General features: G+C 40.3%; 27 protein-coding genes, 2 tRNA genes and 2 pseudogenes (1 of these 31 cut by a window edge). 18 read left to right on the top strand and 13 right to left on the bottom strand.

Annotation, left to right across the window (positions count from 1 at the left end; translation table 11 throughout):
• Positions 1-221 (bottom strand): carboxypeptidase-like regulatory domain-containing protein (locus tag DWX23_RS08630; protein ID WP_147382527.1); only part of this gene is annotated, 221 nt, incomplete at its 3' end.
• 598 nt (positions 222-819) lie between these two features.
• On the opposite strand from DWX23_RS08630, the pseudogene DWX23_RS08625 reads away from it, so the two are divergent.
• From DWX23_RS08625 to DWX23_RS08590, 8 genes and pseudogenes are all read left to right on the top strand, one after another.
• A pseudogene (locus DWX23_RS08625) lies at positions 820-3,744 on the top strand (SusC/RagA family TonB-linked outer membrane protein); the annotation flags it as partial.
• Between the two features lie 29 nt (positions 3,745-3,773).
• Positions 3,774-5,369, top strand: coding sequence for a RagB/SusD family nutrient uptake outer membrane protein (locus DWX23_RS08620; protein WP_122374162.1), 1,596 nt, complete (start codon positions 3,774-3,776; stop codon positions 5,367-5,369).
• A gap of 278 nt (positions 5,370-5,647) precedes the next feature.
• Complete coding sequence (locus DWX23_RS08615) at positions 5,648-6,793, top strand: ATP-binding protein (protein WP_122357342.1); 1,146 nt, start codon at positions 5,648-5,650, stop codon at positions 6,791-6,793.
• 143 nt (positions 6,794-6,936) lie between these two features.
• A complete protein-coding gene (locus DWX23_RS08610; RefSeq protein WP_370450076.1) occupies positions 6,937-10,011 on the top strand; it encodes a SusC/RagA family TonB-linked outer membrane protein in 3,075 nt (1,024 codons plus the stop codon).
• 28 nt (positions 10,012-10,039) lie between these two features.
• Complete coding sequence (locus DWX23_RS08605; RefSeq protein WP_122374187.1) at positions 10,040-11,692, top strand: RagB/SusD family nutrient uptake outer membrane protein; 1,653 nt, start codon at positions 10,040-10,042, stop codon at positions 11,690-11,692.
• 192 nt (positions 11,693-11,884) lie between these two features.
• The gene (locus DWX23_RS08600) at positions 11,885-13,096 is read left to right on the top strand and encodes an ATP-binding protein (RefSeq protein ID WP_122374161.1); all 1,212 of its coding nucleotides are present in this window, start codon (positions 11,885-11,887) and stop codon (positions 13,094-13,096) included.
• A 249-nt stretch (positions 13,097-13,345) separates the two neighbouring features.
• Positions 13,346-16,351, top strand: a pseudogene (locus tag DWX23_RS08595) (SusC/RagA family TonB-linked outer membrane protein); the annotation flags it as partial.
• Between the two features lie 17 nt (positions 16,352-16,368).
• Positions 16,369-17,931, top strand: coding sequence for a SusD/RagB family nutrient-binding outer membrane lipoprotein (locus tag DWX23_RS08590; RefSeq protein ID WP_122353118.1), 1,563 nt, complete (start codon positions 16,369-16,371; stop codon positions 17,929-17,931).
• Between the two features lie 126 nt (positions 17,932-18,057).
• Here DWX23_RS08590 and DWX23_RS08585 read toward each other — a convergent pair whose 3' ends face one another.
• Genes DWX23_RS08585 through DWX23_RS08575 form a run of 3 tightly spaced genes read right to left on the bottom strand, consistent with a single transcriptional unit; the run spans position 18,058 to position 22,740 of the window.
• Positions 18,058-19,518 (bottom strand): PD40 domain-containing protein, encoded by a 1,461-nt coding sequence (locus DWX23_RS08585; RefSeq protein ID WP_122374186.1) that lies wholly within the window; start codon positions 19,516-19,518, stop codon positions 18,058-18,060.
• A gap of 12 nt (positions 19,519-19,530) precedes the next feature.
• Positions 19,531-21,282 carry a DUF6057 family protein gene (locus DWX23_RS08580; RefSeq protein WP_122374159.1) on the bottom strand — a complete coding sequence of 584 codons (1,752 nt, stop codon included), beginning with the start codon at positions 21,280-21,282 and terminating at the stop codon, positions 19,531-19,533.
• Positions 21,283-21,294: 12 nt separating this feature from the next.
• Positions 21,295-22,740: an ATP-binding cassette domain-containing protein gene (locus DWX23_RS08575; RefSeq protein ID WP_122374158.1), complete on the bottom strand. Its 1,446-nt coding sequence runs from the start codon at positions 22,738-22,740 to the stop codon at positions 21,295-21,297.
• 444 nt (positions 22,741-23,184) lie between these two features.
• Here DWX23_RS08575 and DWX23_RS08570 point away from each other — a divergent pair, with 444 nt between their 5' ends.
• On the top strand, positions 23,185-23,850 hold the full coding sequence (locus DWX23_RS08570; RefSeq protein ID WP_122374185.1) for a DUF1080 domain-containing protein: 666 nt from the start codon (positions 23,185-23,187) through the stop codon (positions 23,848-23,850).
• Positions 23,851-23,890: 40 nt separating this feature from the next.
• Here the strand turns inward: DWX23_RS08570 and argB are convergent, their stop codons facing one another.
• Positions 23,891-24,664: an acetylglutamate kinase gene (gene argB / locus DWX23_RS08565; protein WP_122374157.1), complete on the bottom strand. Its 774-nt coding sequence runs from the start codon at positions 24,662-24,664 to the stop codon at positions 23,891-23,893.
• 70 nt (positions 24,665-24,734) lie between these two features.
• Here argB and DWX23_RS08560 point away from each other — a divergent pair.
• From DWX23_RS08560 to DWX23_RS08525, 8 genes are all read left to right on the top strand, one after another.
• A tRNA-Gly gene (locus DWX23_RS08560) sits at positions 24,735-24,807 on the top strand.
• 216 nt (positions 24,808-25,023) lie between these two features.
• Entirely contained in the window at positions 25,024-26,454 is a 1,431-nt protein-coding gene (gene nhaD / locus DWX23_RS08555; protein ID WP_122374156.1) for a sodium:proton antiporter NhaD, read from the top strand.
• Between the two features lie 18 nt (positions 26,455-26,472).
• On the top strand, positions 26,473-27,135 hold the full coding sequence (locus DWX23_RS08550) for an MgtC/SapB family protein (RefSeq protein WP_122374155.1): 663 nt from the start codon (positions 26,473-26,475) through the stop codon (positions 27,133-27,135).
• 64 nt (positions 27,136-27,199) lie between these two features.
• Positions 27,200-27,835, top strand: coding sequence for a hypothetical protein (locus DWX23_RS08545; protein ID WP_122353088.1), 636 nt, complete (start codon positions 27,200-27,202; stop codon positions 27,833-27,835).
• An 11-nt stretch (positions 27,836-27,846) separates the two neighbouring features.
• Complete coding sequence (locus DWX23_RS08540; RefSeq protein WP_122374154.1) at positions 27,847-28,203, top strand: arsenate reductase family protein; 357 nt, start codon at positions 27,847-27,849, stop codon at positions 28,201-28,203.
• A gap of 8 nt (positions 28,204-28,211) precedes the next feature.
• Entirely contained in the window at positions 28,212-28,526 is a 315-nt protein-coding gene (locus DWX23_RS08535) for a cupin domain-containing protein (protein WP_122374153.1), read from the top strand.
• A gap of 23 nt (positions 28,527-28,549) precedes the next feature.
• Positions 28,550-28,900 carry a DUF3795 domain-containing protein gene (locus DWX23_RS08530; RefSeq protein WP_199673249.1) on the top strand — a complete coding sequence of 117 codons (351 nt, stop codon included), beginning with the start codon at positions 28,550-28,552 and terminating at the stop codon, positions 28,898-28,900.
• A 12-nt stretch (positions 28,901-28,912) separates the two neighbouring features.
• Positions 28,913-29,488: a uracil-DNA glycosylase family protein gene (locus tag DWX23_RS08525; protein WP_122374151.1), complete on the top strand. Its 576-nt coding sequence runs from the start codon at positions 28,913-28,915 to the stop codon at positions 29,486-29,488.
• Positions 29,489-29,529: 41 nt separating this feature from the next.
• Here the strand turns inward: DWX23_RS08525 and DWX23_RS08520 are convergent, their stop codons facing one another.
• From DWX23_RS08520 to DWX23_RS08495, 6 genes are all read right to left on the bottom strand, one after another.
• Positions 29,530-30,768: a hypothetical protein gene (locus DWX23_RS08520; protein ID WP_199673247.1), complete on the bottom strand. Its 1,239-nt coding sequence runs from the start codon at positions 30,766-30,768 to the stop codon at positions 29,530-29,532.
• Positions 30,769-30,845: 77 nt separating this feature from the next.
• Positions 30,846-32,273, bottom strand: a complete 1,428-nt coding sequence (locus tag DWX23_RS08515) for a RagB/SusD family nutrient uptake outer membrane protein (protein ID WP_122374150.1) — start codon at positions 32,271-32,273, stop codon at positions 30,846-30,848.
• 12 nt (positions 32,274-32,285) lie between these two features.
• Positions 32,286-35,510 carry a TonB-dependent receptor gene (locus tag DWX23_RS08510; protein WP_199673245.1) on the bottom strand — a complete coding sequence of 1,075 codons (3,225 nt, stop codon included), beginning with the start codon at positions 35,508-35,510 and terminating at the stop codon, positions 32,286-32,288.
• 208 nt (positions 35,511-35,718) lie between these two features.
• Positions 35,719-36,702, bottom strand: coding sequence for a FecR family protein (locus DWX23_RS08505; protein ID WP_122374149.1), 984 nt, complete (start codon positions 36,700-36,702; stop codon positions 35,719-35,721).
• A gap of 103 nt (positions 36,703-36,805) precedes the next feature.
• The gene (locus tag DWX23_RS08500; RefSeq protein ID WP_229801182.1) at positions 36,806-37,426 is read right to left on the bottom strand and encodes an RNA polymerase sigma-70 factor; all 621 of its coding nucleotides are present in this window, start codon (positions 37,424-37,426) and stop codon (positions 36,806-36,808) included.
• A gap of 113 nt (positions 37,427-37,539) precedes the next feature.
• On the bottom strand, positions 37,540-39,042 hold the full coding sequence (locus DWX23_RS08495) for a glutamine synthetase family protein (protein ID WP_122374181.1): 1,503 nt from the start codon (positions 39,040-39,042) through the stop codon (positions 37,540-37,542).
• A gap of 186 nt (positions 39,043-39,228) precedes the next feature.
• On the opposite strand from DWX23_RS08495, the gene DWX23_RS08490 reads away from it, so the two are divergent.
• Positions 39,229-39,301, top strand: a tRNA-Trp gene (locus DWX23_RS08490).
• 55 nt (positions 39,302-39,356) lie between these two features.
• Here DWX23_RS08490 and DWX23_RS08485 read toward each other — a convergent pair.
• Positions 39,357-40,541, bottom strand: coding sequence for an ABC transporter permease (locus DWX23_RS08485; RefSeq protein WP_122374148.1), 1,185 nt, complete (start codon positions 40,539-40,541; stop codon positions 39,357-39,359).
• A protein-coding gene (locus DWX23_RS08480; protein ID WP_122353081.1) for an ABC transporter permease crosses the window boundary here: on the bottom strand, positions 40,525-41,678 show its 3' portion. 31 nt of this gene lie beyond the right edge of the window; 1,154 of the gene's 1,185 nt are visible here — the last part of the coding sequence; the start codon falls outside the window, past its right edge; its stop codon occupies positions 40,525-40,527. Before DWX23_RS08480 ends, DWX23_RS08485 begins: the two co-directional genes overlap by 17 nt.

Below are 41,678 nucleotides of genomic sequence, written 5' to 3'. Positions count from 1 at the left end.
GAAATTACCAGAGTCTTTGCAGAACTTGGTACATCCAAAGAGAACGCACCATCAAAATCAGTAACTGTGCCGACCATTGTACCTTTAACAACAATCGATGCACCAATGATTGGCTCATTATCATCCGCCGAAATAACAGTACCTGTTACTTTCGTCGTCTGAGCAGTCGCCAATCCAATGCCTAAAAACAGGCAAAACAGAAGATAAGTCAACTTCTTCATAGACACACTTTTTTATTTAACTATAAGATAACTAATTTGTACTATATTATATAGAATTCGCCTAAAACCTATTATAAAACATATCAGAGAAGCCGCAAATGTAATAATAAATTTATTATAACACTAAAAAAGTAACAGGAATTTACCAAAAACAGACTGTTAATTAACAAAGTAGCATGAAAAATGGCACTTTGAAGAGAAATTTCTCGTTTTTATTTTCACATTTCATCTAAATAGACGTTTTAAAATTACCTATTTTTAACCAGGTCATTTTCACATTTAGGCTAAGATTTATTTGGCCTGAAAAGTGACAGGTTCCACTTGGGTAGAAAAAGTAATCTTATTTTTTATTCATAAGTTCGTTTAGAGATGGTTTGATGAAATCCAATGAGTTTCTATAAAAACAGAGAAGATTGTTTATGTGTGAAAAAATGTATATAACAAGACATAATAAAATCTCTTTATCAGGAGTGTTTCATACTATTATGAATTATATATTAGTTGGATAGAAAAGTATAAAAAAGATACCGATATATCTTTTAGATAATTAATATTAAGTCTTCTTCCCTTGATTTTACATTCGTGTAAGAGGTATTCGCCGAGTTCTGCAAAGACTCTGATTGTATCATACGTAGGTATGGAAACTCAAGAGCTCTCTGTCTCTCCTGTGGTTCATATCAAATTAAAATCTGATACTCAAAATCTTGACGAAGTTGTCGTTGTAGGGTATGGAACTCAACGCAAAAAAGACGTAACAAGCTCTATTGCGAAAGTTGGAGGAGAAACCCTCAGTAACCTGGTGGCATCCTCATTTGATACCCAGTTGGCAGGACGTGCCGCCGGGGTTCAAGTAACCACTCCTAGCGGGGTACTTGGTGCCGGGCCTCAGTTTAAAGTTCGTGGTATGAGTACCATCAGCTCCAGCTCTCAGCCTCTGTTCATCGTAGATGGTATGCCTATTGCTACCGGAGACAATGGAGATGGTAAAACAGGTTTGGGACAGTTGTATGCATCATTCAATGCCATGTCGGATATAAACCCGAATGATATTGAATCAGTTGAAATATTAAAAGACGGTGCTGCTACGGCTATTTATGGTTCACGTGCAGCGAATGGCGTTGTTTTGATTACTACGAAAAAAGGAACAAAAGGACGTGCTAAAGTTACTTATGACGGATATGTAAGTGCAGCCAGTGCTGCTAAATTGCATGATCTTTTGGGTGCAAAAGATTTTGTCATGATCGCTAATGAAAAATTAGAGAACTGGGAAGAGAAAGGACAAGCGGTTTATAATGCTTCAGATCCTGATACAAAGTGGAACGATTATATCTTCCAGACCGGTTTCCAGCATAATCACAACGTTGCAGCCAGCGGTGGTACAGATAAAAGTCAGTATTATGTATCTTTCGGGTTTACAGAGCAGGAAGGTATTGTTCGTTCAAATGATATGAATCGTCTGACTTTGAAAGCCGATTTGACCCAGCAGGCAACAAAATGGTTACGTATTGGTTTGAATGGCCAGATGAGCCGTACAAAATTGAATGGTATATCAAATTCGGAGAACTCACTGGGTGGTGTAGGTTTTGCCGGAGTTCGTATGCTTCCGAATGTGGCCGTTTTCGATCCGACTGATCCGACCGGATATAATATCGATAAGGAAAGTCGCAAAACATTGGGACGTGGTAATAACCTTTCTTATATCGATAATGGTATTCAAAACATTGTCTGGGCATTGGATAATAATGTGAACCGCTCTACCAATACACGTGTCATCGGTGGTGGTTGGGCTGAAATCACTATTATGGACGGACTTACACTGAAAACTCAGGGAGGTCTCGATATCTCTAATGTAAAAGATTTTATGTATTGGGACTCTGAATCAGGTGACGGTTACGGACGTAAAGGTTTGCTTGAAGAAGTAAACACAACTTATGAAAACTGGAACTGGCAGAATATCCTGAATTTTAATCGTTCATTTAATGATGTACATAATTTAAGCGCAACTGCTGTTCAGGAATACACTCACAGTGAGTATGAATATACAGATGCTGCCGTTCAGCAGTTGTCTGACAGGTTCTTTACAGACCATATTATCTCCAATACTTTTGGTATAAAAGATATCGGCGGATACAAAACATTTAACGGACTTGCTTCTTATATGTTCCGCGCAAACTATAATTATGATAGTAAATATTATGCGGGTGCATCTATCCGTTACGACGGATTATCCAGCTTACCGGAAGATACTCGTTGGGGTACATTCTGGGGGGCTTCCGTTGCATGGCGTTTATCTCGTGAGAATTTCTGGAAAGACGCTCAGGTGAACGAATGGTTCAACGATTTGCGTATCCGTGCTAGCTACGCTACATTAGGTAATTCCGATCTGGGAAATAACTTCCCATACCTGGGAACTTATGGTGCAAAACTATACGGCTCACAATCCGGTGTTGCCTGGAACCGTATGGGTAATAACAACCTGAAATGGGAGACGACTGAAACGTTCGACTTGGGCCTGGATGGTTCTTTCTTCAACAACCGCCTGACATTTGAATTGGCTTATTGGCAAAAGAATTCAAAAGACCTTGTATTGGAAGTTCCGACTCCTCCGACAATGGGTATTCCTTACAACTCATATTATGATAATATCGGTAAAATCAAAAACTCCGGATTTGAGTTGACCGTAAGCGGTACAGTTATCTCAACGAAAGACTGGAACTGGCGTTCTGAGTTAAACTTCTCTACTGTAAAAAATACTGTTAAATCATTGTATGGTGGAACTGATATCATTGATAATTATACAATTATCCGTGAAGGTGAATCTTATCGTTCACTATACGGATACGACTATTACGGTGTCAATATGGAAAACGGTAATCCTATCTGGAGAAAAGCTGATGGCAGCCTGGTTCAGTTCGATACATTCGGCTCGTATGACTATGTTGAATATGATCCGTCCAATGCTAAAGACGTATCCAAACCATCCTCTTTAGGATCCAGCGACCGTAAAATATTAGGATCCTCTATGCCTACCTGGTATGGCGGATGGAACAATACAATTACCTATAAAGATTTCGATTTGAACATATTCCTTCGTTTCTCAGGTGGTAATAAAATCATGAACGCCTCTCGCCAGAGTGCTTTGATGAATATGGAATTTGCTAATAATGGTAAGGAAATTTTAGGCAGATGGGTATCTCCTACAGAAACGGGTGATGGTATGACTCCAAGAATCGGTTACAATGACCAGTCTGTCTTGTTCAATGACGGCTTCACCGATTCTCACTTTGTGGAAAAAGGTAATTACTTGAAGCTGTCAAACCTGGCTCTGGGATATACTTTGCCGAAATCTGTTTTATCGGCAATAAACATAACCAAGATCCGTGTGTATGCACAGGCTCAGAACTTATTCACTATCACAGGATACTCAGGTTTGGATCCGGAAACTAACACTCGTTTGGGCGTAGACTGGAATGGTATGCCTCAGCAGCGTTCGTTTACTTTTGGAGCAAATGTCACATTCTAAGAATATAAATCAGTAGAAAAATTACAATTATGCTAAATAGAAAACTATATAAAAATATATCAGTTGTAGCATTAGGCGTAGCCTTAATTTCGCTACCCTTATTCACCGCTTGCGAAAGCGATGTAGTGGATCTGTCTCCGGTTGATAAATTCTCCGATTTGACAGCTTACGGTACTCCGGCGCGATGCGAGTTATCTATGATCGGTGCTTATGATGCTGCCCAGTGTGGTATGTATATCAATTCCGACAATGGCTGGCAGCGTGGTTATCCATTCGGGGCTGCCAGTATACAACAAGGAGAAATGAGAGGTGAAGATATGAACCTGACGGCCGTATTTTACGATTACACCTATTCAGCAACCTACAATTTGTCTACAGCGAATAATGTCGCTATGTGGGAAACCTCTTTTGAAGCTATAAACCGTTACAATACAGTATATGCAGGTCAGGAATATGCCGGTAGCAATGGTATACTCGATGAAGCGACAGCCAATCAATATAAAGGCGAATGTCTGTTTTTACGTGCCTTGACATACCATAATTTAATGATTCATTATGCACTTCCTTACAATGTGGATGGGAATAATAATTATGGTATGCCTCTGTATACTACGGCAATTAATACACCGGAAGCTATTCAGGAAGCATTACAGATTGGCCGTTCGACAGTTGCCGAAACATATGCGCAAATCCTTAAAGATCTGGATGATGCAGAACAATTATTGCCGGATGTTATCACAGCGGGCAAGATATCCCGCGCGTCAAAAGGGGCAGCTATCGCTTTAAAGACCCGTGTTTATCTACATATGCGGGATTGGGCTAAAGTTATTGAAGAAGCTGAAAAACTGGAAGGCGGACGTTTCCAACTGGAAACAGATCCGGTTACTCCATTTACTTCAAGTGCCGATAACAAAGAATCTGTTTTCTCGATCGAAAATAGTACGGAAGACAATCCGGATGTCAACGGTTCTTTAGGTCAGATGATGTCGGGACGTAACGGAGGACGCGCCATTATAACGTCATCTCCTACCGTTTATAACTCCAAATACTGGACAAAAGACGACAAGCGTCGTAACTTGCTACTATACCGTGAATCTGATAAATATTATTACTGTGATAAATATCAGGATCCTACTTCTCAGGATGCATGGGCTCCGATTCTCCGTTATTCAGAAGTGCTTCTGAATGAGGCTGAAGCTGCAGCACGTAGCAACAATAAGACGTTAGCTCTTGAAAAGTTGAATGAAGTGCGCGACAGATCATTGGCAAATCCTGCACAGGAAAGTTATAAGGCTTCGGATTTCGCTGATACCAAAGCACTGTTAGATGCTATTCTTTGGGAACGTCGTATTGAATTCCATGGTGAAGGCCGTCGTTGGGAAGATATTCATCGTCTTGCAAATGACGATCTATTCCCTTCCGGAGGTATCCCTGCTAAAATTGAATACAACAACAGCAAGGGTGTAGGTGCATTCGTTGTAAACGGAGAAGTTAAATCTGAATGGTATAGTTCCAGCAAAAAGTTTATTCCTTATACTGATAAACGTTTTATCTGGCCTATTCCGTTAAACGATATTTTAAGAAATCCGACTTTATCGAAGCAGCAAAATGCAGGTTGGGAGTAAATCTCATATTGACAAGAAGATATTTTTTTTGGTCTTTACGCATTAAATAGATATGTTAAAAAATATTAGTCGCCAGGGTATTTTCATTTACCCGGTATATTAATCCGATTTACCCGGTAGGGTAGTGACAAATTGATAATTAGAAAAAAGGTGTCCGGGTAAATATTTTAACGTAAAAAGATGGATGTAACCAACAAATTTGAAATCAATCGATTTCAAATTTGTTGGTTACATCTGTTTTAATTACCTTTGTTTCAATCGAAAAATAGATAAAAGTTATGAATACTCCTTTTGTGTATGGCCGCATAGCCGATAAAGATAATTTTACAGACAGGGTACAAGAGGTTAAGTTGCTTACCCAAAATTTCAATGGCTTGGTTAATACCGTCATTATTTCTCCACGCCGTTGGGGAAAAACTTCTTTGGTAAGTAAGACGGCACAAATTCTTCAAAGTTCAAGTAGGGATTTTATTATTTGTCAGGTAGACATATTTAACTGCCGGACAGAAGAAGAATTTTATGTTGCTTTTGCCAATGCATTGCTAAAAGTTTCAACCTCTGCCTGGGAAGAATTTGTATCCGGTGTAAAAAAATATTTAGGAAAAATGGCTCCGCTTATTTCAGTATCAGACAGTAGTCAAACCTATGAGTTTTCATTCGGAATAAGTTTTAAGGATAATAAGATGGGATATGATGAAATATTGGATTTACCGCAAGTCATAGCGAATGATACCGGGAAAAAAATTATTGTCTGTATCGATGAATTCCAAAATATCAATGAATACGAAGATTCTTTGGCTTTCCAACGTAAACTGCGCGCTCATTGGCAGAAACAAACTTCTGTCTGTTATTGTCTTTACGGGAGTAAACGGCATATGTTACTGGATATTTTTAATGACTATAGCATGCCATTCTATAAATTCGGGGATATTTTATTTCTTCACAAGATAGGAAGGGAAGATTGGATTTCATTTATTTCCAGTCGCTTTTCCGATACCGGAAAAGAAATTTCAAAAGAATTATGTAATCAAATAGCAGCCAGGGTAAAAGATCATCCATATTATGTTCAGCAGTTAAGCCAACAAGTTTGGTTACGTACAGAAAAAAAGTGTACCGACAGTATTCTCGATGAAGCATTTTTAAGTCTGACAGGTCAGTTAAGCCTTCTGTTTGCCAATATAATAGACACATTAACATCCAAGCAAATTAATTTTCTATTGGCGGTGGCAGATGGTGTCACAAATTTCTCGTCGAAAGATGTTCTTACAAAATATAAACTGGGAACTTCTGCAAATATAAAAAATCTAAGAAAGGCGACTTTGGAAAAAGATTTAATAGATATTCTACCCGGAAATATAACCGAACTTCAGGATCCTGTTTTTGAATATTGGATAAAAAATATTTATACAGGTTCACTACGATAAACACCCCACTTTAGGTAGAATTTGAGTATGTAAATTAGCTACTCAAATTCTACTGTCTTTTTTCAGTACAAATTATCATAAGTTAGATTTCAATCGATATAAAAAATAATCCATTAGTTTGAGCTATTTGGATAGGGTATTTATTGGATTTACAGAGATTTACACATAAATTACAACGTGCTGATTATCAACATATTATACGTAAACGTAGTTCTGCAAAGACTCTGGTAATTTCGTATGTAGGTATGGAAACCCAAGAATTGGCAATTAAGCCTAAAATGCGGGTACTAATGGAGTCCAGTTCACAGGCTTTGGAAGAAGTAATGGTCGTAGCTTACGGTACGGCAAAGAAATCAGCGTTCACAGGATCTGCATCTACAATGAAAGCAGAAAAGATTGCAGAACGCCAGGTTGCAAACGTTACAAATGCTTTGGCTGGTCAGGTAGCCGGTGTACAGGGTGTGAGTGCAAACGGACAACCGGGAAAAGCAGCTACTATCCGTATCCGTGGTATTGGTTCTATGAGTTCTAGCAGTTCTCCTTTATATGTAGTTGACGGCGTTCCTTATGATGGTGATATTGCAGCGATCAACCCGAACGATATCGAATCGATGAGTGTACTGAAAGATGCTTCTGCCAGTGCAATCTACGGAGCACGTGGTGCAAATGGTGTTGTATTGATTACAACTAAAAAAGGTACTGCCAGAGAAGCAGTGGTAACTGTCGATGCAAAATGGGGTAGCAATTCACGTGCCGTACCTCAATATAATGTAATGAAAGACCCTGCCATGTATTATGAAACAGCATACAAGGCTCTGTATAACAGCAAAGCTTATGCCGGAGGAAGTGCTGCGGATGCTCGTGCTTATGCATTGAAGAATATTTTCTCTTCAGACAATGGTGGAGTAGGATATCAGGTTTATACTACTCCTAACGGGGAAGATTTTATCGGTACAGACGGTCGTATCAATCCTAATGCAACATTAGGTTACAGTGATGGTTCTTATTATTATACACCGGATGACTGGTATGATAATACTTTTAATAAAGGAAATTTACGTCAGGAATATAACGCAACAGTATCAGGTGCTTCTGAAAAGATCAATTATTATTTCTCTTTAGGTTATCTGGATGATGCAGGTATTATTTCCGGTTCAGGTTTTACTCGTTATACAGGCCGTTCAAAAGTAGACTACCAGGCAAAGAGCTGGTTGAAGATTGGTGCAAATATGGCTTATACATATTATGACAGTAAGGCTCCGGATGCTCAGGACAAATGGGGTTCATCTGGTAACCTTTTCTATATTACCGACCTGATTGCTCCGGTTTATCCGATCTATGTAAGAAATAATGACGGTAGCATAAAGGTGGATAACCGCGGTTATACTGTTTATGACTTTGGTAACTCTACAGGTCAGGTTCGTCCTTTCATGCCTATGGCTAATCCGGGCGTAACTTTGGAACTGGATAAATTCCATGCATATACAGATGTATTGAATACTAAATTTTACGCAATCGTTGATTTGTATAAAGGCTTGCAGTTTACAGCAAATGTCGGTGTAAATTCAAGTAACCAGAGAAGTTCTATCCTGAACAATCCTTTTTATGGCGGGGCCGTTGGTTCTGAAGGTTATGTAAATGTTAAGAATGAAAGAAATATCGGTTTGAACCAGCAATATTTGCTTACTTATAAGCAAAGTTTCGGTTCACATAATATCGACGCATTGGTAGGTTATGAATCTTATAATCTGAAAATCCAGAAAATGGAAGGTTCAAACAAAAAACTTTATAACCCGTTCATTGGTGAACTTAGCAATGCTATCCAAACACCTCCGACTGTAAGTTCCTCTACGGATACTTATTCTACACTCGGTATTCTGGCTCGTGTTCAGTATGACTATGATGGGAAGTATTTTGCTTCTGCTTCTTATCGTCGCGATGCTTCTTCACGTTTCCACCCGGATCACCGTTGGGGTAACTTCGGTAGTGTTGGTGCTGCGTGGTTGATGAACAAGGAAGAGTTCTTCAAGGATCTGGATGCTACATGGATCGACTTGTTGAAGATAAAAGCCAGTTATGGTGTACAAGGTAATGACAACTTGTTGCTTACAGATGGTATTACTCCTAACTATTATGCTTATTTGGATCAGTATACTGTATCTAACAGTGCCGGTGATTTTGCAACATCATTTACTTACAAAGGTAATAAGGATATAACCTGGGAAACTTCATATAGTTTTAATGCCGGTCTTGAATTTACCCTGTTCAAAGAAAGATTGAGCGGTAGTTTCGAATATTTCAGCCGTAAGACAGTCGATTTGCTTTACAACCAGCCGGTGCCTATTTCATTAGGTTATTCAACGATCCCGATGAATGTTGGTTCTATGAGAAATGCAGGTGTTGAATTAGATTTGAATGCTGATATTATCAGAACGAAAGATTTGACATGGTCATTCAATCTGAACATGACTCATTATAAGAACAAGATTCTTGATCTGGCAGAGACTGCAAAGAATAATGGCGGTATCAAGAGTTCTGTAACTATCCGTAATGTCGGAGGTTCTTTGTATAACGCATATCTGGTTAAAGATGCAGGCGTTGATCCTGAAACAGGTAAGGCTTTATATTATGTAGATCCGGATAATGGAGACATGACTACTACTGATGATTTCAGTGCTGCCAAGCAATCAGATTTAGGTTCTACTTTGCCTAAGATATACGGAGGTTTCGGTACTTCTGTTCAATATCGCGGATTTGACGTTTCTGTAGGATTGTCTTATCAATTGGGTGGTAAAGTGTATGACTATTCTTACCAACAGTTGATGCACAGTGGTGAGGCAAATACAGCAGGTACTAACTGGCACAAAGATATTCTGAATGCATGGAGTGAAACCAATAAAGGCAGCAATATCCCTCGTATCAGCAGTGCCGATAAGAGAAATCAGGATTTGTCTTCACGATTCCTTCAGAGCTCTAACTATTTGAGCTTGAATAGCGTGATGGTAGGATATACATTCCCGAAAAAATGGACAACTAAATTTATGGTAAATAACTTGCGTATCTTCTTCTCTGGAGATAACGTGGCACTTATCGCTTCCAGAAAAGGTCTTGATGCTCGCCAGAACTTAGGTGTTGCATACTTCGGTAATGATGATGCCGTAGGTGCAAAATATTCAGCACTCCGTAGTTTGTCAGGAGGTATCAGTGTTACATTCTAATTTATTGTAAACAAAAAAGATGAAGATTATGAAATTTATAAATAAATCATGGATATTAATTCCGGGACTGGTTTTGGCAACTGCCTCTTGTACAGATCTGGATACACAACCCGAAGGCGGAAATTCTACTTCTGACCAGAAACAGGAAATAGCGGAAGCAATTCCCGAACGTGTAGCAGCCGATTTGAGCGGTATGTATTTTTCAATCGGTAAACAGTATTGTGTGTATGGTGAAGATAATCCACGTGATGACGACTTCGGTTATCCGGCAGCTTGTTTGTCGCTGGATTTGAATGGTGCGGACATGGTGAGTGATGCCAGTGGATATAACTGGTTCTCCGTTGCCAGTGAATATGCGGATAGAATATATAATTATGCAAATCCGAATATGCGTTGGGCTATGATTTACAACCAGATTAAAATGGCTAACGATATTATCGCCACTATCCCGGAAGATAATACGGATAAAACACTTAATTACTATAAGGCACAAGCTATCGCAACCCGTGCATTCGATTATCTGACACTGGTTCAGCAGTATCAGTTCACTTATAAAGGAAATGAAAGTAAGCCGGCTGTTCCGATTGTGACAGATAAGGTAGAAGGTGATCTGTTGAATAATCCGCGTGCATCTGTTCAAGAAGTATATGACTTGATCATGGACGACCTGAATACAGCAATACCTTTGTTGGAAGGATACAACAGAAAGTCTAAAAACGAGATCGATCAGAATGTGGCTTATGGACTTCGCGCTCGTGCAAATCTGGTTATGCAAAACTGGGCTGCTGCTTATGAAGATGCAACAAATGCATTAGGCGGATATACTCCTTATAGCCGTGACGAAGTAAGCAAACCGGGTTTCGTTGATTCTAATGACCATAACTGGATGTGGGCGTTGATTCTGACTCCGACCAATATGCCGGATGCTTATCCTTCATGGCCTTCTGTGATTTCTTCTTTCTCTGGTGATTCATATTCTTGTGGTGTTGGATGTTATAAAATGATCAATACGCTGCTTTATACGAAGATACCGGATACGGATGTAAGAAAAGGATGGTGGGTAGATGAAAAACTGGATTCTCCGAACCTGAAAAATGTATCTTGGAGAGGCTACGATGGACAACCTATCGGACCGTTGGTAGTTCCTGATGTAAAAATGGCATATCTTCCTTATACAAATGTTAAGTTTGGTGCTTATCAAGGTATTTTGGGGAATAACATCAATGCTGGTGACTGGTGTATGATGCGTGCAGAAGAAATGATCCTGATCCAGGCTGAAGCTAAAGCTATGAGCGGAGATCTTGGTGGTGGAAAACGTATTCTGGAAGATTTCGTAAAGAATTATCGTGATCCGTCTTATACAAGCAAAGCAACTTCTGCTACAGGATTCCAGGATGAAGTATGGATGCAGCGCCGTGTTGAATTGTGGGGAGAAGGATTTGCTTTATTTGATATCCTACGTCTTCAGAAAAATATAGTTCGCTTTAACAACCGTGTTGAAAGTAATTTCCCGGATGGATTTAAATTTAATTTGGCTGCCAACAACGGTTGGTTGCTGATGCGTATCCCGCGTAATGAAATTAATGCAAACAACGGTATTTCGGAATCAGACAATAATAATGAAGGTACATTACCACAGAGTGGTGAAGGTGCAGGTCTGACTGATGGAGTAGTTGACTAATTAGAATTTGCAATATTATAAAAAAGAAGGTGTCCTCCGGGATGCCTTCTTTTTTTGTTCGCCCAAACATGTTCCCTCTACTCAGTGAAGGATATCAGATAACCAAATAACTTTAATTACAAGTAGCATCTATTTCTTATAAGAAATAAAAGCACTATATTTGCTTCTGGTTTTACTTATAAGTAATAAAAAATGAAAACTCCGGAGTTCTATAATAGAGATTTATATCTTGATCGTATCAAACCATTTGTCAATACACAGATGATAAAAGTTCTGACCGGCCAACGTCGTGTTGGAAAAAGTTTTCTTCTTTTCCAATTAATGGATTATATACGCATCTCATACCCGCTTTCGGATATAATCTATATTAATAAAGAATTGTTTGAATTCGACAGCTTAAAAGACTATGCAGATCTGATAAATTATGTAACACAGAAACGTAATGATCCGAACAATAAATGTTTTTTGTTTATTGATGAGGTACAGGATATTGCGAGTTTTGAGAAAGCACTGCGACATTTCTTTGCAGAAGGAAGTTATGATATATATTGTACTGGAAGTAATGCTAATATGCTTTCAAGTGAATTGGCAACCTATTTAAGCGGTCGGTACATCGAATTTAAAATATATAGTTTGACTTATAAAGAGTTCTTACTGTTTCATAAGTTGGAAGATAGTTCCGATTCTTTCACTAAGTTTTATAAGTTTGGAGGTTTACCATATTTAATAAATCTACCTTTTAATGAATTACTGGTTTCGGATTATTTACGAAGTATTTATGACACAATTATACTTAAGGATGTAGTAAATAGATATAGTATAAGGAATGTCAGACAGTTGCAGGATTTAACAATATATTTGGCTGATACGATTGGTAATTTGTTTTCAGCCAATAAAATAAGCGAGTACCTTAAATCTCAACGTGTCGATTTGCCTCCTAAAACCATATTAGAATACTTGAATTATCTGAATAATGCTTACTTTGTAAAAAGGTTACGTCCGTCAGATATCCAGGGAAAACGTCAGTTTCAAATCGGAGAAAAATATTATTTTGAAGATTTGGGGATTCGACATGCGATCCGTCCTTTCAGAGCAAACGATATAGCACAAGTATTAGAGAATATTGTATGCCATCATCTTCTTGTCAATGGCTACACTTTATCGGTAGGAAGGGATGGAGATAAAGAAATAGACTTCGTTGGTGTGAAAGATGGAGAAAAAATATATATACAAGTAGCCTATTCTGTAATGGATCCTAAAACTTATGAGCGTGAATTTGGAAATCTCTTAGCAATAAAGGACAATTATCCTAAGATGGTTATTACAATGGATGAAATAGAGGGTAGTTCATATGAAGGAATAAAACAGATCCCGATCCGCAAATTTTTGATGGAATTCAAATAACTTTCCCACTTTGTTAAGCAGTTAGAAAACCTTGTATATCGGGTAGAATTTGAGTGTTTATATTTTAATATCAAATTCTACCCGATTTATTATATCTAATTTCAATAGTATATCAATTCACTGATAATCAACACTAAAATACACTTTCGGTTTAATAATAAATCTCTAACAAATGTATTTTCCATATTAATAAACAAATAATACATAAACACATAACACGCTATTAATCAATAGTTTAATAGCGAGCATAGTTCTGCAAAGACTCTGGTAATTTCCTACGTAGGTATGAAAAGCCAAGAAGTCGCTGTTCAACCAGTTCTAAACATCAGACTAACGTCTGATACTCAAAACCTTTCTGAAATCGTTGTTACAGCGATGGGGATTTCCAAAGAGAAAAAAGCGTTAGGATATGCTGTGCAAGACGTGAAATCCGAAGAATTGACTCAAGCAGCAAATACAAACTTAGCCGGAGCTTTACAAGGAAAGGTTTCAGGTATTGATATTGCACCGTCTTCCGGTATGCCTGGTGCATCATCCAAAATCACTATTCGTGGTTCACGTTCTTTCACCGGAGATAATACTCCATTATATGTCATAGATGGTATGCCTATCGCCTCTACATCCGATGTGAACACAGATAACATGAATACAGGAAGTGTTGCCGGTACTGACTATGCAAACCGTGCAGTCGACCTAGACCCGAATGATATTGAAAGTATCAATATCCTGAAAGGACAAGCAGCATCAGCATTGTATGGTATGCGTGCCTCCAATGGTGTGATCGTCATCACAACAAAAAGTGGTAGAGGGGCAAAGAAAGGTAAACCGCAAGTTTCCTTCAGTACAAATGTAGCTTTTGATAAAATCGCAACATTACCTGAATTACAAAGTGAATTTGCACAAGGTACAACAGGAAATTTCAATCCGTATTCAGGTTTCAGTTGGGGACCTAAAATTTCAGATTTAGCAAACGATCCCGTTTACGGTGGTAATGTTCAGAACGCATACACCAAAGACGGTTTACACCAAGGTCAATATTATGTGGCTCAACGTGCTGCCGCCGGTTTAGACCCCTGGGCAACGCCTCAGGCATATAATAATGCAAAAGATTTTTACAATACAGGTGTAACCTGGAGTAACTCGGTAAACGTTGCACAGGCTTTCGATAAAGGAAACTACGCATTCTCGTTAGGTAATACCCATTCAGACGGTATCGTACCGTCAACAGGCATGAACCGTTACAATGCCAAATTATCAGGTGAAGCCAAATTACACGAAAACTGGACAACAGGTTTCACTGGTAATTTTGTAACATCAAAAATAAAAAAACAAGGTACAGCCAACGATGGTGTCACAGCAACCGTATATACTGCACCTATCAGTTATAATATGGCCGGAATTCCTGCACATATCGAAGGCGATCCATATACACAAAATACTTTCCGCGAAGGTTGGATTGACGATGCAAACTGGGCCGTCGACAACAACTCTTTTACCGAACGTTCACAACGCTTTTTCGGAAATGCATTCTTAAAATATTCAACTAAATTCAATACCGAGGATCATAAACTGGATATCAAATACCAACTTGGAGACGATGCCTATACAACAAGCTATCTTGATATTTATGGTTATGGAAGTACAGGTACAGGAACGGGATTAGGCTATGCCCGTGATTATGGTTTTACCGTAAATGAAATGAACTCTCTATTGACTTTCACCTACAACTGGCATATTAATGATGATTTCAATTTTGATGCCTTACTGGGTAATGAGTTAGTTGACAAACGCATCAAAGATACGATGGCAGAAGGATATAACTTCAACTTTCCGGGATGGAATCATCTGAACAATGCTTCTGTATATAGCTCATCAGCTTCTTATTCCAGAAAACGTACAGTCGGTAATTTTGCGAGCCTGTCATTAGCCTGGAAAAACATGTTGTATTTTAATGTAACAGGACGTAATGATATCGTATCGTCTATGCCACGTGGCAACCGTTCTTTCTTCTATCCGTCAGTATCTTTAGGATGGGTATTCACAGAACTAGAACCGCTGAAAAACGATATCCTGACATTTGGTAAAATACGTGCATCATACGCAGAAGTAGGTATGGCAGGTGAATATGTGCCGACATATTATTACACACCCGGATATGGCGGCGGTTTCTTCCAGGGCACTCCCATCATGTATCCTTTGAATGGTGTCATGTCGTATATTCCTTATTATGTCGTTTATGATCCTAATCTGAAACCTCAGAATACAAAATCATACGAAATCGGTGCCGATCTTACATTCCTGAATGGCTTATTCTCTTTGAATTATACATTCTCCAGACAAAATGTAACGGATCAGATATTTGAAGTTCCATTGGCTGGTTCGACCGGTTCAAGCAGTATGATGATGAACGGTGGTAAAATGCACTCAAACGTACATGAACTCACACTCGGAATTTCTCCTGTTGATACAAAAGACTTCAAGCTTGATTTTGCATTCAACTTCTCCAAAATAGACAACTATGTAGACGAGCTGGCTCCTGGAGTAGAAAGCATTATGTTGGGCGGATTCGTAACTCCACAGGTACGTGCCGGTATCAAAGATAAGTTCCCGGTAGTATATGGTGTAAGCTACTTACGCAACGAAGCCGGACAAATTGTAGTCGATGAAAACGGTATGCCGCAGGCTGGTGAAGAAGCCGTGATCGGAAAAGTGTCTCCAGACTTCCGTCTAGGTTTCAGTACAACCATAGAACTTTATAAGTTCCGTCTATCAGCAGTATTCGACTGGAAACAGGGAGGTCAGATGTATAGCGGTACAGCCGGAGAGCAAAACTTCTATGGCGTTAGCCAACTGTCTGCCGACTATCGTAAAAACGGGTTCACTTTTGGAAAAAACTCAGTAAAAGAGGTTAAAGACGCTAGTGGAAATGTAACCGGATATGCACCGAATGATATCCATGTTTCCGGAGAAAATGCAGAAACTTATTTCCGTACGGTAAGAGGTATAGACGAAGCCTATATTTATGACAACTCATTCCTGAAATTACGCGAAATAGCATTAAGTTATCCGGTTTATAACAAGAATAACCTGAATGTAAACGTAAATGTATTTGCACGTAATATCATTGTTTGGTCTGAAATAAAAGGATTCGATCCTGAAGCGACATTAGGTAATAATAATATGGCCGGAGCATTTGAACGTTTCTCTCTTCCGGGAACTTCCAGCTACGGATTCGGTGTCAATGTGAAATTCTAATAGTTAAAGAAATGAATATGAAAACAATTATAGGTTCCTTAAAAACTTTGACTGTCGTATCTTTCTCCCTGATATTTTCCGCCTGTTCAGAAGATATCATGGATAATATCAACAAAGATACCAGCCATACAAACAGTGTAGAAGGCAAATTCATCATGACAGATGTTATTACTTCTACTGCTTTTTCTAATGTAGGAGGAGACTTCAATACTTATTTCTCATCTTATATTGAATATGAAGTAGGTATCGACAACCAATTATACAATGCAGAAACTCGCCTAAACGAACCGTCTGCCGCATCTACATTCAATAATATCTGGAGTGGAACATATACCTCTTTGAAGAATGCACGTATAATTATCAATCAGTGTAACGAAGGTGGCCGCGACGAAGGAAATTATATTACTAAAGGTGCTGCAGAAGTTATGGCTGCTTATAACTCTGCATTATTAACCGATATGTTTGGTGATACGCCTTATAGTGAAGCTGCCGTTGTCGACGAAAACGGTTCTCCACTGTACATGACTCCTAAAATCGATAAACAGGAAGAAATTTATGCAACAATAATGACATTATTGGATGATGCGATCGTCAACCTGCAAAAAGAAGATCTCTCCCCACTAGGAAACTACGATTTACTTTACGGTGGCGATGCCGGAAAATGGTTGAAATTTGCTTATGGTCTGAAAGCTCGTTATACAATGCGTTTACTCAACCGCTCATCCGACAAGGATGGAGATCTGAAAAAAGTATTAGAATACACAGCTAAATCATTTTCTTCTGCAGCGGACCAGGCAGCCTTTGCTGTCTATGATGTAAACAACATCAACCCATTCTACGGATTTTTTGCATCACGTGCAGCTTTTGCAAACAGTGAAAGTTTAGGTGCAAAACTTAGCGAACGCAAAGATCCGCGTTTTACCCGTGTTATGTTATCTCCGACTCAAGGAGGAAAGCGTATTCAGGTTACCGGAGCTTCCGATCCCAATTATGTTCCTGCTCCTAATGGTACTCCGGAACAAAATATGCAAAAATATGGTGTTTCAGCATTTGTTTATTCAGGAACAGCTCCCACTTTATTATTAAGTTTCCATGAAATAAAATTCCTGGAAGCGGAAGCTCTTAGCCGCTTAAACCGTACATCGGAAGCAGAAGCTGCATTAAAAGAAGCTGTGTCAAGTGCTATTCTTAATACGGAAAACAGTGTAGCTTCGGCTATCACTACATTAGGTTCAAACATAACTGTTACATCACAAGCTTTGACGGAAGAAGCAGCCAACAGTTATTTTGAAGCAAATGTGAAACCGCTGTTTGCTATCGATCCTTTAAAAGAAGTTATGTTGCAAAAATATTTCGCTTTCTGGGGAGCTTCCGGAGAAGCCACAGAATCTTTCAACGATGTACGTCGTTTAAAAGCAGAAGGTAAAGATTTCTATGCATTCAAGAACACAAAAAAATTCCCAATCCGTTGTCCTTACGGAAATAGTGACACATCTGCTAACCCGGAAGTAAAAGCTGCCTATGGAGATGGTCAATATATTTACTCAGAACAAGTTTGGTGGGCTGGCGGAAATAGATAATGTAAAAACATAAATTATATATTCACTAAAAATAAAACCGGTAAACTTCAGATTGACCATCTGGTTTACCGGTTTTATTTTTCCGACTTATTTATATTCAGTAATTACTTCTACAGGAATAAATCTTTATTTCGCAAACTTCACATCGATACCTTTATCTTCCTTAGCCTTTAATCCCAGGACTCTCCCTCCTACTTTCACCTTTCCGGTAATGAATTCCGGAATATTATAGGACATCATAAAACGGTCATAAAATCCGGTATCTTTTTGAGGCAGCAGAAAAGGTTTACAAGCCTTTCCGTTTTCATCTATATAAGCTATATAAGGGCGGGTATATAATCCGTCTATCCGGCGGCTGCTGAAGATAACCCAACGGCTGTTACTGCTCCAGGAATGATAACTCTCTACATCATCGCTATTCAAAATATCCAACGGTACACTTTCTCCGGTTGACAAATCAGCCATATACAGATCGGCATCTTTATGCCAAATAGAAAAATTACCATATCCGGATACTGTATACATTACATGTTTTCCATCCGGAGATACACGAGGGAAAGAAGCACTTTGCCCTGAAACAGTCGCATTATATAAAGTATCGACTACCGAACCGAAACTCCGAGTTTCAGGATCAAACCCGATAGAACACAAATTATATTTCACCTCGGAATATTCTTTCGGAATAGGACGTGCGGCAGCCGTACAGAAATAAAGTGTCTTTCCATCCGGAGAAAACGTTGGGAAAGTTTCAAAAGCATCCTTCGAGAATAATTTGGCCGTGGTGACAATTTCATGTTTCACCACGTCATATACAACCACGTCGGAAGCCTCATCGAACACTTCTATACGGTTCCTGTCATTTGCATGGAACCCCTGTTTGGTCTTGTTTACGGAAAATGCCACATACTTTCCGGAAGGATGCCAGGACGGATATACCAAAGATGAAATCGTTTGCTCCGTTTTCGTATTCAGTTTCTCGATCTTATCCCCATCTATCAGGATCGTTCCCGGATATGTTTCACGCATATGGAACAACATCTTATCCGGATTTTGCATACAGAACGAATGACAATTCACACAGTTTCTGCCGCTCATTTTATTCTCGATGATCGGAGTCTCCGTATAGCTCTCCAGGTCACGCTGATAAAGTCCCATCTTGTTCCATAAAGTATATCCCGGAGCAATCAGGCGGTAAGCGATGTAAGGATCGACCGGTTCTGCTGCCACGCTCCATTTGACAGGCGCATATTCCAGCCATTTCCCTTTTTCTTTCACCCGGACAACCACCTCAACCTCATTTCCTGCAGCAGACGATAAAAGCCTCTTCCATTTAGAGGTTGGGAAAACAAATTGGTTATCCTTTGACTTCACTTCAATCCGCTGGTCAGAGTATAACAAAACAACCTGAGCATCCTCCATAGAATCCTTCAAAGAAAAATTCAAAGGAGCAATATTAGCAGGTATTGTTATATCGGCATAATCCGGAACGATGGCAGGCTTTCTATCCAATGTTTCACTAACCTGAACCGAATCCGAACATGAAAAAAACAAGGCCAGCAACGCTATATATTTATAATTTCCATTCATATCCCACATCTTTTATTTGAACATAAAATAAAACCAGTAAGTATCTCCGTAGGCCCTTCTCATCAGTCCGGGCAACGCATTTTTATTATTCCGGTTTGCCAGTACCTGTTTTTTATATTCAGCAAAACGTTGCATGACAGACGGAGAAATATCGAAACGTTTCCAGTAATCCGGTTCCGCTTCCGATAAAGTAATCACAGCTTCCTGGAAAGACTTAGGCAATGAAGGAAGAACATCCGTTCCGTAATAAGTCTCCAGCATATTTTTGAAACCATCCATATTTTTTGCCAACAAATAAAGAGCACCCAGATACTCGATAGCCGCTTTCTTTTCCGGATTAGCCTCTGCTACCATACACAGATCTTTTTCCATATAGTTGATCTCGGAAAGATAATTTTCCTTCGGCAGGCTTTTACGCATTGAACCCAACACGGAGTCTTGCTCCACCGCGGTATCGTTATATAAAAACTTCCGGTGATCGTCAGCCCATTTTTTATAATAAATCGTATTCACCAATATATTCAGATACTTCTCCGCAACCGGATATTCACCATAAATAAGGTTTGTCTGGACCAGCCTTTTCAGCATTCGCGGGTTACCCTCTCCGATTGCAGTCGCGTAAGCTTCAAAAGCCATCTCCTGCGCCATTGCCGAATTACCCATAGCAAAAGCAATATCACTTAACAAAGAAGATATCTGCTCTGTTTTATTCCAGCCGACCATCAGCCCCTGGGGACCTCTCTGGTCGAAACTAAACATACGATCGGCCAACTCCCCTTTCTGTGCCAAAGCCAGATTCAGATAACACATATTCAGATAATTCGTCAGCGTACCTTTGTTAGCATCCAGAATTTTATCCCATTGTTCCGTTCTTGCGTAATAATCCAACTCTTTTACTTTAGCCGACTTCTTATCTCCGTATTCCGGTATTCCCCACCAACATAATACGCATAAAAGAGCTAACTGTAAAACACCTCCTGCTATCCATATTTTCTTGCCGGCCGCTTTCTTTCTTTTTCTCAGCAGAAAAGCCAGAATAAGAATTAAAGGGAACGAAATCCATGAATAATAGATAACCGTTTTGGGTTCCAGTGCCGTATGATAATAAGCATCCGGCAAAAAGGCAAAACGATACTCTCCCAACAGAGCGAAATAGACACTGCAAACACCACATAAAAGTCCCAACAGAACGGACAACGAAGACCAATAGAACTTCGGGGTTTTATTCAGGAACTCATAAATCAAGACAGATAAAGCGAACAAACATGCCACAGCTCCCGCCAGCCCATAAAGCAACGGTGTTGCAACAATCTCCACGATCATCCGCCATTTATTATCTGATATACGTAAGCACAAATAGAAGGCCAAAAGCATCAAATTGAATGCTATTGTTCCGAAAGCCAGATAATTAAAATCAAAATGCAGGAACATGAGCAAAATGACCGGAATCAGATAAAGCAAGAAGAAATCCGTATCCGGAACGATCCGGCGGACAATTCCCCTCATACCCATTCCCGTTAATAACAGTAATGCAGCCGTTATCCCTGCTCCGGCATACGGATACCTAAAGAACTGCACTAAAAATTCAGATAAGGTTAACGCAAATCCGCCCGGCATAGCCAGTTTACCGCAGATATAGTCGCCGGTAAACTGAAACAACTGGCTTTGTTCAATAAAAAAGAAATGGAATCGACTGTATTCCTGTAAGAAAATGAACAAAGCAGCCAATATAACCAACCAGAAAGCTGTAATTTTCAATTTCATGGTTTTATGATTTTAAGCATGTTTAATCAATTCGAAGCGTTTATCGACACACGATGGTAACTCATGCGGATAATGGGTCACATAAATCAATGTCTTTCCCGGACGTGTACAGAACTGCTCGATCACACGTGCCGCTTTTCGTTTATTACTGATATCCAATCCGTGCAACGGTTCATCCAGGATGATCAAATCCGGGTCTTTCACAAAAGCCCGTGCCAGTAGAGCCAATCGCTGTTCGCCGGAAGATAACGTCAGGAACGAACGGTCTTTCAACTCTTCAATTCCAAAAATACGCATCCATGTCAAAGCCACAGTCTGTTGCTCTTCCGTACATTTGCGATACAAACCGATAGAATCAAAAAATCCGGAACCGACGATATTCAATGTCGGAACATTCTCCATATAAAACAGATGCATCTCCGGAGAAACATACCCGATCCTTTTCTTTATATCCCAGATACTTTCACCAGAACCCCGCTTCCGGTCAAACAAATAGATCGTATTTGCATAAGATTGCGGGTTATCTGCATAGATCAAACTTAATAAAGTGGATTTTCCTGCTCCGTTGGGTCCGAATAAAGCCCATTTCTCCCCGTTCTTCACTTCCCAATCCAGTTCTTTCAGGATCGTGCGACTACCATATTTTATAGAAACATGTTCCATACGGAACGTAACCTCATGTACAGATGGGGCTTTTTCCGATACGGGCAACGATAGATCATCCGGATGACCGGGGAACAAATGTGCCTGCAATTCCTTATCCGCCATAAAATCAACACGTGTCTGCGGTCGATAAGGCTTCCGGTTATGTATGGGAAGTACGTGGGTTATCATCTCCGGAATATCATCAGGATTCGACAACAACAGAATAACCTGCACATTATCCAGTTTAGCCATTTGTTGCAACAGGTTTACCAATACGTCACGAGAAGCAGCATCCAAACCGATAAAAGGATTATCCAAGATCAAAATACGCGGATGATTCAGCAAAGAGCGGACAATAAGGAATTTACGTAACTCCCCACTGGAAAGAAAAATAAGTTTTTTAGGCAGTAAGTCTTCAATACCGAAGAAAGAAAGTACCTGATGCAGATCATCCGTACCCGAATGATCCTTCAATATTTCTTCCACAGTCGGCACTTCGTCCGTTTCTGTCGAGTGCCAACGCTGCTGATAATAAGTATTCCGGCAATCTGCTAATGAATAGATATCCTTAAATGCTATACTTTTGATCAAATTGCTAATTTTATCATCGTAACCGAAAGTCACTTCTCCCTCTTTCAAAGCAAACTTACGTTGCATCAGGTCGGCAATCAAGGTTTTTCCCGAACCGTTGGGTCCTACTATTGCCCACTGTTCCCCTTCATTGACCGTCCAGCTGAAAGGTTCAGCAAAACGCAGCTCCGGCAAACGGGTTACTACATTATTTATATAAACTATCGCTTTATTCTTTTCCATTGTTCTTAATTTGTACCCCCAAAGGTAAATAGTTTATTTATAAAATTAAACATACCGGAATAAAAGGAGTCTCCAAATGAAAAGGGATCACTCATCCCGAGCAATCCCTTATTATATATACAGGCCTGGTATGTCTATGAAATTCTTACAAATTAGTTATTATAATGCCTGTAATTTCCCTACTCAACTTTATAAATCAATTCAATATATCTTGATCGTATGTACGATTTTTCACATTTAATTCAATCTGTAGACTCCAGCCTTTACGAAACAAAAGTAATAAAATAAAAGAAAAAGACAATAGAAAACTATACTTTTTACTTTTACTCCCTTAGTTTGCTATTAATCAAAAGCTCGGATTAAAATATCAACATTTTTTCTCACTTATTGAAACAGATTATCTATCTTTGGAATCCTAATTTATTTTATATTAAAATCAATAACATGAAACGACTTTTTTATTTCTCAATTCTCTTTCTGGGTATCATCAGTACCCTCAGTGTTTCTGCTTCCGACAACAAATGGAAACCTTTATTCGGCGAAAACCTTTCTGATGCCAGCTACAACCCGGAGGTCTGGAGTATGACAGACGGTGTACTTGCAGCCGTTCAGGACGAATCCATCTGGACAAAGACCGAATATGAAAATTTTGAACTGGATCTGGATTTCAAAACCGATGTAGGAACTAATAGTGGTGTCGTTATATATTGCACAGACACCAAAGACTGGATTCCCAACTCCGTAGAAATACAGATTGCCGACGACCATTGTGAAAAATGGGGTAATGGAAAACCGTATGAAAAATGCGGAGCCATTTACGGTCATTTAGGTGCCAAGCAAGATAAAGTGGTGAAAAAGCCCGGTGTATGGAATCACATGCGCATTAAATGTGCCGGACAACGCATAACTGTAATACTGAATGGTAAGAAGGTAACGGAAATGGATATGAGTAAATGGACTTCCGGAACGGTAAATCCGGATGGAAGCGAAATCCCAAGCTGGTTACCCAAACCTTTTGCTGAACTTCCGACAAAAGGATATATCGGATTACAAGGAAAGCATGGCGACTCCCTGATCTGGTTCCGCAATGTAAAAGTAAGAAGTTTATAATAAGAAAGAGGAAAGCTAAACGGCTTTCCTCTTTTTATTTTCAATATACCTTTGTTCCTTTTCCCTGATGAATTTCTGATGCTTGTGTAATGATAACTTCTTTCACACCGGCATCGATAGCCTGGAAAGAGTTTTCCAGTTTCGGGATCATACCTCCCTGTATCACGCCCTCTTCTACCAGTCGTTTAAAAGCTGCACGGTCTAATTCCGGGATAACGCTCTCATCATCATTCTCATCTCTCAGCACTCCTTTTTTCTCGAAACAGAATACCAAAGTCACATCAAAATGCTTTGCCAGTGCTTTTGCAGCCTCTCCGGCAATCGTATCGGCATTCGTATTCAGCATATGTCCTTGCTTGTCATGGGTTAACGGAGCCAACACCGGAACAATCCCCTGGTGAATAAGAGAAGCTAATAAATCGGCATTCACTTCTTTCACATCTCCCACGAAACCATAGTCGACCTCAGCAACCGGGCGTTTCTCTGAACGCATCAGATTCATATCGGCTCCGGTCAAGCCCAGTGCATTTACATTTAAAGCCTGCAAACCGGCAACAATATTCTTATTAACCAGACCGCCGTACACCATTGTTACGACTTTCAGCGTTTCGGCATCCGTCACTCTGCGTCCATTCACCATTTTACTTTCGATACCCAGCTGCCCGGCTAATTTAGTAGCAGAGCGTCCTCCACCATGTACCAACGCCTTAAAACCTTCTATTTGAGAGAAATCACGAAGCAAATTTTTCAAAGTTTCTTCTTCTTCCACAATTTTCCCGCCGACCTTGATAAGCGTAAGCTTTTCTTTCTTCATATTCGATAAAATATTTTTGCGTCAAAGTTACTAAAAAAAGAAAAGATTTAATACTTTTGCATCGTTCAACGCGGTAGTAGCTCAGTTGGTAGAGCATTAGCTTCCCAAGCTAAGGGTCACGAGTTCGAGTCTCGCTTACCGCTCACAATCAAATAGGAGGAAAACGAAGCTGTTTTCTTCCTATTTTTTTGTAAGCATCCGACATAATACAAGCATTCGAATATTCCATCCGTTCAATACAGTCTATCTCCAAATAGCGCAAGTCAATAAAAACAATTCATTCCAAATGAGTGTTAGTTGTATATTATTCCTACATTTGCAACAGTTAACTAAAATTAAAAAGAAAAAGAAGAATTGCTATGTTGACAGTAATGATTTTTGTTTTTTTAATTGGATATCTATGTATCGCTTTAGAGCATCCATTAAAAGTAAACAAAGCCGGAACAGCCTTATTAACAGGCACTATACTTTGGGTTTTATACACATTTGCAGCGCCAGATCTGATCCCACTCGCTTCTGCGGAAGAGTTCAAAGAGTTTTTGAATGCTTATCCTGCCATAGCAGAACTTCCCTTCGTGGAACAATGCACCCGTTTTGTCGTAGAACATCAGGTACTGGACAGTATTGGAGAAATTGCAGAGACATTGATCTTTCTGATCGGTGCTATGATCACTGTCGAGTTGATAGATGCCCACGGAGGTTTCATGTTTATTACAAACCGCATTACAACCAATCAAAAAAAGAAATTATTACTATTGATCGCAGGTATCACTTTCTTCATGTCTGCCATACTCGATAACCTGACTACCTCCATCGTTATGGTTATGCTAATGCGGAAACTACTTGGCAACTACAAAGAACGCTGGGTATTCGGCAGCGTTATTATTATCGCAGCAAACAGCGGCGGCGCCTGGTCACCTATCGGAGACGTGACAACGATCATGCTTTGGGTAAGGGGAAATATATCTTCTTCCTCAACCATTCCTCATCTGATTTTACCGAGTCTGGTATCAGCTTTGGTTCCCGTATTGATCATGATGCGCTTTTTACACGGAAAAGTCACTCCCCCCAATGCATTCGTCGATAATGAAAATAACGAATTGCTGAAAGAATTAAGAACAAAAGAAAAATTATCCATATTAATATTGGGCATATTATGCCTCATATTCGTACCTGTATTTAAAACAGTCACTCATTTACCTCCATTCATGGGGATCCTGATGGGAGTCGGTATTTTATGGGTATACACAGAATTAATGTATAGACGGAATATCGTAAATGAAGATATAAAGTTACGCCTGTCAAAAATAGTCCGCCGGATAGACGGGGCTACATTATTATTTTTCCTCGGAATCCTTCTGGCAGTCGATGCCCTCCGTTGCAGTGGCGTACTGACTGATTTTGCATTCTGGCTGGATGAAACAGTAGGAAATGTATATGCAGTTAACCTGATCATCGGAACATTATCGGCAGTCGTAGATAACGTACCGCTGGTAGCCGGAGCGATCGGTATGTACCCGGTAGCGAATGAGGCTATGATCGCTACGGCCGCAGACCCGGCTTACATGGCAAACTTCGTTATGGACGGAACTTTCTGGCAATTCCTGGCCTATTGTGCCGGTGTCGGTGGAAGCATGCTGATCATCGGTTCAGCAGCCGGTGTCGTTGTTATGGGGCTCGAACGTATCAATTTTATTTGGTATCTCAAAAATATTTCGTTACTTGCACTACTTGGATATTTGGCAGGAGCAGGAGTTTATATTCTTCAACATGTAATATTGGGATTATAATAAAAGGAGGACACTAGTATGTTATGGGATTTTATTCTGAGATTATTCATTGCAGGTATTCTCGGAGCCGTAGTTGGTCTCGACCGGGAATACAGGGCTAAAGAGGCCGGCTATCGTACACACTTCCTCGTATCGCTGGGAAGTGCCCTGATCATGATCGTGTCTCAATATGGTTTTCAGCAAATTATACAGGAAAGTAGCGTATCACTCGACCCGAGCCGTGTAGCAGCACAGGTGGTAAGCGGTATCGGTTTCATCGGGGCCGGAACGATTATCATACAAAAACAGTTTGTACGCGGTCTGACCACTGCTGCCGGAATATGGGCTACAGCCGGGATCGGGCTTGCGATAGGTGCCGGAATGTATGGCATCGGTGTTGCAGCGACTATCCTGACGTTAATGGGATTAGAATTGTTAAGTTACATCTTTAAAAGTCTGGGAATGAAAAGCTCGATGATCATTTTCTCCACCAATGAGAAAGAGATCATAAGCAAAGTAACGCATGTGCTGAACGACAAAGGCTATTTACTTATCTCCTATCAAATGGAAAAAGTCAGTCATTCAGATGTGGATACTTTCATTGTCACACTGGTCATTAAAGCCAAGAAAAGTACGGATGATAACCAATTATTGCTCTTTATGGAAGAAATTCCGGAAGTAACTATCGAGAGAATTGAATAGAATGGTTGAAACGGGGACAAGTTTTAGTATATTTGTCCCCGTAATCATTATATAACAAATACACATGAACATAATTTCTAAACTTTTCAAGAAAGAAAAAGAGGAAACAGAAGCATCGTCAAAAGGTAGCGTAGAAGAATTTGTATCGCTTATCCGCGTTTATTATCAAGCCGTAATGGCCGTTCAACTGGGTATTACCAATATCAATATGCTATCGGATATGGCCCTTTTTAAACGGATGCTGAAAATCCCGACACAAAATAACAAACCAGGTATTGCTGAAAAGTCACGGGTCCGTAAGATACTGATGCAAGACTACGGTATGAAAGAAAGTTTCTTCAAAGAAATAGATGCGTCGGTAAAAAAGAACTGCAAGTCGCAGAACGATATCAAATCGTACTTTTTCCTTTTCCAGGGATTCTGTAACGATCTGTTCTCTTTGCTGGACAATCTGATGCAATGGAAGTTCCGTTTCTCGATGTTGGTAAAAAAATTGTTATACAACCAAACGGCGAAAACGATTCATGAGATCGTAACCCGTTCGGAATGGAAAGAGGTCAGCGTTCAGAAAACGGCATGGAGCATCCGTAAATACAAAGAAACATTAGGCTATTCGGAAGAATGGATGACGGATTTTGTTTACAATGTCGTCCTGTTAGCCAAAGAAGATGCTAAGAACCAGCGTAAGAAAGACAAATAAATTCAAGAAATATGAAATATCTATTTTTAGAATATCCTAAATGCGGAACCTGCCGGAATGCAAAGAAATGGCTGGATGAACACAAGGTTTCTTACGAAGACCGGCATATCATCGATCAGAATCCATCTGTCGAAGAATTGACCGAATGGATAGAACGCAGCCAATTACCATTGAAGAATTTCTTTAATACGAGTGGATTGGTCTATAAAGCAATGCAGTTGAAAGACAAATTGCCGTCCATGAGCGAAAAAGAGCAGATCGAATTGCTGGCTTCCGATGGAAAACTGATCAAACGCCCTTTGCTGGTGAGCGAAAACCAGGTTCTGGTCGGTTTTAAAGTTGCGGAATGGGAAGAATCCGTTAAATAGCAAAGTATATGAAAGAGTTCATCACCCCTCCGGATCATATTCATTTCCTGGCAAAAAAGCTATTTGCAGACTGCGGGGAAATTATCGACGGTTCTATTGCCTATCTGGAAAAAGGCGGTGGTGGACCTGCTTCTTTACATACTCACGAGCATAATCATCTGTTCATTGTGGTCAGCGGGCAAGCCAGAGTTGAACTCGATGGCGAGGTCAGGATCGTAGATGCAAACGAATCGTTTCTCGTAAATGGCCATATTCCCCATTCGGTATGGAATAATATCGACGGTACGACGGTCATGATCGGTATTTCTGTAAAAGCTAAATAATCATCTTATCTGTCATAGTATATATGGAAAACTTTACGTATCTACCAAGTGCGGAATATGTTGCTGCTTGCGGACTATATTGCGGTGCCTGCCGTAAATTTGTGAAAGGAGAATGTCCCGGATGCAAAGCGAATAATAAAGCGGAATGGTGCAAAATACGGGCTTGCAACATTGAACACAATTGTAAGAGTTGTGCCGATTGCACAATCAGTTCGATCGACGAATGCAAGAAGTTCAACAACTTCATTGGAAAAATATTTTCTATCCTCTTCCGCTCCGACCGTTCGGCCTGCATCAGAAGAATACAGGCAATAGGCTATGATGCCTTTGCAGAAGAGATGCATACAAAAAAACAACAAACTATAAAACGATAATTTTATACCCCGATGGTTTCTGAATTACACCCGTTAGGCTTCTTCCTTCCCGAGCAGACCAAACTGCTGATGCTGGGTAGTTTTCCACCTCCCATGCCACGTTGGTCCATGAATTTCTACTACCCGAATATCCAGAATGACATGTGGCGTATTCTCGGATTGCTATTTTATAATGACAAGGAATACTTCCTGGAAAGCAGAAAAGCGTTCAGCGAAGAAAAGGCCAAGCAGTTCTGTCTGGAAAAAGGGATCGGTATCGGTGATACGGCTATGGAGATCATCCGGTTAAAGAACAATGCTTCCGACAACTTCCTGCAAGTCATCAAACCGATTAACCCGGAAGAAGTCTTATCGCAAATACCGGCATGCAAAGCGATTGTCGTTACAGGACAGAAAGCGATGGATACACTCCTGTCGGTTCTACCTCCGACAGAAGAGCCAAAAGTCGGCAGCTACTCGACTTTCACCTTACTGGACCGGACATTCAGATTGTACCGGATGCCATCATCCTCACGCGCTTATCCCAAACCGCTGGAAGAGAAAGCGGCGGTTTACAGGGGTATGTTTGAGGAACTTGAAATGCTTTAAAATACAATGATCGTATCTTTTGCGAGATACGATCATCGATTTCAACGTTCACTGGCTTTCCAATAAGCAGCAACATGAAAGATAATTCCACAACCAGATAAATGGGAATAATCCATAGCAGACATGACATCATGTAAAATGCTTTTTTCATCATTTGCCAATACAGGATCGTTTGCCATAAAAACAACCAATGCAGACTCTCCCGCTTCTCTCACAATATGCCAGATATTCCGATATTCACCCCAGCGAGGAATCCTGTATCCATTTTGCGTATGCCATTCTTTTACAAATCTCCAGTCGGGTCCCAGCATAGACAATTCGGTTTTATCAATTTTATTTATTTCTTTCAGGCAATAAACAGAACGCTCAAAAGCTAATTTACCAACTCTTTCAATAAGCTTATGCAATCGTTGCTGTAACGAAGGTTCTGTTTCCAAATCTGACAACAAATCAAATGAATACATCATTTGAAGATATACATAAGCAGAATAATTGTTCCCTATCCTTTCCGATTGTTCAATAGCCTCATGTATATAACTCCTATACAGATCATAATATTTCCTGTTTTGAGTGACATGCCATGCCGCAGCATAAAACATCGGTAAACGCGCAGCTTCATGAGGGGCAACATTCCACATCCGACAAATACCTAAAGGACATTGTTTCCCATCGGCCCGCAAAAAGTCATAATTATTATCCGATACGACATTCTTATGCATTCTTTCGGCAATATCTGCCAGAATAGAACAGACAAGTTGTTTCCCGTCCTCATCGGCCAACGGACTGTCATAATATTTCCATAATCCATGTACACAATGGGTATATTGATCTCTGGAAGAGTTATAATAAAAACTTTTACCATCTTCCGTACAAACACCACGAGCAACAAAACCTGTAAAACCCGGTATTAAAGAACAACGTTTCAGACCATCCAATAATTGGGATGCACGTTCTTTCAGGTCCTCTTCCTTTGTTTGTCCGTATATATCGGCCAGTGTCCCCAACATAGTTCCCGTCAGAATCACACAATCTTCCATACCCGTTCCATATCCACACGGATTCGGATATTGCCGGTTAACCTCCTCCCGGGTCGGCAAATGAGACAGTTCCTTTCCTTTTTCATAACTACTTATATAGTCATAAAAAAGATGTGTACCGGTATCATAAAACCGTTTCCATGATGCCGCCCATGCCTCTTCAATAACTGAATAATCAAGTACCTTTTCTCCTTTTACTGTCAGTGGTAAAAAGAAAAAAACAACTAAAAATAAGCTTCTCATTCTATTTCTTTTATAATCAAGGTATACCAAACTCTAACCTAAACGATAAAGAAGATATTCAGCATACCTTAACAAGGTTAATAACCCGGATTCTGATCCTTCACCGGATCAATAGCCTTATTATAGTTAGTCTCTATAACCGGAATAGCCCAAAGAAGCATAGAGGTATCCAAATCTATCCCTTCTGACATCTTTATGGTTTCAACAGCTTTTTCTGTCCGCAACAGATCCAGCCACCTTTTACATTCCAGAATCATTTCATATCCTCTCTCCTGAAGTACCAGTTCAGAAAATGAGTTAACATTGTAATCTGATAATTTGAAATCCACCGGAGATTCTATTTCCGAGTTATAACCATATCCACGGCGATGTACCTTATTCACACATTCCATTACTTCTGCCGTAGGTCCGCCATTTGCCCAATTGGCAGCTTCCGCATAAATCAACAACACTTCGGGATAACGATAGATCGGCCAGTCATTTGAGGAACCGGTCGTACCGTTCGGATCGATATATTTCTTGAAAAGCATCGTATTATCTCCTAAACCGATATCCCAGAGATAAAAATTATGCTGTTTTCTCAAATCTCTATCATCCCAATTTTTATAAAAATAATTATTGGTTGTCGAATAAAAAGAATACCAGTTATTACCATAAGGCTTATAACCATCTCCGTTTATATGGAAAAAGTTCATCAGTTCCCATCCCTTCTGATCCGTATATTTAAAATAGAAAATTTCTTCTGAGGTAGTCAGGATATCGGCGCCATATATCTTTTCAAAATCATCCGGTTCTGAAACCTGTACCAAAGAATATTTACCTGAATCAATAACCTCTTTTGCCTTATCACGGGCATTCTCCCATTTTTTTAATGTCAGATACACATCAGCCAGCAAGGTTTTTGCCGTCCATTTGGAGGGAGTCCCCAATAAGCGAGGATTATCCGGTAAATGCTCTTCCGCATATTCCAGATCACTAAGGATCAGCTCATAGATATCTTCAACCGATGCTCTGGGAAGCTCGATAACATCCATCGTTTCCTCTGTACGAAGAGGTACTCCAGCCCATAAACGTACCAATGCAAAATAATCGAAAGCTCTCAGGAATTTTGCCTCAGCCATAAACTGCGCTTTCTTTTCTTCCGATATTTTAGTTCCGCCAGGTGTATTTTTGATAACCACATTTGCATTTCGGATCGATAAATAAAGTGCAGTCCACACATGCCCCATATTAGTAATATTAGCAGTACTGAAACCCTTGTACTCGCTGATAGTTGCCAAACTGCCTTTTCCGTAAACATTATCCGGACACGCTTCCAGCAATGTAAAATAAGATGTAAATTTACTACCGTGTATCGGCTCATATACTCCATTTAAGGCAGCAGCTATTTCTTCAGCCGTATTATAAAACGTTTCACTGGCGATTGCCTTGGGATTTTCCTCCAGCATATCATCGCACCCGGAGAAAAACATCAAAACGATTATTGTATATATAAAATTTCTCATCGTATTAAATATTTAAAATGATAACTTAGCTCCAACAGTAAATCCTTTTGTTGTAGGATATGAATAATAATCTATCCCCTGGTTCATAGAAGCCCCTCCTCCTTTCGAGTTTACTTCCGGATCCCACCACGGATATTTTGTTATGGTTAACAAATTCTGACCGCTTATATAGACCTGTCCCCGTTTCAACCAGTTTATACCTAATTTATTGACCGGTATATTATAGGCTAATTTTATATTCTTCAAACGGAGATACGAACCGTTATAGACGAAATTATCCGCCATTTTAGTTGATATCACATTATCTACAGCCGGATATTTGGCATTCGTATGATCAGGAGTCCAGTGATTATAAAAGACTTCTTCCAATGCATTATATCCCAGATAAGTCTTATAATTCTGGGTAATCATGCTAAAACCATAAATATCATTTCCCTGTGATCCCTGAATAAAGAAACTCAACTCAAAATTTTTCCAGGACATGTTAGATGTCAACCCATAAATAAAATCAGGATTCGGATCACCGATAATTGTCTTATCATCTTCCGAGATACTGCCATCCTTGTTATTATCCTTATACACAAAATGCCCTTTCTCATCGAAACCATCTGTCTGATACCCATAGAAAATACTCATAGGCAAACCTTCACGAAGCAGATTCACATAATCATTCGCTACTATTAAGTTATATGTCGTACCCTGCACATCCTGCCCTTCATACAGTTTGACAACCTTATTACGGTTAAAGGATATATTTGCCGACACATTCCACTTAAAGTCATTGTCCAGGATATCAGCATCTACCTGAAATTCAAAACCTTTATTCCTGATTTTCCCTATATTTTTAACCGTCGTCGTATATCCCAAAGAAGCCGGTAACTGAACGGTATTCAGCAAATCACGTGTATTCTTCAGATAATAATCGGCGGTCAAACGCAAGCGGTTATTGAAAAAACCAAGATCTAACCCAATATCCGTCTGAGAGGTTGTTTCCCATTTCAAATCACTCGGCAAACGGGTTCCCGGGGCATAATAAGTATATAAAGCATCATCAAAACTCACCTTTCCGGAAGACAACATATCCAGTGTATAATACGGATTAATGGCAGTACTACCCGTTTGTCCGTATCCGATCCTTAACTTTCCGTTAGAGATAAAAGGGAGATCTTTCATAAAACCTTCCTCCGAGAAACGCCAGGCCAATGCCCCGGAAGGAAAATATCCCCATTTATTTCCTTTGCTGTAGCGGGAAGAGCCATCCGCCCTAAAACTTACCGTTGCCAAATATTTCCCTTTATAAGAATAATTGAAACGTCCCAGCCAGGACAATAAAGTCCAGTCCGTATAAGAAGAAGACGGAGTATTTATCGTAGTTGCAGACCCCAGATCATATGAACCTGTCGCATCACTCAAAAAACCGGATCCGGATGCACTCAACGACTTACCGGTATATTTTTCATAAGTAAAAGCCCCTGTTGCTGTAATCGAATGATCTTTATCGATCGTTTTGTTATAAGTCACGATGTTATCGCTATTTATAGTCAGACCGTTACTGGTCGAAATCCCCGCTGATCCAGACGAATTAGGATATTCCACTCCTGTGTAATTATCCAGACGGGTATCGGTATTCGACACGTTTCCGGATATTTTTATCGACAGACCTTCGATCGGTTTATACGTCAGTGCGATATTCGCCATTACTTTATTATCGATCTGCTTTTTGGAGACCTCATTGAAATAAGCGATCGGATTAATCAGATTATCCGGGCTAAAGGGATAAATTCCATTTAGCAAACGGTATTGCCCGTCCTCCATATAAGGACCGACTGTAGGGGTTGCAGAAAGAGCCGACAATAGTATATTTTCCTCATCCGTCAGCGATTGTGCGGTTCTACTTAATATTGAATTATATGATATTGAGAATTTTTTATTTATTTCGTGATTAATGTTCGCTCTTAAGACGATCCTTTGGTAATCATTATTTTTGATAACTCCCTCTTGATTATAGAAACTGGCTCCTACAGCAAACTGAGTCTTTTCATTTCCTCCGTTCACCGTCAATGAATGATCTTGCACGGGAGCAGAACGGAAAATTAAATCCTGCCAGTCCGTTCCCTTCCCAAAACCTGCGATATCGTTTTGGGAGAAATACTTTTCACCTTTAGTATTTTCCCAAAAGAGATTATAGTAATTAGCATATTCGGTGGCATCCATCAGCTCCAGTCTCTTTCTAACGGTCTGTATGCTGTAACTACCTTCATAGTCGACACTGACTCTCCCCTCTTTTGCCTGCTTAGTTGTCACGATGATGACACCATTCGCTCCACGGGAACCGTAAATAGCGGTTGCCGACGCATCTTTTAAGACTTCGACACTTTCTATATCCGAAGAGTTTATCATACTCTGATCACCGGGAAAGCCATTTATGATCCATAACGGTTCGTTATTGCCGGAAATAGAATTGGCTCCTCTGATTCGTATCTGCATATTGGCTCCGGGAGCACCGGAGTTTTGTTGTATCTGTACTCCTGGTATCCTACCTTGCAAAGCCTGCGATATATTATTTGTAGGAAGATCCATGATCGCACTACTTTTCACAGAAGCGACAGAGCCTGTCAGGTCCGACTTCTTCACAGTTCCGTAACCGATAACAACCACTTCATCCAACTGCTTGTTACTTTCCTCCAATGATATTTTTATATACGATTCACCTTTTATCTGCAATTCCTGCGACAAAAAACCGATATAAGAAACCAGAAGCGAAGACCGGTCATCCACGGTCAAAGAAAATTTTCCATCCAGATCTGTGATCGTCCCATTAGTCGTCCCCTTCTCCACAACATTGGCACCGATAATAGGGTCTCCGTTCGGATCTGTCACAATTCCGGTAATACGCTTTTGTTTCTGTACCTGCCTTTGTGGTTCCGCCGACTTATCCTTTTTATAAATAATAATGTGTTTTTCATCAATGGTATAAGCCAAATCCTGTCCGTACAACAATTGAGTCATTACTTCCCGGATATTCTTGTGATCGATCTTCACTGAAACTTTCTTGAAAAGATCAATCTCTTCATTCCGATACCAAAATGAAAAATCAGATTGTTTCTTCACTGCATCCAGAGCCTCCTGCAAAGTGACACCTTGCAGATTAAGCGATATTTCCGCTGTCTGGGAATAACTAACCGATGCAAATGTGCAGAAAGTGGTCAACAAACATAGTACTACGGTTACTTTCATGATATTAAATACTTTTTTTAGCAGACTAATAGGCACAGTCTGCCCTTGGTTTGGAGATAATTTCATATTTTTGTAAATGATTTTAGGTTTGTAATTTTGTTGCTAAAGATTTCAGACTAAAGTCTTTTGATCGGGAGATGTTGGTAGCATCTTCCGATTTTTTTTACATTCTATTTCTCATAGGCATATTATTAAAGTTATTATTCATTTATTTCTCACTGATATAAACCTGATTTCCTTCAATTTTATAATGTATACGTTTATCCAGAGTCATGATGCGTAATATTTGTTCCAGATTCTCTCCCCGCACAAAGTCACCCGTAAAAACGGTATTCTTCAATTTATCTGAAGCAATATGTATATGTACATTAAAATTTCTCTCCAACTGTTTGGCTATACTCTCAAAAGTCAGGCCGTCGAAATAGAATTTTCCATCCTTCCAGGCCGTATGGAAATTCAGATCCACTTCCCGCTTGTTGCTTGTTTCAGTTACTTTATCAAAACAGGCGAGTTGCCCGGGTTGTAAACGGATATTCTGTTTTTCCTTCTTCCATCCGACATCGACGCATCCTTCCGCCAATGTCACTTCTACAAATCTATCATCGTCGTAAGCCTTTACATTGAATTTAGTTCCCAGTACCTTCACTTTAACATCTCCCGTTTTTACATAGAACGGACGTTTACTATCGTGGACTACCTCAAAAAAGGCTTCACCGCGAACTCTTACCTCACGTTCGGACTTAACAAATGCCGTCGGATATATCAACGTTGTCCCTGCATTCAGTATCACCTTACTCCCATCCGGCAAAGTAACGGTCGATTTCATTCCCAAAGGATTCGATAATTCTATCGGTTGGCTATTCAGTTGTTTATACCCCTGCTGAAAAGATAAATAACCGGTCATTCCCACTAAAATAGCTATTGAAGCAGCTACAGAAACAATTTTCAGCCACACTTTACGGCGAATAGCCTTATCTATTTTCTTGTTGAGACGAAGTAAGATCGTGCTACGCATCTCTTCTCCTTTGGCTATCACGCGGGGAGATAGTTCTATACTGTTTAGTAGCCCGAGCAATTTCTCATGATCAGGATGTGATGCCGACCATTGTTCCAGTAATTTCCGGTCTTCTGACGATAAATCATTTATCAATCCATCACTTATACGATCTATACTGTTCTTCTGTTTTTCCATATTTTCCACTTATTACTTAAAGGAGGAGGTATAAGCGGATTTCGTTTAAAAGAAAAGTGACTTTTTTTGATATTTTCTCAAGAAAAGCGATAAATAGCTATCATTAAGCAATATACATCAGTAACAAAGAAAATGTAATATCCGGGAAATGAGGTTTCAAACTGGCAACAATCTTATCGATAGCTATTTTCATCTGTACACGGACTGTACTTTCATTAATGGAAAGCCTTTCGGCTATCTCTTTAGGCTTCAAACCTTCCTGTCTCGCCAATAAAAAGATCAAACGACATTTTTCCGGTAATTCATCGATCACCCGGTTCAATATCCTCTCCATTTCCTCCATCAACAACTTATCTTCAGGAGATTCATTCTCCCTGGCTGTCAGTTGAAGAGTAGTATCTTCCAACAAGACAAAACGAGACTTTGAACTTCGGCTCAGGTATCGGGTTGCTTCATTGCGGACTGTGACAAACAGATAGGTTTCAATATTCTCAATATCCTTTAGTTTCAGTCGTGATTGCCAGATAGAAAAGAATGTTTCAGCCACAACCTCACGACAAGCTTCGGTATCTTTCAGAAAATAATATGAGAAACGGAATATCTGATCATAATACAGATCATAAAACATATTAAATGCCAGCCGATTATCATCCGCCACCATTTTCAAAAGCGTCTTTATATCTATTGCTCCCGTCTTCAACTCATCTCCTTTCTGTTTCTGCAAACGTAGCAAAAATATTTTAAGAGGAAATACTTCAGTACAGATTTATACAAAAATGGCCGATAGAATCCTTTCATACCAACAGGATCTCTACCGGCCATTTCGGAATAATTATCTTATCCGCAATGGAAATAAGTCTTCACCAACCGGAGCATTCCTTCAGGATCATTTTTCAAATCATCACGAAGGGTAAAGTCGTTATACGAAGTCAGTTTTTTGATAATACCATCGATCATGCTCGGACTAAACACATTGTATTTTTCATAGACAGCACGCTGCTTCTGCAGACGTTGAGCGGATGCAGCACAACTGTCAGGAAGCTGATCCAATGTCTGCAAACGATCCCTATTTTCCTCCTGGTGGATATTTACATTTACATAAGTCTTTTCTGCAATATCCAACGCATTGTCAATCTCAAATCCATGACGGCAGGCCACAGCCAAACCGGCTAATAACTGGTACAGATCGGCTGAACCGTCCGGCGAACGCATTTCGACCGTCTGTTTCTGTGTCGTATCATAATGGCTTTCCGACTCCAATGGGTTAGCCAACACACACATATCCTTCTTTGCCGCCCATCCCAGAGGTACACGGACCAATACCGAACGGTTCCGGTCGCCCCAGCAGACATTTGTCGGAGCTTCCTGATGAGGTACCAGACGGAAATAAGAAGTCGGATTCGTATTACCAAATGCAGTGATAGACGGAGCCAACTCCATCATGCCGGCAATCGCTTTACGGGCTGTTTCAGACAAAACACCACTCGCCAGCATCTGGTTCTTACCGTCTTTCATTATACGCATATGGACATGTAATCCTGATCCGGCCTTTCCGACTGTGATCTTAGGGGCAAAGGTGATATCCAAACCATAATCGCAAGCCAGATTACGGATCACCCATTTGGCAATCATCAACTGGTCGGCGGCATCTTCTACTTTGGTCGGCAGAAACTCGATCTCGTTCTGCTCATATATCTTTCCGTTCAATGTAAAGTTGCCGACTTCGGAATGACCATATTTGATCTGTCCGCCGGTCTGGGCTATATACAGCATACATTGTGTGCGGAATTCATTGAATTTGGCAAATGGTCCGGATTCATGATATCCGCGCTGGTCGGTAGCCGGGAACAATTCTTCTTCCTCAGCGATCACGTAATATTCCAGTTCACCCATTGCCTGAAATTCCATACCCGTCACTTCCGTAAACGCCTTGCTGGCCTTGTGTAAGGTATATTCGGGAGAGCTTTCCAGGGGTTCGCCATCTTTGTTGAAGAAAGAGCAAAGCATCGTTACGGTCGGTAATTCAGCAAAAGGATCGACAAAAGCCGTCCGGAAGCGGGGGATAACATACAAGTCGCTGCTACCAGCTTCGATGAAAGAAAACAAGCTCGATCCGTCGACACGCTCACCGCAAGTAAGGATTGCATTCAGGTAAGCCGCATTATTAATAACGAAATTCAATGTTTTCAGACGCCCGTCTCCTGCCGGATACATAAAATTGACCATCTTGATCCCTTTTTCGCGGATGAAAGAAATAATGTCCGCTTTTGTAAACTCAGATGAAGGTTTTTGCAAGAATTCGACTAAAAGATTCGAATTCATTTCTAATTCGTTTTCCATATTCTGTTGATTGTTTTTGTACAGTATAGATTTAAATACATTTTCTATAATGCTTTCAAAGATAAAAAAAGAAATTACGGTAGCTTCGTTTTCCTTCAATTTTATCGGCTAAGAAAAAATACTGAAGTACTTTTTTTCCGAAAGTCTTGCATATTAAAAATAAAAACCTACCTTTGCACCCGCAATACGGAAGTAGCTCAGTCGGTAGAGCACTGGTCTCCAAAACCAGGTGTCGGGAGTTCGAGCCTCTCCTTCCGTGCAAAAGCGATACAAATTGTATCGCTTTTTTTGTTTTTCAACTCTTCCTGACAGCATCAACGATATGCTTTCCTTATATTATACCGGTATGCCAGGCATGCCAGCACAAAGTAAACGGCGCACTGAACCCATAAAGTGACATATTCCGTATGGATCTCTGCTATGGAAGCGCCCATCGAATTCAATTTGACATACGCCAACGTTGCCGGAGCAGCCGGGATCAGAAAATGCGACATCTTCCAGTACCAGGGCATCAATTCCAGCGGATAAGATACCCCCGACAGGAAGATCAACCCGACAGAGAAAAAAGCGATCATCAGCAAAGGAGCATCCGAATCTGTAAAGAAGACGGAAACCGACAAGCCGAAGAAACTGCTCGCCATCAGAAACGGGATCAGCAACATAATGATATTCCATACATTCCCGATATCCGGCAGGTCAAAGATCAACGGGATCAGCCCCAACAGGAACAGCGAGAAGATTGCATACAACATCATATAAACAAATGTCTTCCCTGTCACCAGTCTTGCCGCCTGCCCGAACGAAGGACGGTTTCCCCGCAACAACCGGAATTGGCGTTCTTCCCCGCTGACCATTCCGATCACCATCAATAATGTCTGGAACATAATGACGATCAGTACGGCAGGTATCAGGTAAGTCCCATACCCCTCCGTATAATTGTACAAAGCCGTCCCCGCCACACTGATCGGCTTTGCTACCGAAAGCTGCGCCGCATCCTGACTGGGAAGAAAGACAACCATTTCAGGACGGAAACGGTCGTTGAGTGCCAGCATCGAACCCGCCGATGCTTCCTGTATCGACAGATAATAAAGGAAAGCACTCGTCGTCTCATACATAATAAAAATCGATTCGTCACCGCGTGAAACCCGGTCGGTAAAGTCATACGGTAGATACAAGATACCGGCTGCCTCATCGCGTTTCATCAACTCCTGAGCCTGAGGAAAGTCCTCACCGGTAGCTATCACATCGACCTGCGGTGTAGCATTCAGCAAACGGATATACTCGCGGCTCAACTCCGTTTTTGAATTATCCACCACTACGACCGGAACATTACGGACCACGTCGGGAGCATACATATAATTATATAGCAGACCGTACATAAATATCCCCCCCATCAACACCAGCACAATGGCAAAACTACCCGAAATAGTCTTGAATTCGTTCAGGATAATGGAGGATATATTATTCAGTCCTGCTTTTATGTTATTTGATATTTTCATACTTATGACTTAAAATTGCACTTTTTAAATGCGGTACCATCCCAAATGCAACCAGGATAAAACAGAATAATGCACTGAAATTCCACCAGGTATAGGCAAATCCATAATCACCATACAAAAGATTCTGATTGATCTCCACAAAATGACGTACCGGAAACAGGAACGAAGTGTAATAGACCGGAGCATACATGGATGGGGCCGGAAAAGTTACACCCGACAAGGTTGCTCCCAACGACCCGACCATCGACACGATACTGATAATGATACTGATTGCCGGAAAAATGGAGAAAAGGAATACGGCCAATGCCTGCGAGGCGATCACAAACAGGATCGAAGTCAGGTTTAGAGGCCAGAATCCGCACGAGAAAGGAATATTCATTATACCGAACATGACATAATTTCCCAAAATGCTCATCAGGGAAAAGATAATGGTATAAGGTAATAATTTTCCGAAAAGCGCCGTCACCATATTCATCTTCGCCGTTGCCAGCCATTCATCACCAGTACGGAACTTTATTTCACTACCTACCGCATAGACCGTCGTCAGCAAGATGATTACCTGGAAGAAAATAAAGAAAAACGGATTACTCAGATAAACGGAATAATCCAGATCCGGGTTGAACAACGGATGGTTCTGTGCCCGGATGGGAACCAGGAAGGTGGATACTTCTTTCTGACTGATCCCCATAGCCGTTGCCTGCACCACAATCGGAGCCATTGAAAACGTGCGTAGCAAACTTTCAAAAGCACCCCTGACCTCTCCTCCGACACTCAGTAATGCATAATGGTAATAATAGGATAAAGTAGCTTGTCTCCCACCTGTCACGTCTTCTTCAAAACGGTTCGGAATCACCAGATAACCGTATATTTCTTTGGCTTGCGTCGCTTTCCGGGCAGTTTCGGCATCTACATAATGATGCGTGACACGGAAAGTCGGGACAGCTTCGACCTGGCGGATCAATTCGCGGGATAAAGCAGTCTGGTCCTGATCGACAATGGCTACCGGAATATTTTCCATTTGTCCGTTACCGAAGATCGTGGACATAAAGAAGATACAAAACAGCGGCAACACGATACAGACCCCGAAATAGAGCCTGCGTGAAACCATCCGGTGTAGTTCGCGTTGAAGCACATTGT

This window comes from Parabacteroides sp. AF18-52 (assembly GCF_003479145.1).
In the GTDB taxonomy this organism is placed as follows: domain Bacteria; phylum Bacteroidota; class Bacteroidia; order Bacteroidales; family Tannerellaceae; genus Parabacteroides; species Parabacteroides faecis.
This window is presented reverse-complemented; position numbering and strand designations above follow the sequence as displayed.

Excerpts from the sequence above, each read along its gene's own strand:
- DWX23_RS08570 (WP_122374185.1), top strand. The coding sequence starts at position 23,185 with ATGAAACGACTTTTTTATTTCTCAATTCTCTTTCTGGGTATCATCAGT.
- DWX23_RS08550 (WP_122374155.1), top strand. The coding sequence starts at position 26,473 with ATGTTATGGGATTTTATTCTGAGATTATTCATTGCAGGTATTCTCGGA.
- DWX23_RS08545 (WP_122353088.1), top strand. The coding sequence starts at position 27,200 with ATGAACATAATTTCTAAACTTTTCAAGAAAGAAAAAGAGGAAACAGAA.
- DWX23_RS08590 (WP_122353118.1), top strand. The coding sequence starts at position 16,369 with ATGAAAACAATTATAGGTTCCTTAAAAACTTTGACTGTCGTATCTTTC.
- DWX23_RS08510 (WP_199673245.1), bottom strand. The coding sequence starts at position 35,510 with ATGAAAGTAACCGTAGTACTATGTTTGTTGACCACTTTCTGCACATTT.
- DWX23_RS08495 (WP_122374181.1), bottom strand. The coding sequence starts at position 39,042 with ATGGAAAACGAATTAGAAATGAATTCGAATCTTTTAGTCGAATTCTTG.
- DWX23_RS08575 (WP_122374158.1), bottom strand. The coding sequence starts at position 22,740 with ATGGAAAAGAATAAAGCGATAGTTTATATAAATAATGTAGTAACCCGT.
- DWX23_RS08540 (WP_122374154.1), top strand. The coding sequence starts at position 27,847 with ATGAAATATCTATTTTTAGAATATCCTAAATGCGGAACCTGCCGGAAT.
- DWX23_RS08615 (WP_122357342.1), top strand. The coding sequence starts at position 5,648 with ATGAATACTCCTTTTGTGTATGGCCGCATAGCCGATAAAGATAATTTT.
- DWX23_RS08485 (WP_122374148.1), bottom strand. The coding sequence starts at position 40,541 with ATGAAAATATCAAATAACATAAAAGCAGGACTGAATAATATATCCTCC.
- DWX23_RS08605 (WP_122374187.1), top strand. The coding sequence starts at position 10,040 with ATGAAATTTATAAATAAATCATGGATATTAATTCCGGGACTGGTTTTG.
- DWX23_RS08520 (WP_199673247.1), bottom strand. The coding sequence starts at position 30,768 with ATGAGAAGCTTATTTTTAGTTGTTTTTTTCTTTTTACCACTGACAGTA.
- DWX23_RS08620 (WP_122374162.1), top strand. The coding sequence starts at position 3,774 with ATGCTAAATAGAAAACTATATAAAAATATATCAGTTGTAGCATTAGGC.
- DWX23_RS08530 (WP_199673249.1), top strand. The coding sequence starts at position 28,550 with ATGGAAAACTTTACGTATCTACCAAGTGCGGAATATGTTGCTGCTTGC.
- argB (WP_122374157.1), bottom strand. The coding sequence starts at position 24,664 with ATGAAGAAAGAAAAGCTTACGCTTATCAAGGTCGGCGGGAAAATTGTG.
- DWX23_RS08505 (WP_122374149.1), bottom strand. The coding sequence starts at position 36,702 with ATGGAAAAACAGAAGAACAGTATAGATCGTATAAGTGATGGATTGATA.
- nhaD (WP_122374156.1), top strand. The coding sequence starts at position 25,024 with ATGTTGACAGTAATGATTTTTGTTTTTTTAATTGGATATCTATGTATC.
- DWX23_RS08585 (WP_122374186.1), bottom strand. The coding sequence starts at position 19,518 with ATGAATGGAAATTATAAATATATAGCGTTGCTGGCCTTGTTTTTTTCA.
- DWX23_RS08580 (WP_122374159.1), bottom strand. The coding sequence starts at position 21,282 with ATGAAATTGAAAATTACAGCTTTCTGGTTGGTTATATTGGCTGCTTTG.
- DWX23_RS08525 (WP_122374151.1), top strand. The coding sequence starts at position 28,913 with ATGGTTTCTGAATTACACCCGTTAGGCTTCTTCCTTCCCGAGCAGACC.
- DWX23_RS08600 (WP_122374161.1), top strand. The coding sequence starts at position 11,885 with ATGAAAACTCCGGAGTTCTATAATAGAGATTTATATCTTGATCGTATC.
- DWX23_RS08535 (WP_122374153.1), top strand. The coding sequence starts at position 28,212 with ATGAAAGAGTTCATCACCCCTCCGGATCATATTCATTTCCTGGCAAAA.
- DWX23_RS08515 (WP_122374150.1), bottom strand. The coding sequence starts at position 32,273 with ATGAGAAATTTTATATATACAATAATCGTTTTGATGTTTTTCTCCGGG.